Here is a 57,671-nt window from a genome sequence, read left to right as displayed (position 1 = left end):
GTTAACCAAATGTCCATCTTTTGTCCTGTACAATCCGCGTTTAATTCGTTTACCAGAAAATTGGTATTCTTTGGGATTGTCGGCATTATAGACAGGTATTTCATCACCATCAATCGCGCTTGCTTTACTGGTGTAAGATTCTTCCTGTTCAGTATAATTCAACCCGTATCTTTCACACATTGCTTTCAACTTATAGCGCAAACTGTGAAAAGGTATTTGGACAAAGTTTTGGTTGTTGCGTCCACCAATATTAATTTCCTGCTTGATGCCAGGATTGTACCCAACAATCAAGTTAGCAATCTTGTTGTTGATGCAGTGGTTAATAATAAATCTTGCTGTTTTGTTCAGGTAATCTCTAACTTGATTATTGCGTTTTGCTGTCAGCTTCACTTGTTGATTAGTGATACTCTTAATTCCTTGCTTGTCCTTAATGGATTGCAGGTAAGCATTACGCTTGTTGAACCACTGGTTAATAGATTTAATTGGTTTACCATCCACTAAGTAGGATGCCCCATTGGTATCAACACAAGCTGCGAGATTATCGACTCCCAAATCAATACTAATAGAGCGATCTCTTTTAAGTTCTACTGGTTCTGTCTCAACTTCGCTGATAAATTCAACCTCAAAATATCTAGCATTATATTTTGGGTGAATCCTTACTTCCTTAATCGTTTCAATGTTAAGTCTTTTTGGGAAGGGAATCCAAACTTCGCCAAACTGCTTTTTAAAAGCATTGGACATTGGAACTCTAAATTTCCCATCCTTAACAACAATTCTGGGAATTATCAGCAAAAAATAACCGTATGCCGGCAGGTAATTAGGAAGTTTCACTTTTTGCTGATAACTTCCATTTTTCACCGCACTTATCAACCCGTAGAAGCTTTTAAAAGTTCTGTCTACTACCTTCAACGTTTGCTGTGCAATATCTGTATTGAGAAATTTATAATTCTCATTCGTCTTGCACAGATGGTATGCTCCCTCATAGCGCAAGTGCTTACGCTCCTGAAAAAAGTATTGCCGCACTGTGTACAAACCTACGTTATACAGGTTCTTGCTCAGTCGGCACAACTCGCGCAAAGCAACAAATTCAGTCTTATTCAGTTCTCTGATTTGGTTCTTTTGCGTCAGGTACATAATCCATTTTCGCTATAGTTGATATTTTACAGCGAAAATCTGATTTAATCAATACAGGGACACAGCAGACTAAAGTCTGCCGAGTCGCTTTTCCTGCTGGGGCTAAAGCCACGCTCGTTCCAAGCTCCCGTGAGATTTTTTATAAGCGATCGCCTGCATCCGACTAGTGCTTAACCAAAGGTTGGGGAATAGGAAATTGGGAATTGGGAATGGAGTATTGGGAAAGATTGTTTGATTTTGCCAAATTTTTGGAGCGTTCAAACACAAAAAACCCCGGCGAAACTGGCCGAGGTAAAAGATCGAGGTAGGAATGACGATGAGATACAGCGATATAGAAGTCAGAAAATTTTAGCTAACACTCAAAGCAACTAAAACTAGAGTGGTGACAATTAAAGAAGCAAAAACACCTTGGATGACGTATTTACGTTGTTGCCAAATAGCAGGGTAATCAGCGTAATACATTTTGGGTTCGGTTGCGTAGTTGTTGAGAACGCCATCTTCATTAACAGTGGTATACATAGTTTTTTCTTTTGTTTGTTAACTTATGTAACTAAATTTAACAATATTGTTACTAAAGGTCAATAGGACTTGACAAAAAAAGATTGATACTAACAATAAAAATGTCTTATCAAAGATGAGAATCTGCTTTAGCCTGCAAAAAAGCAGTTTTTTGAGCTTGATTGCTAGAAAAATAACCCCCAGTTAGTTGGGGGTATTAATTGCGCGTTTGGTAGCAGAGGCTATTGCACCACAATGGGTCTGTTCAAAATGCTCATCACCTCGCCAGGGTTGGAGCTTGGTAGCAGAGGACTCCAGTTACCTACATCTGCATAGTCAATCACCTGCAAGCAGTGAATTGTGCTGGTTACAGCTTTGGGCGAACCAATCAACAGGTGTTTGAGTGGTTCTTTATGGGACTTCCAAAAATTAAATTATTCAATTCTGAGAGCAAAGACGATTGTGAAATTCTTCCTCCCCTGCTCCCCTTGCTTCCCCTGCTTCCCCTACTGACCAATTAGAGACTAAATACTCTCCGACACATCCTAAAATTGAGGATATCAATTCTCAGCTTCGCACCTTGGAGAAACGTCTTCTGCAAGCTAGAGTTATTTGAGCGATCGCTTTTGCTTTTACTTATTTAATTGTTAATTGTTGATGATAAGCTTGACTGTGAGTTTATCAAGTTTAGCACCATAATGAAAATAAATAATTTTCCGAATATTTATATTGCACAAACCTCTGAACCATTGCAATCGCCAATTCCAAAACAGCAACAGGAAGGAGTAAACCTGCTAGGTGCAAGTTGGGTTCCCTTCTGGCAAACCATAGTTTGGTTAGCCTTTTGGGTTTTTATAATCAGATATATTAATAAAAACTTTAGCCAACAAATTAGTGGATTATTTAATGCTTTTATCACCAGAATTCAAGATGGTTCTCCAGTTACATTCGGAAATTTTGTGGTGCTAGATGCACCATTAGCTATAAAAAATCCACAGGTAACGAGTGTAACTTCAGAAGGCGTGAGTGGTATTAATGTTCCTGAAGATATTAACGAAAAAGTTCTCAATTATCAAAAAAACTCTACTGGGATTTCTGAGAGTGTCTATCTAATTCATACATCTGAGGTAATTGTACCCAGAACTTTAGAAAAATATGGGCTTTATCGGGTTAAGGTTTGGCTAGAGGCCTATTCAGAAGTTGATTTTAATGATTGCGTTCGTGTTACATATCGCTTGCATGACTCTTTTAAAAAACAAATTATTGCTACTGAGTCCTATCAGAATCAATTTGAACTGTGGTTGAATATTTGGGGAGAGTTCACAGTAATTGCTTATGTGGAACGAAAAAATAAAGAAGCGTTATGGCTGACTCGCTATCTTGATCTACCAGGACGCCCACCAGAATAGTTTTTTGAAATAATATGCAGATAAACCCACTGTCACCAGCGAGTTTATCAATTTATTAGGCTTTCAAGTTCCTGCTATTCCTTGGTAAGTAATACTTAGCCTAACTCTTCAGCACTGCATCTAACAGTACCCCAGCACCAAAGCGCACTGCATCGGTACAGGGTAGCCCGGTTTCTGCTGTTGTTTGGGCGATCGCTTCTTTAGCCGCAATTTCATCTAGATGAGCAGTATTTAGCGCTACAGCCACTACAGGCACAGTTCCAAAGGCTCCGCCTGCACTAGCGACAGTTTCATACAGCTGAATTACCTTTGGTAATGGTGGAATTGGTACATAAGGATAATTACGCACATGGCTTTGTCCTGCCCGATGTACTAATACCAGTTGTGTTGGTTGGGAACCTCGAAGCAGGGGCAAGGTTGCAGTTGAGCCAGGATGCAGCAGCGAACCTTGCCCTTCAATGTGCAGGATGTCGTAATTTTTACCATAACGCAATACCGCCTGTTCTACAGCACCAGCGGCAAAGTCTACCCGCACAGCATCCAAGGCCACACCGTCACCTTCTAACATCACACCAGTTTGACCTGTAGCTATAAACTTAGAACGCCAGCCCCGCAAGCGTGATGCCCAATGTAACTCTAGGCTAGTTGACATTTTGCCGATAGCCATGTCTGTTCCCACAGTCAACACTCGCCGACAGGGAAGGCTACGTGCCTTTGCTTCAGCAACTTCTAAATTAGGTGGTTCTTTACGTACATCCCAAATTAATTGCCCTGGTTTTAGCAGTGCGTTTAACTCTGGCATGTTTGCTAACGGTGTGTGCAAACCGTTTACCAAGGACATTCCGGCTTCGAGTGCGTTTTTAATGTCCAGCCAGTAATCATCTGGCACAGCACCACCTTTGGGGGCAATGCCAATGACTAAAACTTCAGGTTTATACTCTAGCGCTGCTGCTACCGATGCTACAATCGGTACATCACGCTTCAGACCTGTGATTTCACTTAAGGATTTACCGGCGGACTCGCGATCGATTACTGCTACAATTGGAGCCTCACTATAGCGTAAAATCGCCAGTCCGGTTTTGCCATGAGTTCCATTACATCCCTCATGCAGCAAGATAGCTACTTTTTGATTAAGTGGCAGACGCACTGTATTGCACCCCCAAGCCTGGTAAATCGTTTGGTAACACTCTCCCCTCTTTAACCAATGCACCTGTAAAGGGGTCATCGGTTAAGTTGAGGTGACTGTCTAAATCTAAATAATCAGCCAGTGGTGCTAGTTGTGCTGCTGCTGTATTGGACAGCGAACTGTCAGAATAGCAGCCGAACATCACTTGCAACCCACAGGCCCGTGCTGTATGTACCATCCGCATTGCCTCGGTTAGGCCCCCTGATTTCATGAGTTTGATATTGATACCATCCACGTAGTTTGCCAGATGGGGAATATCGGAACTGGTAAAGCAACTTTCATCTACAAAGATTGGTAGGGGCGATCGCTCCTTGAGTTCTGCTAAACTCTTTTCCTGTCCTCGTAGTAGTGGCTGTTCTACATACTTTATACCTAAATCGGCTAACCAATTGCACATTTCAATGGCATCTGTCAAACTCCACCCGCCGTTAGCATCTACGAACAATTCGAGATTTGGTGCTTCTTCTTTGACTGCTAGTAGCATTTTGCGATCTGCTTCGATGCCATCGGGACTGCCTAACTTTACCTTCAAAAGGCGAACATCGAGATGTTGCAACCAGTCCCGCACCCTTGCTTTGGCTACTTCTGGCGAATTAATGCCAATTGTGACTGAAGTTGGTACTATGACATTGCGATCGAGTCCCCACAGTTGCCACAAAGGTAATCCCACACGCTTACCCAGCCAGTCATGCATAGCAATATCCAGCGCAGCCCTCACACCTGAAGGAACCTGGTGTTTAATGAAAACTTGTTCAATTTCTTGGCGTTGTAAAGGGCTGAATTTGTCTAACACTGGTACGAGTTGCTGCAAGCAGTTTTTGATTGTATCAGTTGATTGTGAATGATTGCCAACCCCAAATGGCGACGCTTCACCCCAGCCTTCGAGACCATCCTGCAAAATCCTCACCCATACATTCGTTGTCTGCGCCGTGGTGCCGCGGCTAATGGTCAAGGGGAATCGCTTGTTAACCGTGAATAAATCTACTTCAACTTGCATAAGTCTGCTCAATCTTTGGCTAGAGCAAAAACAGTGTAATTTCAAATTCTAGATGATCTGAGGTATCTGTTATACTTTTTTACATTCATATTTTCTTGCCAAAATATTTAGCTACATATCATTTGCTAATTAATCTATGAATAAATTAAAAAAATGGAAAACCTTGAAATCACAAATGGTATTAAATCATCGTTGGTGTCAGGTAAGACAAGACGAGATTGAATTACCCAATGGCAAAATTATAGACGATTACTTTGTTTGTATTAAACCAGAAGTTGCCCTAATTTTACCTATTACTAGCAACAGAGAAGTGATTTTTGTCCGCCAATACAGACATGCAGTCGGAGATTTTTTTATAGAACTTCCTGCGGGGAGTTTTGACCCATCAAAAGAGAGTGCTGAATCAGCAGCTATTAGAGAACTGCAAGAAGAGACTGGTTATACTGCCCACCGAGTGAAAAAAATTGCAACACTACATGATAAGCCAAGTAAAGATACAAACCAAATACATTTGTTTTTAGCAGAAAATGTGATTAAAATCGGAGAACAAAATCTAGATATTACAGAAGAAATTGAAATTTTATCAATCCCTGTAGAGTCAATTTTAGATAAAATTCACCAAGGTGAAATTTCAGTGGCTGGAACTGTTGCAGCTCTGTTATTAGGCTTGAAATTCCTGAATTACTGATAATTAGTTTATGTTCTTGGTGCTTTATAGGAATAACGCTATTGTTAGAATCAAAACCAGACAAGATCAATGATAGATAAAGAACAGGAAGCTTGCTTACCCATTCCAGTCAATCTAGAATTATTTAATTCTCATTGTGAGCTTCCATATGGATTAAAAACACACCATATATATCAAGCTATGACGGAATTTATCGATTTTCTGGGCTTCATTAATGTTCAATTGAAAACGAAAGATATGTCACGTTTAGAAAGCTTTCTGATGCCTGCAAACTTTAGCAGTATTGTAGGCGAGTTTATGAATATGAGTATTCCAAAGTACTGCCGTAACCTTGTGAAGAATCAATATCACAATGGTCATCCAGATCTAATTCCAATAAATACCTTTCCGGAGAATGCAGTTCAATATTCAAATCAAGGTATAGAAGTTAAAGGTTCTAGACATCTGAATGGTTGGCAGGGACATAATCCGGAAGCTGTATGGCTTATGGTCTTCTGCTTTGATAGCAATACATCTAGCGACAGCATCAAGAATGTAGAACCAAAGCCTTTTGTTTTTAGAGCGGTATATGCAGCTAAACTCAACGAGGATGATTGGACTTTTTCTGGTCGTTCTTCAACTAGCCGCCGTACAATTACAGCAAGTGTTAATAAAAATGGCTTCCGTAAGATGAAAAGTAACTGGATATATGAAGATCCATCACATTTGTAGAAGAGTTTGATAATCTTCTGTTTGTATCATTATCAATTTTGGAATAGCGATTTTGCTTTTTTCAAAGTAATCTTTGTATCGCTCAATCCCAATTGCCTGATATCCAACAGCCTCTGCTGCTGCGATCGTCGAACCAGATCCCATGAAAGGATCTACAACAATACCTTTTCCTAATGGAAGAGACGCATAAACGATTTTTCTTAAAAAGGATTGTGGTTTCAAACTAGGATGCTCTACAATAATTCGTTCTTTTTGAGGAGTGCGTTCACTTACAATAACATCCTCGAAAGGATTACCGTCAGCCTTTCTTCTTAAACCCCCAGTTCCAAATTCCTTGAGACAATCACTAACCTTCATTCCTTTTAAAAGAGGTTTACGGAATATTCCCCAAGGTTCAAAACATCCACGAGGCATTGAGCAAACACCGTCAAATTCTTCTTCAGCGTTTTTCGGTCTATCTCCTCCACGTAATGTTCTTACTAACCGAATAACTGTTCCTCTATATTCAAGTCCACCATCTACCAATGCTTGAAAAACTAGCTGAGAGAGGAAAGTATTAGATGCCATAAATATGTGACCACCAGGGCATACAGGTCGAATAACTACTTTTGCCCATTCCAAAAAGAAACGATATAAACTAGCTCTCTCCTTATCATTAAGGGCAGTAAAACGTGGCAAAGGAGAACGTATATTTCCATCAAAAGATGGTGGTATCCTCCAAATTCCTCCTTTACCATTTTCTTTTTTCTCTAATTGGTCAAAGTCATATTCCTTAACTCCATAGGGAGGATCGGTAACGATCGCGTGAATGCTGCACTCAGGAATTAGGCTCAGCCATTCAAAACAGTCTGCATGTATTATCAAAGACTGACCATACTCATACACCGAATAGTTAAGTGTTAATTGTGGGTATTTCTTTAGCACAGACTTTCCACAGCTGATAAAGAGATTTAATAATGACTAAAAATAGCACAATTATGCTCACAGTTCAATCTTACAGCAATGGAAAAATTTGAAATTTTTAGTTTTTTACCTCGCCCATTGTTGCAAGATGTAAGCGTAAAAAGCATCTTTATCTACTTGATCCATCGCGTAAATTTTGCGACCACCAGGCATAATTTTAGTACGTCCCTGACTCAGGCCAGTGGTGATAATTTCGGTTTCCCATTCGCGCAATTGATAAAATTCTGGATGTCCTAAATAAGCCGTTGCTAACACATCCCAGAAGTAATAATCTTGGGGGATAACCAGTGCATAACATTGTCCTGCCAAATCAGAGATAGGATAATGGCGTTGTCTCCCCATTTTGTACACTAACTCTGATGTGACTGGGACATTGTTAGTTAAATCTAAGGGACACATGATAATTTCAATTTGCGTTTCCCATACCCGCGCCGCTGAAATTGCATCCCAATAAACATTCCATTCGGCAGAACCGTCTTGTCCTGGTTCCCAATTTTTCTCCACATTGCCAGGAACATTCAAAGCACCACCCATCCAGACAATTTTTTGAATTTTGGCTTCAATATCTGGTGCTTTGTCTAGCGCTACTGCAACGGTGGTTAACGGCCCTGTCACCATTAGTGTGACTGGTTCGGAAGCTTCACGTAATACTTTTACCATAAAATCTTGACCTGTTTCTGCTGCCAGAGGCGTAGTAATAGTTTCGTTTTGATTGAGAATGGGCAGATGGTCAATCACAAAGGAATCACGGCGATAAAGATAGGGAAAAGGATTGATACCGCGTACTGTGCTTTCTGCAACCGGGATATGAGAAAATCCCATCAAATCTAGAATTTTACGTGTAGCACTGACGGCTGGTTGGATATAACAATCAGCGGGAGTGACGACAACACCGAGAAGTTCTATATGATCCATCGTCAACAGCAGCATAGTTGCTAGATAATCATCTACACCGCCATCGTGATCCATTAATACGAGTTGTTTTGACATACAAGGAGATAAAAAAATGGACGAATTTATGGAAGCTGCAATTCAAGAAGCCAAACAAGGTAGACAAGAAGGTGGAATTCCCATCGGTTCCGTTCTTGTCAAAGATGGCAAACTGATCGGCAGAGGACACAACAAGCGTGTGCAAGATGGCGATCCTGTCACCCACGCCGAAATCGATTGTCTCCGCAACGCCGGTAGAATTGGCAGCTACAGAGGTACTACATTATATTCAACCTTAATGCCGTGTTATTTGTGCGCTGGGGCAGTGGTGCAATTTGGGATTAAAAAAGTCATCGCCGGAGAATCTCGCACTTTTCCAGGTGCTAAAGAATTTATGGTATCCCACGGTGTGGAAGTAATTGACCTTAATCTTGACGAATGCCAACAGATGATGAGTGAATTTATTGAATCTAACCCGGAACTTTGGAATGAGGATATTGGTAAGTAGTTAGTTGTTAGTTGTCAGTTGTCAGTTGTCATCAGTCATTATTTCTCCCCCACTCCCTACTCCCCTTTCTTTAAGAAATGCATCAAATGTTAATTTATCAGGCAAGGAAGTTTGTGCGCCTAGTTTTGTAGCTGCCAAAGCACCTGCTGCTGCACCCCAAACAACTGCTTGATGTAAAGAAAGTCCTGCATAAAGTGCTGCTGCTAAGCCACCATTGAAAGCATCGCCAGCAGCAACGGTATCCACTGCATGAACTGGAAAAGCTGGGACAAAAAAAGTTTCCTCAGCTGTAGCACAAACCACACCTTTGGCACCCAGTTTGACGATCGCAGATTTTACACCCCGTTGCAATAAAACTTGAGCTGCCTTTGCTGCTGTTTCTTCCCCGTCTACCGCAAAACCCACCAATTGCCCTGCTTCAACTTCGTTCGGTGTAATAATATCCACTAAAGGGTAAAGTTCCTTCGGTAAGTTAGACTGTGCCGGTGCGGGGTCAAGAATTACTTTGATATTTGCACTTCGTGCTGCTTGGGCAGCTGCCACTACAGCAGTAATTGGAATTTCTAATTGTAAAAGCAATGCTTTTGCTGTTGGTAATAAGTGGCATAATCGATTGACATCTTCTTGATTAACACGTCCATTTGCACCAGGAATCACAATAATTTGATTCTCGCTAGTATGGCTGACAGTGATGATGGCGACTCCAGAACTCACAGTTTCATCTACAAAAATATTGTCAGTCCCCACATCAGCAGCTTGCAAATTACTAATAAGTTCTGTACCAAAACTTTGTGCGCCTACACGTCCTACCATCTGGGTAGGAATTCCCAACCGTGCTAATGCTACCGCTTGATTTGCGCCTTTGCCTCCCGGTATTTTAAAAAAATCTTCTCCCAGCAATGTTTCTCCTGGGACTGGCAACCGGGGTGCTGTCGCTACTAAATCTAGGTTGATGCTGCCGAAGACGATGATGCACATGATTTTGATCTGTGGGACTTATGCAACTGGCACACTAAATATAGGTTAGGGTTGTCAAAAGGAGCCACTGCGGTGAGGCAGCCCCCATCTTGGCGGTTTCCGTCGATGGGGGACTGCCGAACCCGAAGGGTCTTGGGGTTTCCCCAAGTGGAGCAAGTGGCGTTCCATAGTCAATAGTCCAAAAAAGTTGATTTTTGACTATTGACTATTGATTATTGACTATTGGGGAGTCCCTTAACAAACTCAAGTGAAACAAATATAGCAATCCTAAATAACTTGTGAAAACATGAGTTGTTTTAATGTAGACGCACAAGCGGTGAGGGAGTCGCAATCTTGGCGGTGAGGCAGTCCGGTCTTGGGGTTTCCCCAAGTGGAGGAACTGCCGAACCCGTAAGGGTTCCCGTCGATTGCGTTAGCGCAGCGTTAGCGAGCTTGCGAGCGTCACCCGAAGGGTTTCCCGCAGGGTACTGCCGAGATGTAGAGAACACAGATAAAACAGAGCAGGATTTTCATGAATGATTTAGGATTGCTATATTTACGAGAGATGAGTAATTTGTCTCTTGTAATTTTCCCAAATTAGTAAATTACATCTGATTTTTACACCTAATTGTTAATACAGCCATACCAACTGCCAATAATCCTATTGTGTTTGCTGATTCTGGTATTGCCGCTGAGGCAACTTGAGCGTCAATTCGTGCAAATCCACCAAACTCACCTGCTAAGTTAGAGTTGCTTAGTATACTGCTATTAGCTAACTCAGGAGAAATGAATAGTGTAACTTTATCGAGAATTAAATTATTGCTGTTCAATGAAACAGTTTCTGGTGCGCTTAAATCAAACACAATTAGCCCTGACAATGTATCTTTTAAAAAAAGTCCACTGGCATTGTTAATGGCACGTTTGGGATCAAAACCAACAGAAAAGTTCCCAATAGTAGCTTGATTGTTAAATGTAACAGTTCCAGTGTGTTCGATTGTACCTGAAAGCGGAGTAAAACCGTTTGTATCGCTGAAGGTGAAGTTGGTGGTTGGGGCGATGTTGAAGCCAACTATATAATTGCTATTAATTGGCGTCACTGTATTATTAGTGCCCGTCAAATCTAGCCCGATCTGTCTGAAAGCTTCCAGGTCATGGTAGACGCTGGTGACTCCAGATTGCACTTGATATTTTGCAGCTTCTGCCCGTAGAGGCGCAATTGTTCCAAAAGCTGCTATGGTGCAACCAAGAATTACTAAAAGCTGAGAAAAACGCATAGATACTCCTTGACTAACGGGTTAATCATATAAAACTAACCGTTTTGATTACGTAAAGATTTTATTTTAATTAACTAAATTTACTAGCTAAATTTAATTTAATTATGAAGATTGTATACAACGCATCAATCAATCAAAAATTATGGTTGAATATGATCTTTAAATTGATTTATGATTGATGGTTTATAGATTATGACTTTTTTTGCTTTTCCTACTTTTCCTACTTTTCCTACTTTGTAAAACCTGAAAGTTTCATTCCCAATTGAGTGATTTTATGCTTTCAACGATTGCTAGTGGAAGAAAATGTGCAAAAATCTAGCCGCGATCGCACTTATGGCTGTTGATAGCAGAATGGGTTAGCACGCGATCGCCTTTTCCTACCCTGCAAACAAAGAACCAAATGCTTGATATCTTGGTAGAAAACCCAAGGTGAAGTCCTATGGTAGTAACAGCGGCGACTAGTTCCCAGCGAGTCATACTGCCAAACATCAGTTGGCAGACCTTTGAAACCATCCTGGCAGAAATGGGGGATAATCGCGCTACGCGACTGGCTTATGACCACGGAACGCTGGAAATTATGACACCTTTAATGCCCCATGAGCATAACAAAAGATTAATAGAGAAGCTGATTGATAATCTAGCGGAGGAACTCAATCTCAACCTGAAAAGCACTGGTTCAGTAACTTGCAAACGTCCAGACTTACTGCGGGGTGTAGAACCAGATTCGAGTTTTTACATCCAGAATGAACCTTTGATGCGACATAAGCAGCATCTCGACTTGACCCAAGACCCACCACCTGATTTAGTAATCGAGGTAGACTACACCAGCGCCTCTGTTGACCGAATGCCTATCTATCTTGCTTTGGGTATTGTGGAAGTTTGGCGTTATGACGAACCTGTGATGCAAATCTACCAATTACGCGAGGGTGTGTATGTCCCTTGTGATGTGTCGCCAACTTTTGCAAATCTCCCACTAACTACTGAAATTCCTCGCTTTTTGCAAGAAAGTCTGAAAATTGGGGAAATACCCATGATACGCTCATTTCGGGGTTGGGTGAGACAGCAGAGTGGTTTTTTTGTGGAGTAAAGATTTATCGACAGAATTCGCCAAAAGGATATAACATATCAAGGTGCATAATACCCAAATCTCTTTGCTATGCCTAGTGTTGAACGCGACGAAAACCGAGAAAATCGCATTGAAACAGAAATAATTGTCGATACCGATAATGATAAAGAAGAACGAGCGATGGGTTGGTACTACTACCTCGACGACACTCTCAACGTACCCTTTATGGCAAAGCTGAAGAAAAAGTCACGCAAAACAGGCACCGTTGAGGAAAAAGAAGTTGAGGTGCTTGGAATGGCACCAGATGATGACTGCTTAAAAGATATGTATGTAGACGTGGTTTATCCAGGTGGCAAGGATGAAGATATATTTACTGCCAAGTTATCGGAAATAGAACCCATTGATGCCGATGATGAAACTAATGAAGCGATCGCAGATTGGCACTATTGGCTTGCTAGAGGATACAAGTTTTAAACCAGGAGTCAGGAGTTAGGAGTTAGGAGTTAGGAGTTAGGAGTTAGGAGTTAGGAGTTAGGAGTTAGGAGTTAGTTATTTCCCCCTCATCTCCCTCATCCTCCTCATCTCCCTCATCTCCCTCATCCTCCTCATCCCCCTCATCTTCCCCAGCGTTTTGACTCGCCAAACCGCTATCAACTTGAGGATAAATGCCGAATAATCCGGCAGGGATTGCCGGCGGCTACGACATTTGCAGGAATATTTTTGACAACTACACTGCCAGCACCAATAGTGGTATTGTCGCCTATTGTTACTCCTGGACAAATAATTGCACCACCACCAATCCAGACATTGTTGCCAATTTTAATCGGGGCAGCAAGTTCTCTACTAGTAAGTCGAATTTCTGGATCTGTTGGATGATAAGCCGTATAAATCTGCACGTAAGGCGCACATAAAACATGATCACCAATTTCAACTAGATTGCAGTCTAAAATCACACACCCATAATTCATATATAATCCATTGCCAGCATAAATATTGCTGCCATAGTCGCAATGAAATGGTGGCACAATGGATATTTTTTCGCCTACCTTGGCAAACAATTCTTGTAAAATTTGTCTTCTTTGTTCTCGCTGTTCTTCTGTTGTAGCATTGTACATTCGTAGAAGACGACTAGCACGTTTACTTTCAGAAGCTAATTCAGGATCATCCGCAAGATATAACTCGCCAGCCAGCATTTTTTGTTTTTCTGTTTGTTCCATTTGGGAATTGGGCATGGGGCATGGGGCATTGGGCATTGGGCATGGGGCATGGGGCATGGGGAATTGGTAAAGAATTTAACTTTTAACCTCCTGCCTTTTGCCTTCTGCCTGCTGCTTCGTTATCAGCGAGTTTTGTGGCGGGGTCTAAATTACCGTTGTAATACTTAATTACGAATTACGAATTACGAATTACGAATTACGAATTACGAATTATTTTATTCAATGGCAAAGCAACTAAAAATTACTGCCTTCATCAAATACACCATAACGCGCTTTGCCTTGCTGTTTGGCACGGTACAGCGCAATATCAGCATCTCGTAATACACTTTCAGGCTCATTATAATTAGCACAATTCAATGCAATACCGATGCTGGCTGTGATACATATTTCTTGTCCGTTGAGATGAAGTGGCAAACCCAAGGTGTCTTGAATACGTTTGGCAACGTTAATGGCGTCGCTAACGTCTTTAATTTCTTCTAAAAGCACAGCAAATTCATCACCACCAAATCGACCTACGGTGTCGCCACTGCGTACACATGACTCTAACCTCCGAGCGATCGCTACTAAAATATCATCCCCCATTCCGTGCCCTAAGCGATCATTAATCCCCTTAAATCCATCTAAATCTAAAAACAAAACCGCAAAATGGTAATCATTACGTCGTTTTCTCCGTTCTATCGCTAACTTTAGCCTGTCTAAAAATAAAACACGATTAGGTAATGCTGTCAGCCCATCATAAAAAGCATTCCTCAGCAGTTGGGTCTCCATTTGCTTGCGTTGAGTAATGTCTTGAAATATCAAGACTGCACCAGTAATATTACCGTTGCTATCACGAATAGGTGCAACATTATCTCCAATCGGTATTTCTTTACCATCTTTAGCAATCAGCGTACAGTTTTCTGGCAAATTCAAAACTTCACCTGCTGTCATTGCTTGTATGGCTAAATTATCAATTTTTTGATCCATATCTTGATCAACTAAATATACTACTTCTGATAAATCTTTTCCAAATGCTTCATCTTGCTTCCAACCAGTAAGGGTCTCTGCCATTGGATTCATCATTGTGATACGACCATTAGTATGTGTGACAACTACTGCACAGTTCATACTGTCAATAATTGCCGCCATTCTCTGTTTTTCTTCTTGCAATCTCTTGTTGAATTGATCCTTATAAAGTGCCATTTCAACAGCAACATGCAAATCTGTTTCAGTGAATGGCTTTAGAATATAACTAAAAGGTTCACTTAATTGTTTGTTTTGTAACTTTATATATTGCGAATACCCAGTTAAATATAACACAGGTGTTTGGTAATTATTTTCAATAATCTCTGCTAATTGCGTCGCATTGATTTCCCCTGCTAAGCAAATATCAATTAATACTAAATTGGGATGATTCTCCGCAACTTTTTTTATAGCCTCTTCCCCAGAATCTGTTATTTCCGACACATTGTATCCTAATTTATGTAAACTATCGCTAATATTTAAGGCTAAGACTTTTTCATCTTCAACAACTAGGATTTTACGGGCGAACATGTTAGAATAACCTATTTGCTAAGGTTAATATATTGTTTTCAGTGTTCACTCAATCTGAAAGTCAATAATTCTATGATAGTCAATCTCTAAATTATCGGTGTACTTGCTTGGCTAAAATACTGTTTAAATTGCAACTCTCATAATTATCATAATTGGCAATCTGTGTATTTAGCGAAGCTCATTAAATTAGTTACTCAAATTTGTACAGTTAATATACAGTTTTGAAATACTTGTAGAAGTTTTAGATGATAAATCTGTAAAAACACGAGAAATAAAAAGCTAATTTTAACTACCTAAATAAGCTAATTGTCAAATTACAAAAACCAGCGGTATTTACATAAAATTAAAAAACCTGACTTTGCTGTCAACACAATCACCTATTTATTTACATTCAGATAAAAATAAAATTATGATTCTTTAAAAGGGGAGTTTATAATGTCCGCTTATACCATTTCACTAAATAAATGATACAAATAATTTCTCCTCTGCTCCTCTGCCCCCCTGCCCCTCTGCTGGCCTAGATGTATCAACCTTAAAGTAAAACGGTATTAAATATAGCAAAGTGCTGAGGAGCCACGGCGCTGTCTTTCCAACGCACTGGCTCCTTAGTACTTTGCTATCAAGTCAGTGCAAAGCAGGATGAAAAACCCCATTGCCTAGAGTGATTTTTTTGGGGGAAAGCAAGTATGTGCTTTACAAGTTGGATTTAGTTCTGGTAACTTCAATGCTAATTTTGCCCCCAAAGTCTGGGATGGGTGCAGCAGGCTTGCTCACAGTCAGTTGAACTTGTGTCACGCGATCGCATTCTGTGAGGATAGCATCTGCGATCGTACCTACTAACCGTTCCAGTAGAGAAAACTTAGATGTTTTTACCAGATTTTGTATTAAGCTAATGACGCTGCGATAATCTAGAGTATCTTCGATGGCGTCAGTCTTGGCAGCAGTGGAGATATCCAACCATAACTTCACATCTACCTCAAACCATTGTCCCAGCACCTGTTCTTCATGCAGATACCCAGTGTAACCATAGCAGCGGATTCCGGTCAAATGAATGCAGTCCATAAAATATTGAGAGCAAATTTTGCATTTTGGATTTTAAATTGATCCCTATACAAAATCAAAAATTTAACATTGTCTGAATAGCTATGCTTGATTTGATACCGACCGCTTTTAGGAATGTGAATCAACTTTGGGCTTATATTCTAACGGAAACACTAAAACGGTTGGGATTGAGTTGTGCTGTCATTTGTCCTGGTTCCCGTTCCACCCCTCTAACAGTCGCTTTTGCCCAACAAATACCCGAAATTGAAGCGATTTCGATTCTCGATGAACGTTCAGCCGCCTTTTTTGCTTTGGGGAGAGCAAAAGCCACAGGCCGTCCGGTTGCCATAGTTTGTACCTCTGGAACCGCTGGGGCGAACTTTTACCCAGCGTTGATAGAAGCCAAAGAAAGTCGCGTACCACTATTAATATTAACCACAGATAGACCGCAAGAATTGCGAGATTGTCACTCAGGGCAAACAATAGACCAGTGGAAATTATACGGTAACTATCCCAACTGGCAAGCAGAGTTAGCTTTACCTTCTCCAGATATGCGAATGTTAGCGTATCTGCGACAAACAATAATTCATAGCTGGGAGAGAACACAAACACCCAGCAAAGGCCCAGTACATCTCAATATTCCCTTTCGTGACCCTTTAGCACCCATTCCCGATGGCATTGACTTAAGTGATTTACAGTCCCAGCTGAATATAGAACACTTTCTCGCAGGAATAGCAAACCCTTCCCCACTCCCCACTCCCCACTCCCCACTCCCTCTTTCATGGCAACAATGCGATCGCGGTATCATCATAGCTGGTGTAGCTCAAGTGCAGCAGCCACAGGAATATTGTAGAGCGATCGCGCAACTTTCCCAAACTCTCAAATGGCCCGTGTTGGCTGAGGGACTCTCGCCAGTGAGGAATTATGCAAAACTCAACCCTTATTTAATTTCCACCTATGACCTGATTTTGCGAAATCAGCAACTAGCAAAGCAGTTAACACCCGAAATGGTAATACAAGTAGGTGAAATGCCTACTAGTAAAGAACTGCGTAACTGGATAACTGCTACACAACCGCTACGCTGGGTAATTGACCCTAGCGACCAAAACCTCGACCCTCTGCACGGGAGGACTGTTCATTTGCGTGTTGGAGTGGAAGAGTTGGGTTGTGGGGGAGATGAGGGAGATGAGGGAGATGAGGGAGATGAGGGGGATGAGGGAGTAAGATTTTCCTCTGACTATTTGCAAAAGTGGTGTGCAGCAGAAACGCAAGTGAGGAAAGCTGTTGACGACAGCTTTGGGAAAATGGAGGAGTTGTTTGAAGGTAAAGCTGCGTGGTTGCTTTCCCAGACTTTACCACCAGGAACGCCGCTGTTTATCGCTAACAGTATGCCTGTGCGGGATGTGGAATTTTTCTGGAAACCGAATAACTTAGGAGTGCGATCGTATTTTAACCGAGGTGCAAACGGCATCGATGGCACATTATCCACAGCTTTAGGAATTGCCCATCGCCATCAAAGTAGCGTCATGTTAACAGGAGATTTAGCACTATTGCATGACACCAATGGTTTTTTAATCAGAAATAAATTTGTTGGGCATTTAACAATTTTGTTGATTAATAACAACGGTGGTGGGATTTTTGAAATGTTACCCATCGCCAAATTTGAGCCACCCTTTGAAGAGTTTTTTGGCACTCCACAAGATATAGATTTCGCCCAGTTATGCGCTACTTACAATGTACAGCATGAATTGATTACTTCTTGGCAGCAGTTACAGGAAAAATTAAACCCACTTCCAACAACAGGAATTCGGGTTTTAGAGTTGCAGACAAATCGCAAACTAGATGCCAGATGGCGACAGGAGCATTTGGGTAAGTTTGCGGCGAATATTGGTATTTAAGTATCTCATTAGAGATTGCTAATTAGCAGGATTGAGATATACCGATTAAGTTAAACACTTGATAATTCTAAATGTTAGGTTGATTCTTGGCATCACAAGCTTTGTTGTTTTAGGTATTTGGTGCTGCCAATATTCTTGTGTTTTACCTTTCATAATCAAAAGACTCCCATGAGTTAAATTGAATTCTATTTTTTCTAGTTTTTTTTGAAATTTATGCCTAAGTTGAAATTTTCTTTCACCTCCAAAACTAACAGAATAAATAATTGGATCTTTTCCTAATTCTGGCTCATCATCAGAGTGCCAAGAAACACTATCTTTACCATCACGGTAAAAATTGAGCAGAACACTATTAAAGGAGACTTGGGCTATTTCTTCAACTCTCTTTTTTATCCATAACAAAACTGGTGTCCAAGGTATTGGATTCATTGTAATTTTTGAATACGTATAGTTTTTCCCAATGTCACCATACCATGCAGTCAATCTGGGTAAGTTTATTTCTTTGCCGTAGCATTTTATCTTGTCTTGTCGCCAATTAACTTCCATAAATAACCTCTGGAGTATTTCATCACTTTCCTTCACCGTAAAATAGCTATGGTAGAGTGTGATTTCTGCATCAGGAACAGAAAGCTGGTCTACCTGTAAGTGTGAAGTATGTGCAGATTCCTGCCAAAGGTTTAGGCTTAATTGAGTATCTGGATCGTATTTCATTAAACAAACGCAATCACTATTTTAGATCATTGCTTAACGGCAACACTGTATACAACATTCCAACTCAAACGCGGCTTTCTAATTTCTTGAATAGCATTATATATGCTACCTAATTTGCTTGGTTCTTCACCAACTAATCTATTACAACGTGACTCCATGAATGGAGAAAGAGTTAATCCTGATTCTGTAGCAATATTTTTAATACGTTGTTCCCACATAGGGCCACGTCTTTCTATAAAAACAAACCTTGCTCCTGTAGGTGCAAATTTTGTAACTTGACTTAAAAATGAGCGCAATCGAGGATTATCATTGAATATTTCAGACAATAAAAAATTTAATACATATATATCTTGATTCCATACACTCCCAAGATAAGGTAATTGCTCCAAATCTGTAACATCACAAGGTAAAAGATTACCTGATGGAATCATCGGCCATTTCGAGCGATTAGTACCATACAGATTTTTGAAGGACTCATTAACTTGCTCTCTTATACCGTACCATGAGCTTGCCCATTCCTTAACCTTGTCGAGCAGTTGAAAATCCACACTGACAGAAACTCCAAGTTTCTGTGTTTCAAAAAACTTTGCCATTCCCATTAGCTCTGTACCTGGCCCAGCACCGAAGGCACAAATTTTTAAATCATGACGCTCTTTCGCAATTCCTAAAACATAATTAAGCAAATCTTTATCTGATTCTAGAACGTACTGAAAGGTACTAGCATTAGCAGCAGCAACAATATACAGATAGGCAAGTCGGCAAGCGGGATCTTCATAGTTCAGGTTAGGAACTCTGTCAGAGTACCACTCTACTTGGTTGCGTTCAGCTTCATCTAAAATAAGTTGATAAACTTCATCTATAGATATTTCTAACTGACTTGAAATGAAAGCGATCTCTTTATTAATGATAGGGTTAAGTAACTCAAAAAAAGTAATTGCCATGTAATAAATCCTATATTGACAGGATAGCATATTCTTTTTTTTACAAAAACATAAAAACCGTATAAATACTGGTTTCACTAATGATGATGAATTTATGCCTGAATTTTAGGAGTTAACACAAGAAGTAGCCCTCCTCATCCTTTGCGCCTCTGCGCCTCTGCGTGATATTTCCTCAAACCAACCTTCCCGACAGTCATCAGTTATCAGTCATCAGCCATCAGTCATCAGTCATCACAAAGACGGTGCGTTACGGCTAATCCTTACTCTCTCAAACTCTCAAATCCTTGCATAGCCGTAACGCACCCTACTTAATATTTACTTTATAAATAGCTCTTAATTGATGACACGCCCTACCACTAACCAAGTTTTTTTCTGTTAACAAGTTGACATGTATACAAATTGATATGTAATCTAGTCTAGGTTTTTCCCAAGAGCGTGGGTTAGTCAAAGATAGAAATTACTGTAATGCCCGTGATCCGATGCATAGGTTTTGTAGACTTCTCTGTAGTCACCAAAAAAGACGCACCGACCTGCAAAGCTGTCGCTACGTGTAGGGCATCCATCGCTGCTAAACCATACTGACCAGCTATTTGGTAGGCATTTTCTACAACCTGTTGCAAATCACTAGCCCAGTAGGTGACAGCGCTAAAAAATGTTTCGTAAAATTCGGCTTCGTCGGTTTGTTTGTTGTAAATAGCCTTAGGTAGCACCTCCAGCCGGACAAACTCACTGGAAGCAAACTCCCGTTCAGGGTCTTCTAAAATCTCTAAAGCTTTCTCAGATAAATCCCCCACACCACGCGCCGCCGCTACTAGCACCCCGGAATCAATAAAAGTTATCTTCATTACTAGCTTCCTGCAACCCACCTCGACGGCTAGCTATTTCTTTCTCTATCTCTTCCTGATTTAACAACGCCTCACCTGAAGCAACAATTTTGGCACGCAGAGAACGCAAACGCTCACCAAGCTGGCTTTTAGCAGCACGGGTTAACAATTGTGGGTCTACTGTTTTCAGGTGGAGAAATTCTACAAATTCCAAAACTTGCTGCTGTTTATCTGGAGATAAAAGTCGCCACTTTTCTAATAAATCTTGTTCTGGACTCATTTACAATTAACCCGCTTAACTTCTTGATTAAAAGCATTTAAATCTATTGTCTGCTAATTCTAGAACTAGAATAAACGATCGCCCTCCTCATCCTTTGCGCCTTTGCGCCTTTGCGTGAGATTTCCCCAAACCAACCTTCCCGACAGCCATCAGTCAACAATCTAACTACTCAAACTCAAATAGATAATAAACTCAGTTCCTTGACCAGGCGCAGACTTAACATCGATCGCGCCGCCATGTTTTTCTACCACAATTTGCTGGGCGATCGCTAACCCTAAACCCGTTCCTTTTCCTACCGGTTTAGTGGTGAATAACTGTTCAAAAATGTGCTGTCTCACCGACTCAGACATGCCAATGCCGTTGTCAGCAATTTTAATCACAACCTTTTGCTGCTCTGGACATAATTGTGTTATAATTTTGATTTTATTGGGATAGACTAAAATATCTTCAAAGCTGCGTCCAGCATTGCCTTCTTCTAAAGCATCGATGGCATTAGCCAAAATATTCATGAATACTTGGTTTAACTGACCAGGAAAGCATTCCACCAGCGGCAAGTCTCCATATTCTTTAATCACTTCAATGTCTGGACGCTGGTCATTGGCTTGGAGGCGATATTTTAAAATCAAAAGCGTGCTGTCGATACCTTCGTGAATGTCGCAAAGCACTTTACTCTCTTTGTCAGCACGGGAAAAACTACGAAGCGACGTGCTAATATTTTTAATGCGATCGCATCCAGCTTTCATAGAGGCAATCATCTTTGGCAGGTCACTGAGCAAGTATTCCAAGTCAATATTTCTGGCATGTTCCTCAATCATCTCTCCAGGATTAGGAAATGTTGTTTGGTACAGGCGCAGATGTTCCAAGATATCGTTCAGTACCAGCGCTGTCTGGTGAAGATTACCTGCAATGTAGCCTATAGGGTTATTAATCTCATGGGCAACACCCGCGACCAACTGCCCCAAGGTTGACATTTTTTCCTGTTGCACTAATTGGACTTGTACCTTTTCCAAAGCTGCTGTGCGTTCTTTGACCCGTTGCTCTAATGTTTCATTTGTCTGGTGCAATGCATAGTTAAGATGCCGTAGTTGCAGATGCACTTTGACGCGGGCTAAGACTTCCTCTTGTTCAAAGGGCTTGGTGACATAATCCACCGCACCCACCGATAACCCTTTGACTTTGCTGGCGGTATCGGTCTGAGCAGTCATGAAAATTACCGGGATATCTTGAGTGAGTACATTTGACTTGAGTTGGCGGCAGGTTTCAAAGCCATCTATCCCTGGCATTTGCACATCTAGCAAGATCAGATCGGGCTGCTTGCGTTGCACCTGCTCTAGAGCTTCTTCTCCATTTGTGGCAATTCGGACATTCAGCCCAAGTTCTTTAAGCGCTTGTCTAAGTACCGACAAATTAGTGGGGTTGTCATCAACTAACAGAATTGATGTAGTAGGAAAGTCTGACATGATCAGTGAAGTTTGAGGTGCATAGAAGAGGCAGGGAGATGAGGAGATGGGGAAGATGAGGGAGATAAGGGAGATGAGGGAGATGGGGGAATAGGGAGATGGGGGATGAGGGGACAGGAACATGGGGGGATGAGAAATAATTCTTCACTCTGCCTGCTGCCTGCTGCCTTCTGCCTGCTGCCTTCTGCCTTCTGCCTTCTGCCTGCTGCCCTTCGGCTTGGTGCAGTTCCCCATCTCGGCGAAGCCAAGACGGGGACTGCTGAACCTTCTGCCTTCTAACTCAGCACTTGAGATAAAGATTGCTTCAGTAAATCCTTAATTTGTTTGAGTTGACAGTCTTCTGCCATTTGGATAACCTTTTGAGCAAAATCTACATATTCAGGATGCCCTAACTTCAGCTTTTGAGCTTCAGCGGACACAGCATCAATTTCTCCATCGAGAGTTAATTCATATAAATAGTTGAGAATCTCCAAAGATGGTAGAACCATTTGCGTTGGATTACTCAAGAGCGATCGCTGCGTCTTTGATTCAGTTGCAGCTTGGTCATACACCCATATTAAGTTGAGGTGTTTGGCAATGAGTTCCAAAAGTAGATCTGCCTGCACAGGTTTGGGCAAAAAAGCATCGGCTCCACCATTCAAACTATTATCTTGATCGGCATCAAAGACACTTGCAGAGGATGCGATCGCCACTACATGTTGAAGTTGGGGCGACTGTCGCAAATGCTTCAGCAGTGCAAAGCCATGCATAACTGGCATGACCAAATCTATAATTACTACATCAGGCTGCATTTCCAAGGCTTTATCAAGTCCCACTTGGCCATTTTCGGCTTCAATTACTGCAAAACCAATGGGTTCAAGTAAGTTAACAATCACCGAGCGGTTTTCGTATTTATCATCCACCACGAGTACCCGACGCTTGATGCCTTCATAGCCTACAATCCTGGCTTGTTCGTGTTGAGCGGTTGTGGATGCCATCGCCCAATCTTGCGCTTCCATAACCTCCAGTTCAAACCAAAAAGTACTACCTTGATTCAATTGGCTCTGTACCTGAATTTGACTACCCATCATGGCGACAATATTATGGCTAATCGCCAATCCTAAGCCCGTTCCCTCTGTTTGCTTTTTGGTACTCCCCACTTGTTCAAAGGGTAAAAAGATTTTTGTTAACTCGTCAGGACTCATGCCTACACCTGTATCAATAACTTCAAAGCGTAGCCGCTGCCAGGATTGTGCTTGGGAATGCGACGCCTGAGTGTGAATTTGAAACGTCACGCTGCCACATTCGGTGAACTTGATGGCGTTTCCCAACAAATTGAGCAAAACTTGTCGCAAGCGTTTTTCATCTGCATGAATCCCTTTTGGAAGTTGAAAATTCGGTTCATAAATAAAGGTAATTCCTTTTTGTTCAGCTCGTACCCGACAAATTTCCACAACTCCTTGCACAAAGGAGGATAAGTCAAATGTGGTCGGTTCGAGTTCCAATTTATGAGCTTCTATCTTAGATAAATCCAAAATATCATTAATCAAGGTGAGGAGATGGGAAGCACACTGATGAATAACACTCACACCTTTTTGATCTTTCTCGCTCAGTGTTGGAGAACGTTCTAGAATCTGCACATATCCCAAAATTCCATTGAGCGGTGTTCGTAATTCGTGACTCATGTTGGCTAAAAATTCACTTTTAGCAACGTTTGCTCTATCAGCTGCAATTTTTGCCTCTTCTAGCTGGATTCTTTGTAATTCTAGCTTTTCTTGAGATTCTCGTAACTCCTGAATTGCTCGCGTTAATAGCGATTGTCTCTTTTCAATTGTCTCCTCAAAACGTCTGCGATCAATAGCAGAGCGTTCTAACTTTTTTTTGAGAATACGATTTTCTTTTTCTAGTTCCTGACACTTGCTCTCGTAGTCAAAAGCTTGCATAGTTCCTACTGTACTCCCAACAATAACGTGACAAACGTTTCGTTGTGGAAATAAGTTTCACTCTTTGGTGTGAGTGGTGCTAATTCACCATAGGAATAAAATCCGCAACAAGGTAAATTTTTGGCCAGGTTTTTTTTAATAGTTTGATATTCTCTTTCAGTGCGAGTGCCCAACAGATGACGCCGAGACGCACAGGAAATTAAAACAGCTGCTGTAGGTTCATTACCTGGATAAGTGTCTAAAGCTTGTTGCAATGAAATTTGTGATGCTGACAAAAGTTCTTCGCGGCTGGCTTCTAACATTTGCACCTGAGCTTGATTGGGAATATCAGTGAAAAAGCGAATGCTGCCTGTATCGTTATCATAACCATTAGGTGCCCTCATAAAATATTTTTGACCACTTGGTTCATAAACAGCCAGGGGATACTCATCTGAAGGAGGCGCACCCAAATAATGAAGATAAAACTCTAAAGCAGGTTTACCATCAATTTCATAGAGGATATTGCTATCAACCTTAGTGACAATTCCTTGTTTGCCGATAGTTTTCCAACCCCCTGCCATCCCACAGGAGAACAACACATCTCCAGAGAATAGCAGAATGGGTACTGAATCACTCAAAACCTCGCCACGGAAAAATTGATATGTATGCTGCATCCGCTGTTGATCGGCAGCTGTACCTCCGACAATCAAAGTGCGATCGCCCAGTGCTTGCTTTAAGCCATCCAAAATCCGCACGCCGCTAGTTGTCAGGCTTTCCGGAACTGTCAAACACAACTTGGTTGCTAATTTACTTTTACTCTGTGCCTCAGTAACAGCTTGTTGAGTGGCTGCAACGACATCTTTAGACACTCCTCTTCCCAGTCCAGCATGAATTTCAACTTGATCCGAACAAAATACCATCAAAGTAATAGAATCTTGCTGGTAATCCAGCACTGATGATATTTCCCCATCCGTCGTACCCCCGATTAAATCAATGCTGGGAAAGACATCCTGAATCCGTTCTAGAATTAGGGGATGATCGAAGTCAATCGCTGTAAAGAGAATGCCTGCTTGAGGAACCTGACCCCCTAAAGATTGCATACATTGCTCAATAACTTCGTCAATGGCTGCTGAAGCATTTGGATCATTACTGTGACCGACTGCAACTTTCAACATGGCTTGTCAGTAATCCTTGTATATTTGCTATTGCACAATCTCAGCCACGAGCAGCTTACTATCCCAATTAACTGCGAGTATTTTAATGATTTAACCCTCATTTTATATACTAAAAGCTAAAGGAGTGAAAAACTATAAATACCACAATAAATAGTCAAAGATATACCGTGGTGAATAGGAACTCACTTAGTATTCCCATCGGCAGCCACTAGTTCAACAGGTTGTGTTGGAAAATAGGCTCTTGAGCAGGGAAGCAGAGGTGCAAGGGAATGAATTAGCCTTACCCCATCTCCCCAGCCATATAGCCAACTGTGTTGGTAATTCTGGCAATTGCGATCGCTTTTGGTATCGCTATGCCTGTTGGCAAATCAATATCAAAGCTATATCTGCATAGCTGGGCAAGTTGAGGTAGCAGAGTAAGCCTTTCAACTCACTTTGGGAGAGGGAATGGGCAACGAGCAACAGTCAGGTACAAAATGCAGGATTCAAAATTAGAGATGGAGAGTTTCTGCCTCCTACCCCCTGCCCTTCGGCTTGGTGCAGTTCCCCATCTCGGCAGAAGCCAAGACGGGGACTGCTTCACCTCCTGCCTCCATTAGCGATTAATAAAACTGAACTTTGCACCATATGTAGCAACTTCAAAGTAAGATAGTATTAACAACTAAAACTTCCTAATTACTGAGTAATTATACTAAAATCGCTTTGTTCAAAATTATAGACCAAGGTATAACAAGTAACTAAGGTAAAAGTCATTAAAAAAGTAAAAATACCAAATTGATTGACAAAACTTAGACGCATCAAAGCGATTCCTATCTAAAATCCAAAATGGTATAAGAGCTTATTTACTTGATTGTGAATTAAAAAATATTTGCAAGCTATCTCAAACCACAGACTACTAGCTATCATTGGCTCAGTGGTGTTTCTGACAGCAAAATCAGTTATTCAGGATGTGCATGAAGATAAATTGAGATCACAATTGCCTCAAAGGGAAACAGCGCACATCATTAATAATTTGTAAAAAACATTAAAGAATTACCTAGTCGAAAAAATACTAAATTTCTTAAGGATCAGGCGATGGCAACCGAACAGTTAACTAGAGAAAGCGACAATCTAGATTTAAAACAACTATTGAGGACACTCAGTGCTGTTAAACAAGGTGACTTTTCTGCTCGGATGCCCATAGACCAAACTGGCATTGCTGGGAAAATAGCTGATACGCTCAACGATATTATTGAGCAGAATGAGCGGATGGCGGCAGAAATACAGCGCATCGGCAATGTAGTTGGCAAAGAAGGCAAAATTAGTGAACGCGCTTCTCTAGGAAATGTTAGCGGTTCTTGGTCAGATTGTGTAACTTCTGTCAATACCCTAATTACAGATTTAGTGCAACCGACATCTGAAACCACTCGTGTGATCCGGGCTGTTGCTAATGGTGACTTATCCCAAACCATCGCCACAGAAATTGAGGGCAGACCCCTGCAAGGAGAGTTTCTGCAAACTGCTAATATCGTCAACACGATGGTAGACCGGCTGGGTTCCTTTGCTAGTGAAGTAACAAGGGTGGCGCGGGAAGTAGGTACTGAAGGTAAACTCGGCGTACAAGCAGAAGTCCGGGGAGTGGCAGGCACTTGGAAGGATCTGACCGACAATGTGAACTTAATGGCAGGTAATCTGACCGGACAAGTGCGGAATATTGCCGAAGTTGCCACAGCGATCGCCAACGGTGACCTCTCCAAAAAAATCACCGTTGATGTTAAAGGCGAAATTTTGGAACTAAAAAACACCGTCAATACGATGGTGGATCAACTCAATTCCTTTGCCAGTGAAGTTACCAGAGTTGCCCGTGAAGTGGGTACAGAAGGGAAGCTGGGTGTACAAGCAGAAGTCAGGGGTGTGGCAGGTACTTGGAAAGATTTGACCGATAATGTCAACTTGATGGCAGGTAATTTAACAGCCCAAGTCCGTAATATTGCGGAAGTAACCACAGCAGTAGCTAATGGCGACCTCTCCAAGAAAATCACCGTTGATGTCAGAGGCGAAATTTTAGAGTTGAAAAACACCGTCAACATCATGGTGGATCAACTCAATTCCTTTGCATCAGAAGTAACGCGGGTTGCGAGGGAAGTGGGTGCAGAAGGAAAACTGGGCGGTCAAGCAGAAGTTAGAGGCGTAGCAGGTACCTGGAAAGATTTGACCGACAGCGTAAACTTCATGGCAGGCAGTTTAACAGCCCAAGTGCGGAACATTGCCGAAGTCACCACGGCGGTAGCAACCGGCGACCTTTCCAAGAAAATCACCGTTGATGTCAAAGGCGAAATTTTGGAGTTGAAAAATACCATCAACACGATGGTGGATCAACTCAACTCCTTTGCCAGTGAAGTAACACGGGTTGCTAGAGAAGTGGGAACCGAAGGCAAACTGGGCGTACAAGCAGAAGTCCGGGGGGTAGCGGGTACCTGGAAAGACTTGACCGACAACGTAAACTTAATGGCAGGTAATCTGACCGGACAAGTGCGGAACATCGCCGAAGTTGCCACAGCGATCGCCAACGGCGACCTTTCTAAGAAAATCACTGTTGATGTTAGAGGTGAAATTTTTGAACTGAAAAACACCATCAATATCATGGTGGATCAACTGAGTTCCTTTGCATCAGAAGTCACTAGGGTGGCTAGGGAAGTGGGCAGTGAAGGAAAGCTGGGTGTGCAAGCCGATGTCCGGGGAGTGGCAGGCACTTGGAAGGATTTGACAGACAGCGTAAACTTCATGGCGGGCAGTTTGACAGCCCAAGTACGCAACATTGCCGAAGTGACAACGGCGGTGGCAACCGGCGACCTTTCCAAGAAAATCACCGTGGATGTGAAAGGGGAAATTTTAGAGTTGAAAAACACCATTAACACGATGGTGGATCAACTCAACTCCTTTGCATCAGAAGTTACCAGGGTTGCAAGGGAAGTGGGCAGTGAAGGAAAACTGGGTGTACAAGCAGAAGTGCGAGGCGTGGCAGGTACTTGGAAAGATTTGACGGATAGTGTGAACTTCATGGCGGGAAGTTTAACAGCCCAAGTACGGAACATTGCCGAAGTGACAACGGCGGTGGCAAATGGCGACTTATCTAAGAAAATCACCGTTGACGTGAAAGGGGAAATTTTAGAGTTGAAAAACACCATCAACACGATGGTGGATCAACTGAGTTCCTTTGCATCAGAAGTCACCAGGGTTGCTAGGGAAGTGGGAACCGAAGGAAAGCTGGGTGTACAAGCCGAAGTCCGGGGAGTGGCAGGCACCTGGAAAGACTTGACAGGCGCGGTGAACATGATGGCAGGAAACCTCACCGACCAAGTACGGAACATTGCCGAAGTTGCCACAGCGATCGCAAATGGCGACCTTTCCAAGAAAATTACTGTACAAGTCAAAGGCGAAATTTTAGAGTTGAAAAACACCATCAATATAATGGTGGATCAGCTGAACTCCTTCGCAAGTGAAGTAACGCGGGTGGCGCGGGAAGTGGGAAGTGAAGGAAAGCTGGGTGTACAAGCCGATGTGAAAGGTGTAGCCGGTACATGGAAAGACCTCACCGACAGCGTGAATTTCATGGCAGGCAGTTTGACAGCCCAAGTACGCAACATTGCCGCTGTAACAACGGCAGTAGCCAACGGCGACCTCTCCAAGAAAATTTCTGTTGATGTCAAAGGCGAAATTTTAGAGTTGAAAAATACCGTCAACACGATGGTGGATCAACTCAACTCCTTTGCAAGTGAAGTAACGCGGGTGGCGCGGGAAGTAGGCACCGAAGGAAAGCTGGGTGTACAAGCAGAAGTCAAAGGGGTGGCAGGTACTTGGAAAGACCTCACCGACAGCGTGAACTTCATGGCGGGAAGTTTGACAGCCCAAGTACGGAACATCGCCGAAGTGACAACGGCGGTAGCTAACGGCGACTTATCCAAGAAAATCACCGTTGATGTCAAAGGTGAAATTCAGGAACTCAAGAACACCATCAACACGATGGTGGATCAGTTAAACTCCTTTGCCAGTGAAGTAACGCGGGTTGCCAGGGAGGTGGGAACCGAAGGTAAGCTGGGTGTGCAAGCCTATGTCAGAGGCGTGGGTGGCACCTGGAAAGATTTGACCGACAATGTAAACTCAATGGCGGGGAACCTCACAGCCCAGGTGCGGAACATTGCCGAAGTCACCAAAGCAGTGGCAAATGGCGACCTCTCCAAGAAAATCACCGTCGATGTCAAAGGCGAAATTTTGGACTTGAAAAACACCATTAATACGATGGTGGATCAACTCAGTTCCTTTGCATCGGAAGTAACGCGGGTGGCGCGGGAAGTGGGCACCGAGGGTAAATTGGGCGGTCAAGCTGTGGTGCAAGGTGTAGCAGGCACTTGGAAAGATTTGACCGACAACGTAAACTCGATGGCGGGGAACCTCACAGCCCAGGTGCGGGGTATTGCTAGAGTTGTGACGGCGGTAGCCAATGGCGACTTGAAGCGCAAACTCATGCTGGATGCCAAAGGCGAAATTGAAACCTTGGCAGAAACCATCAACGAAATGATTGATACCCTAGCCACCTTTGCCAATCAGGTGACAACAGTGGCGCGGGAAGTGGGAATCGAAGGAAAATTAGGCGGTCAAGCTAGAGTGCCTGGGGCGGCTGGAACTTGGAAAGATTTGACCGATAACGTCAATGAATTGGCTGCTACATTAACTACACAGTTACGAGCGATCGCCGAAGTAGCCACAGCCGTAACCAAAGGCGATTTAACTCGTTCTATCGCCGTGGAAGCCTTAGGGGAAGTGGCAATCCTCAAAGACAACATCAACCAAATGATTGCCAATCTCCGGGAAACAACCCAGAAAAATACTGAACAAGACTGGTTAAAAACTAACCTAGCGAAGTTTACCCGGATGCTGCAAGGTCAGCGAGATTTAGAAACTGTATCTAAACTGATTCTTTCGGAACTGGCACCCTTGGTTGGAGCGCAACATGGCGTATTCTACTTGATGGAAGCCCCAGAAATTCAGCCCTATCTCAAACTCCTCAGTAGCTATGCTTACCGCGAACGCAAGCATCTAGCCAACCGCTTTCACCTGGGTGAAGGTTTGGTAGGACAATGCGCTTTGGAAAAAGAGCGAATTCTGCTGACAGAAGTACCCAATGATTATGTCAAAATTAGTTCTGGTTTAGGAGAAGCTACCCCACTCAATGCCGTAGTGTTACCTGTATTATTTGAAGGGCAGGTAACAGCGGTAATTGAATTAGCTTCATTCCGCCGCTTTAGCGAAATTCACCTGACATTCTTCGACCAACTCACCGAAAGTATTGCGATCGTTCTCAATACCATCGCCGCTTCCATGCGTACCGAAGAATTACTCAAGCAGTCTCAATCTCTAGCCGAAGAACTACAAACCCAGCAAAACGAACTCCGGGAAACCAACAAGCGCCTAGAACAACAAGCCCAATCCTTGAAAACCTCCGAGGATTTACTCAAAGGACAGCAAGAAGAACTGCAACAAACCAACGCCGAGTTAGAAGAAAAAGCCGAGTTGTTAGCGCAGCAAAAGAAAGAAGTCGAGCGCAAAAACCGCGAAATTGAACAAGCAAGGCGGTCTTTGGAAGAAAAAGCTGAACAATTAGCACTTTCGTCCAAATATAAATCTGAATTTTTGGCGAACATGTCCCATGAACTGCGGACACCACTGAACAGTTTGTTAATTTTAGCTAGGCTGTTGGCAGATAACATCGAAGGCAACCTCAGCAATAAACAAGTTGAGTATAGCCAGACAATTTACTCCGCAGGTACAGATTTATTGGCGTTGATCAATGACATTTTGGATCTGGCTAAAATTGAATCTGGAACTATGTCAATTGACATGGGGCAGATACTATTGCCAGAGTTGGCTGAGCAAACTGAGCGTACCTTTGGGCAAGTAGCTCAAAACAAGGGACTTGGTTTCACAATTGAATTGGCTCCCGGATTGCCAAACACCATCTACACTGATGTGAAACGCTTACAGCAAGTGTTGAAAAATCTCCTCTCCAACGCTTTCAAATTTACAGAACATGGCGAGGTACGCTTGCGAATTGAGGTGGCAAAGCATGGGTGGAGTCATAACCAAGAAATTTTGAATCGTGCCCAGATGGTGATTGCCTTCTCAGTCACCGATACAGGCATCGGCATTGCCCCCGATAAGCAAAAAGTGATTTTTGAGGCATTTCAGCAAGCCGATGGCACTACTAGCCGTAAATATGGTGGCACAGGATTGGGCTTATCAATTAGCCGTGAAATTGCCCACCTGTTTGGTGGAGAAATTAAGCTTGTCAGTCAACCCGGTCAAGGTAGCACGTTTACATTCTACCTGCCCCAGGACAGGAGAGGCGGAGAATTCATTCCTTCTGCTTCCTACTCCCCACTCTCCACTCCCCACTCCCAACTTTCCAATCCCCACTCAGCAACGCCAGATGCTTCAACGGGGGGAACCCCCGCAACGCACTGGCTCCTCAGCACTCAGCACTCAGCACTTTTAGATGACGATCGCGCTACCATCGAAAGTGGCGATCGCCTGTTGTTGATTGTTGAGGATGACATTAACTTTGCGCGTATCCTTTTAGATATGTCACGGCAGCAGGGATTTAAGGTGATCACTGCTCAAACTGGTAGTGCAGGTTTGACTTTAGCACGGCAATTTTTACCATCAGCCATTTTGCTTGATATCCGCTTGCCAGAAATGGATGGTTGGACAGTGTTAGATCGCTTGAAGCATGACCCGAATACACGTCACATTCCCGTACATATTATGACAGTGGAAGAAGGACGACAACGCGGTTTGCAACTAGGGGCGATCGCATATTTGCAAAAACCCGTCACCAGTGAGGCAATATCTGAAGCATTGACCAAAATTAAAGGTTTTGTTGACCGTCGGGTGAAGAATTTGCTAGTGGTTGAAGATGACGATACTCAACGCCATAGCATTGTCGAACTGATTGGTAACAGCGATGTTGCTACCACTGCCGTTGCTACCGGACTTGAAGCACTAGCAGCCATCCGTCGAGAGCATTTTGATTGCCTCGTCCTCGATTTAGGACTGCCAGATATGACAGGGTTTGAACTGATCGAGCAAATTAAGCTAGAACCGAATGGGGAAAATTTGCCAATTATTGTCTACACCGGTAGAGAAGTTACCAAAACCCAAGAAACCGAACTCCGGCGCATAGCCGAGACAATCATCCTCAAAGACGTGCAATCACCAGAACGCCTTCTTGATGAAACAGCATTATTCCTACACCGAGTGCAAGCAAATATGCCTGCACCCAAACGACATTTATTAGAACAACTGCATTCGCGAGACTACTTACTTGCTGGTAAGAAAGTGTTAATTGTGGACGACGATGTACGTAATATTTTCGCGCTGACAAGTATGCTAGAGCGCTATCAAATGCATGTCTTATATGCCGAAAACGGCAGGGAAGGTATTCGAGTATTAGAAAATACATCAGACATTGATGTCGTGTTGATGGATGTAATGATGCCAGAAATGGATGGTTACGAAACAACCCAGCTGATCCGCCAGAACGAGCAATTTCAAAGTTTACCGATTATTGCACTAACCGCTAAAGCCATGCAAGGCGATCGCGATAAGTGCATTGCCGCAGGTGCATCAGACTATATTACCAAACCCGTGGATACTGAACAGCTGCTCTCACTTTTGCGTGTTTGGCTATATCAATAACAACGTCAACAAGGACTTACGTAAACAATAAGCGAAACCCTTATTTTCCTCTAGCAGCAATTCATATGCTGCTAGAGGAAAACATATTAGATTCTCATTTGTGAGAAACAAGATACCCAACTTTTTTGATCAGTCAGGGTTCTGAAACTTTGAATTTTCACAAATTAAATAGGATTACTATATTAAACACGTGAAATTATACAGCGTTTTTCAAAAAATTTAACCACAAAACTTTCTACTCCCCGTCTCAGTCATGGCCTAAATACCTGAAAACTGTTGTCAATTAGAGTATGAATTAGCAAACATAATTTTCACATTGGAATTAACTTCTCATAGTTTATACTTTATCCATATTTTTTAACACTTTGTTTTAAGAATAAATACTTAAGTGCTGCTTTTAATTTATAAAATATTCTTTGTGATCTCTATCACAGATAGACCCTTATATCGCTCATATTATATAACTTTGAACTGTGTTTAAAGTGACTCAGGGAGTATGTTTATATGCAAATCTCAGGTTACAAAAACTTGCAAAAAATACACGCATCAGAAAATACTACCCTATATCAAGCCATTAGAGAGCTAGACCAGCAACCAGTCATTATTAAAACTTTAAAATGTGAGTATCCTTCATTAGAAGAATTAACAACTTTAAAACATGAATACGAGATTAGCAAAAATTTGCATATAGAAGGAGTTGTGAAAGCAATAGATTTGTTGCATTACAAAAATTCTTTTGCTTTAATATTAGAATATTTTGGTGATCAATCTATAAAAAGCTTTTTAAAAAATACATCTATTCAGATAGGTAATTGTTTACGAATAATCTTGCAAGTCACTGAAACTATAGCTCGACTGCATCAGCAAGAGATTATTCATAAAGATATCAAACCTGAAAATATTATTATTAACCCAGAAACACTTCAGGTAAAAATTACCGATTTTAGTATTGCTTCTCGGTTATCTAAAGAAAATCAAACAGTTAGTCATCCCAACTTACTCGAAGGTACACTTGCCTATATCTCTCCAGAGCAAACTGGCAGAATGAATCGGTCTATTGATTACCGCACCGACTATTACTCACTGGGCGTCACTTTTTATGAAATGCTGACTGGTCAATTACCGTATCAAAACAACGACCCAATGGAGTTAGTTCATTGCCATATTGCTAAAAAACCAGTACCGCCTCATCAGTTAAATCCACAAATTCCTGTTGCTGTCTCTGATATCGTCATGAAATTACTGGAAAAAAATGCTGAAGACAGATATCAAAGCGCGGCTGGAATCAAGTATGACCTAAAATTTTGCCTCACACATCTAGAAACCATAGGCGAAATTCCTAATTTTCAAGTGGGAGGGCAAGATTTATCTGGGCAACTTCTCATACCTCAAAAACTTTACGGTAGAGAACAAGAAGTAGAAACATTACTAGCAGCATTTACACGAGTTAGTCCAGAGAGAATAGATCAAGAGTTTTCACCACTTCCTTCACATAGTGAATTGATGTTAGTTTCTGGTTACTCTGGTACTGGTAAATCTTCTTTAGTACATGAAATTCATAAACCCATAGTTCGCCAATCTGGGTATTTTATTAGTGGTAAATTTGACCAGTTTAAACGCAATATTCCTTATCTTGCCTTCATTCAAGCTTTCCAAGAATTAATTCAGCAACTCTTAACAGAAAATTCCACATCTATAACTCTTTGGAAAGAAAAAATCCTCAATGCCCTTGGTAATAATGGACAAATTATCATTGATGTTATTCCTGAACTATATCTAATTATTGGTCAACAGCCACAAGTACCGAATTTAGGAGCAGTAGAATCACAAAATCGTTTTAATCGGGTGTTTCAAGAGTTTATTCGTGTCTTTGCTCAAAAGGAACACCCTCTAGTTTTATTCCTGGATGATTTACAATGGGCAGATTCAGCTTCTCTCAATTTAATTCAATTGCTTGTTACCGATTCTGAAAGTCAATATTTGTTATTGATTGGAACTTATCGAGATAATGAAGTTAGTTCTACCCATCCTTTAATGCAAACATTAGAGAAAATTGAACAAGAGCAAGCGACTATCAATCGTATTATTTTAAAACCTTTAAAATTATCAGATGTTAACCAATTAGTTGCTGATACTCTAGGTGAAACTGAAAAAACTAAGCCAATAGCAGAATTACTTTTTTATAAAACTGCTGGCAACCCCTTCTTTTTAACGCAAATGTTTTCCACACTATACCAAGAGAAACTGCTAAACTTTGATTTCAATACTGGGCAATGGCAGTGGAATATTTCGGAAATTCAAGCAATTGGTATTACAGATAAAACGGTTGTGGAATTAGTGGCTGGCAATATTCAAAAACTGCCATCAGCAACACAGCATATTCTGAAACTAGCAGCGTGTATTGGGAACTGCTTTAGTTTAGATGTGCTAGCAATTGTTAGCGAAAAATCGCAGACGGTAACGGCAGCAGATTTGTGGGCAGGATTACAGTCAGGTTTGATTTTACCTCTGAGTAATGCTTATAAAATTCCGTTGGTGTTTCAGCAAGAATCATCAATAGCTTTTAACTTGGATGCTGGGAAAGTTGCCTATAAATTCTTACATGACCGCGTACAGCAAGCAGCTTATTCTCTAATTCCAGAAGACCAGAAAAAGGAAACTCATCTAAAAATTGGTCGGCTACTACTTGCTAATACACCACTCACAGAACGGGAAGCTAATATTTTTGATATTGTGAATCAGCTAAATGTTGGTGTTGAGTTAATTATTGAACAGTCAGAAAAATATGAATTAGCTGAACTGAATCTGAGGGCGGCTAAAAAAGCCAAAGCAGCTACAGCTTATGAAGCTGCTAGCAAATACATCAATGTTGCTTTGGAATTGCTTGCAGAAAATAGCTGGTCAAGTCACTATGACTTAACACTTGCTTTGTTTATTGAAGCGGTGGAAGTCGAATCTTTAAATGCTAATTTTGAGCAGTCTGCTATCTTAACTGATATTGTCTTGCAACAAGCGAAAAGCATTCTTGACAAAGCTAAAGTTTTAGAGCTAAAAGTTTTATCTTATATGGCTCAGAACCGACCGTTAGAAGCATTCGATGCAGGTGTGCAAGCACTGGAAATGCTAGGTCTTGACTTGTCTGTTATATCCAGTACCCAAAATACCTTGCCTATCTTACCTCGATTGGAAGATTTAGAAAGTTTTCCCATTATGACAGATGCCAAGCAACTAGCAATTATGCGAATTCTAGTTTCTTTGATGGGCCCTGTTTATATGGCAAAACAAGAAATGCTATTGCCAGTTGTATTAACTATGATCAATCTGTGTATAAAACATGGTCATTCAGCAATAGCAGCTTATGCATATGTTATTTATGGCTTGATTTCATGCGGGTCGTTAGAAGGATTGGATACAGGATATGAATGCGGTCAAATAGCCTTCAAGTTATTGGAACAATTTAACGCTAAAGAACTCAAATGTAAAATCTACAATGTTGTTTATAGTTTGATTAGACCTTGGAAAAGGGATTTAAAAGAAAGCATAGTACCCTTAATAGAAACACAGCAAAGCGGTTTGGAAACGGGAGATTTAGAATATGCTAGCTATGCTACAATGTACTACTGTTTTTACATCTTTCTCATAGGTGAACCATTAAATGTTGTAGAAAAGAAGCATTTACAATATTTTGATTTGCTATTAAAGCTGAATCAGCAAACAGCTATTGGAAGTACTAAAATAGTTAGACAGCTATGCTTAAATTTAATTGATCATTCAATAAATAAATGTGCTTTAAGTGGAGAAGTTTTTGATGAAGCAGCAATGCTGGCAAGTTTACGCGAAACTAATAATAACATGTTGGTGTTTCTGTTTTATTTTGCCAAGTTGATGCTTTGTTATATCTTTAAAGATACTGCTCAGGCTGTGGAAAATATCAGGCTATCAGCAGAAAACGTAGTATACATTACAGGTATTATATATAGTGTAGTATATAACTTCTACTGTTCACTGACTCTTTTAGCTCATTATCCAAATGTGAGCAAGAGTGAGCAAGAAGAATATTTAAATCAAGTATTGAAAAATCAAGAAAACATGAAAGTTTGGGCAACTCATGCTTCCTGTAACTTTCAGCATAAGTATGATTTAGTCGAAGCGGAAAAAGCACGGGTTTTAGGACAAACTTTGAGAGCAATGGAATATTACGATCGCGCCATTGCTGGAGCTAAACAAAACCTCTACATTCAAGAAGAAGCTTTAGCGAATGAATTAGCAGCCGAGTTTTATTTATCATGCGGTAAAGAAACAATTGGTGAAGCTTACTTGCTCAAGTCTTACTATGGATATATCCGCTGGGGTGCGATTGCAAAAGTAAAAGATTTAGAAGCAAGATATCCTGAGTTTATCTCTCATATTAATCATAAAGAAAACAGCAAAATATCTATCCATCGCACAATCAAAACGACTACAAGCGAAAGTTTGGCAGTACTGGATTTATCTACAGTCATGAAAGCATCGCAAGCTATTTCTCAAGAAATTGTTTTTGACAAACTACTTGAAAAATTAATGCTAATTGTGATGGAAAATGCTGGGGCACAGAAAGGTCTACTATTTTTGAAAAAATTGGACGCTTTAGTTTTAGTAGCTCAAGGAACTGTTGAGCCTCAAGATGTGAGTATCTTACCTTTTATCAATATTTCTAAGTTTACAGATGTGCCGCTTTCTGTAATTAACTATGTACAAATCACTGAAAACCCGATAGTTGTAGAAGATGCTCAACAAGAAGGATTATTCACAGCCGATCCATACATTGCCCAACACCAAATAAAATCACTATTAGCCTTACCTGTAATTTATCAAGGCACTTTTACAGGAATTATTTATTTAGAAAATCGCTCATTGGCAGGAGCATTTACACGCGATCGCCTGCAAGTATTATCCCTACTTTGTGCCCAAATTGCTATCTCTATCGAAAATGCCAATCTTTATCAAAATTTGCAAGCTTACTCACAACAACTCGAAAGCAAAAATCAAGATTTGCAATTATCAGAAACACGGGAACGAGAAAAGGCAACTCAACTAGAAACTGCTATACATCAACTGCAAAATACGCAATTGCAACTTGTGCATAGCGAGAAAATGTGTAGTTTGGGACAAATGGTAGCAGGTATCGCTCATGAAGTTAACAATCCCATTAACTTTATCAAAGGTAATATCGAACACATTAATAGTTATACCCAAGACATACTAAATTTACTCGACCTTTACCAACAGCAGTATCCTAATCCTAGTGACATAATTCAAGATGAAATAGATGCTGTTGAGTTAGAGTTTATCATTGAAGACTTACCAAAGATGTTGCAATCAATGAAAATAGGAGCAAATCGTATCAGCGAAATTGTCCGCACCATGCGTAACTACTCCCGTATAGATGCAACGGAAATGCAACTTTCAGACATTCATGATGGCATAGACAGCACATTAATGATTTTGCAGCATCGCCTGAAAGCTCAATCTCATAGACCTGCAATTGAGATTATCAAAGAATATGGCAATTTGCCGCCAGTGGAGTGTTATATTGGGCAGCTAAACCAAGTGTTTATGAATCTGTTAGCAAATGGTATTGATGCTATTGAAGAGTCAAGAGTAGGGGCGCAATGCTTTGCGCCCGTACAGGGGTCAGTGGTTAATAGAAAAACAACGAACAATCCTCAGATTCGCATTTATACAGAAGTGAAAAATAACAGCCATGTATGTATTTCCATTTCTGATAATGGTTTTGGGATGAAGGAAGAAGTACGCAGCAAGATATTTAATCCCTTTTTCACCACAAAACCAATAGGTAAAGGAACAGGAATTGGTTTATCAATTAGTTACCATATTGTGGTGGAAAAACACGGTGGTAATATCAAGTGTATTTCAGCGCCTGGTGAGGGAACTGAGTTTGTGATTGAAATTCCTATTCAGCATCAACATCAGCAGCACTCAGTGCAGAAAACGCCAATTGCCATATAGTTTTCTCTCGCTAGCTGGAAGAAGGGAGTGGGGAGTGGGGGAGCAGGGGAGCAGAGGAGCGGGGGAGCAGGGGAGATCAAATCTTGTACTGATACTAAGTTGCGTTCAAAAATATAGTTGTAGTCATAGCGGCTGGCTCCTCAGCACTCAGCACTTTGCTCTAAAATGTTACATTATTGTAATGTTCAACTTGATTACGAATGATCAAGTGTGAATAACTCGAAGTTTTCTCATGACAACTACACCATCATTTAACTCTTGGGTAACTTGCCCTGAACCAAATCCTGAAGCTTCCCTACGTTTATTTTGCTTACCCTACGCTGGAGGTAGCTCTCTAATTTATCGTACTTGGTCTGCCAATTTACCCTCGACTGTAGAAGTTTGTCCGATTGAACTACCGGGACGAGGAAAGCAGATGCGCTTACCTGCTTTGACTCGTTTAGAAGCGTTAGTTGCAGCGATCGCTCCTATGCTCTTACCATACTTAGACAAACCATTCGTGTTTTTCGGTCACAGCATGGGTGCGCTTGTCAGCTTTGAACTCACTCATCTACTCCGCCGAGAATATAATCTCCATCCTCTCCATTTGTTCCTATCTGCACGGCGTCCTCCCCAAATCCCTGCTACCAAGCCACCCATTCATAACCTTCCCGAACCAGCCTTTAAAGAGGAACTGCGACGCCTCAACGGTACTCCTCCACAGGTGTTAGAGAACTCTGAACTGATGCAACTCCTCATGCCTATTGTACGGGCAGATTTTGCTGTCCTTGAAACTTACGTTTATGCTCCTCAGCCGCGCCTTGACTGTTCCATAACAGTTTTCGGTGGCTTACAGGATAAAGAGGTAAGTTTCGAGCAACTCCAAGGTTGGCGGGAACAGACAAATGCCACCTTCTCTATCAAAATGTTCGATGGGGATCATTTCTTCGTGCAGTCAGCTCGCTCACTACTGCTAGAGTCTCTTTCTCAAGAACTGCAACAGATTCAGCTATCTCACGCCCTGTAATACCGTTTCACTTTAATTTTGATACAAGTAAGGTGCAGGGGAGCAGAGGGAGCAGGGGAGCAGGGGTGCAGGGGAGCAGGGGTGCAGGGGTGCAGGGGTGCAGGAGTGCAGGGGAGCAGGGGTGCAGGGGTGCAGGGGTGAAAAAATTTGTATCAGATTTTTCGTGAATAATTGGTTATTCCAATCCCTGCACTAAAAGTGCAGGGTTGGTGAACTTTACTCTTTTGAACCGAACCGTATTGAGGGTAGGGATGGATAGGCCAGGAATTATGTAGTAGCCCTCTCGACCGATTGTGACTGACGTTTTGGTAAGAGTTGGAGGGTACTCAAAGCAATATTTGTAAGTCGGGGCATTAATTGCGGTTGTAGCAAGCGAGAATCATACTTACTCATCCGCTGATGATTTTCTTGGATGCACACATCGAGAAACTTTTCTAATGTGAGGTTGTCGGTGAAAGTGCTTGCGCCGGTAGCGGTAAAACCGGTACCGCTGGGATCAGAATCGACAAATGCAGCAGTTAAATTACTCAGCGCTTTGCCGTAGTACCAGAGAGTTTTTGCCAACCGCAGAGGTGAAAATCCTTGACCGCGATTGATTTGCATGTAGGTAAACCAGTTGACAAAAAAGACAATATGACGTGCTTCTTCGTCCAAAATCGGATCAAAAATCGTGAAGAGTGCTTCTGGGAATACTTTAGCATCACGAGCAATGCCAAACAGCCCAAAGGCAAAGAAGGAATCTAGGCACTCTTCAAAACCAAAGGTTGTGAAGGCTGGCTCAATTTTTGCTGGTACTACTACAGGAGGACATTGGGGTATTTCAATGCCATAGCGGTCAATGAGTGTTTTCAGCAGGCGGGCGTGGCGCGATTCTTCTCTACCTTGAAGAGCGATCGCTTCATGCAATAATGGATCTGTCACAGTGGCTGCATAGCTACTCACCATTGCGCCAGCTTCCCGTTCAATACCAAGTGCTTTCTCCCAAAAGGGAATTGCTCGCAAACGAGCAACATCTGCATCATTCAAATCAGGCCAAGGCAGATGCTCAGGCTCGTAGTCTAAGTGGGTATCTAAAAAGCTGCGGCAGAATAATTCCTTGTGTTCAACTGAGCCAAGTTTCATTTCTCAAGTTCCATTCTATAGTAACTATTCAGTCATACCTAGCTAAGAATATTCAATATTATTACTGATTGGGAAGTACCTGAACTCGCAAACTCTAAGCGATCGCTTTACTGTACTAGCGATTAGTATCGTATACCGAGGTTGTGGAATTCCGATTGCAGCGTGCCGAAAGACATTGGTTAGCCCGAAGCGATCGCTACTGAAAGGATAGGGAGATGGTGGATAGGGAAATGAGAGAATGAGAAATAATTCTTCATTCCTGCCTTCTGACTATTCAACAAAATTAGGTCGCGCCTGTTGGGTTGACTGTAACTTAGCCTCTAAAACTGTCCAATTTTCCTGCTCAATTAAGTTAATTAATTCGTCGAGGTTATGGCGATATTCTTGCAAAGACCCCAGCAATGCTTGGCGATTATACTGCGCCATCATCAATCCCAACTCAGGATTTCCACCACCTACGCGACTGGTATCTCGAAAACCTGAACTAGCTAGGTTTTGGGCTAACTGTAAAACGTCGGGGTCTGTTTCACCCATGCAAGCAGCAATCAAAGCAGCACTTACCATCACTGGTAAATGGGAAATCCAACTAACAGCGCGGTCGTGTTGCTCTGGTTGACAATGGTAGATATTAGCCCCAAGCGATCGCACAATTTCTTCCACAACTGAAATTACACTCGTTGGTGTTGTTGTGTCTGGTGTTAATACGTAAGGTCTACCCAGAAATAAATCCCGTTGTGCAGCTTCTATACCACTATCTGCTGTTCCTGCCATTGGATGACCACCAATAAAATTCCGCCAAAGAGGAGCCAGGGCTTTGACTATTGGTGTTTTTACTGAAGCTACATCAGTAATAATTGTAGCGGCAGATAGATGAGAAATCAATTGCTGAAATTGGGGAACAATCAGCCCGATGGGTGTACAAATAAATACAACATCTGCGGTTGCCAACAGGCTCATGTCAACAGATGCCTCATCAACACTGCCTAGGGCGATCGCTTTTTGACAGGTGGATTGACGGCGACTGACTCCTAAGACATGATGACCTTGCGATCGCAAGTCATAACCCAAGGAACCACCTATTAATCCCAGTCCTAAAATACCAATTTTCATTTTTGATTTTCACAGTTTATTTTTTAAGTATTTTCACTTTATCCTGACTAGGCAATGGGGAAGCAGAGAACCCGGATTTCTCACCACATCTCTCAAAGCCTACGCTTGTGCAGGGGAGCAGGGGAGCAGAGGAGAGTTATTGTACAAGTTCTTTCCTCTCTGCTCCTACTTCTGCTGCTAGTGAGAAATGCAGGAGAAGGAATAGGGAACTATATCAGTAAGAACTGAGTACAAACTTTTATTTATATGCATCTACTTCAAGTTGGCATCCAATACCAAATTGAGATAGTTTGTATTCTTTTAAATCTATAAAGTTGGCTATCCATTGGGATTTCCAATCTAAAATCTAAAATCTAAAATTGGTATAAGGGGTAACATCAATGACTGTAGAAGAATTCCTAGAACAATACGCAGCAGGTGTCATAGACTTTAGTGGTGTTGACCTTTGTGAAGCTAACTTGAGTGGTGCAAAACTCAGTGGCGTGAATCTCAGCGCAGCTAACCTAAATGTAGTCAACTTAAGTGGGGCAAATCTCAGCGCAGCTAACTTAAGTTCTGCCAATCTGAATGTAGCCAGATTAAGTGGTGTAAATCTTGATAGCGCCAACCTGAATAATTCTAACCTAAATGTAGCTAATTTGATTCGAGCCGATCTCAGTCGCGCTCAACTGCGGCAAGCCTCACTAGTTCGTGCTGAGTTAATTCGCGCCGATCTCAGCCGTGCTGACTTGTTTGAGGCTAATCTCAGCGGCGCCGACTTGCGAGAAGCGACACTACGCCATGCCAATCTCCGCAGTGCCAACTTGAATGAAGCGATTTTAAGAGGGAGTTCCCTAGCGGGAGCCAAGTTAGAGATGGCTAGTTTAAACGCTACCGATTTAAGTCGCACAGATCTCAATGGTGTGAATTTGCGAGAAGCTGAACTCAAACAGGCAAATCTTAGTCATTCTAACCTCAACAGCGCAGATTTAAGCGGGGCAAATCTTCGTTGGGCAGATTTAAGCGGGGCAAATCTTCGTTGGGCAGATTTAAGCGGAGCGAAATTAAGTGGCGCTAACTTAATGGGTGCAGACTTGAGCAATGCAAATTTAACAAATGCCAGTTTAGTACATACCGATTTAACCCAAGCAATCTTAATTAAAGCAGAGTGGATAGGTGCTGATTTAACAGGGGCGATTTTAACAGGGGCAAAACTATATTCTACCTCGCGGTTTGGTTTAAAAACCGAAGGTCTGATTTGTGAGTGGGTTGATCTCAGTCCTAATGGCGATCGCTCCATCATCCAAAAGTTTGAGTCGGAAGACCCACGAGACTTTTTCAATGAAACCCCACCGACAATCCGGATCATCGTCGATGCACCCCTAGAACACGAAGCTAACTTTGCCCTCGCTGGTGCTTATTTCCAAATTGCTCAAGAATATCGAGCGCTCAAACAACCTCCCAGCATGGAAATTGGGCGTCGCCGGACTGTTTTCACTTTTCGATTAGATAGTGACGAAGCTTTATTACCTACAGCTTGCATTGCCATTCTTCCCTTTAAAGATGCTGTTAACACCCAAAAAAATATTTATACAGTAATAGAAATGTTAGCAAAAGAAGATCTGCCTCACCTTGGTGAAAAAACACCCCATCGGGTGAAGCAATTAACGACTCTAATTCAGGAAGCTATTAATCAAGCTAAGACTATTAGACAAATGAAAAAAAATTTGGAATTAGCAGCCAAATTAAATTTCTTTAGAATACCTACCCAGACAATATTAACCAATTCCAGCGCTCAAACTTTAATTGTGCATTACAATCCGAACTTTGGTAAACGATTTATTAATCCCTCTGAATTCGATGTAGGATTTTTAGCTGAGATGTCCAGTGAATCTGCTATGTCTATATTGCCTTCACCAAACATGGTTGTAGATTTCATCAAAAGTTTTCATTACACCAGTCAGTAGTCAGTGGTCAGTTGTTAGTTGTCAGTTGTTATTCTCCCCATCTCCCTTATCCCCCCATCTCCCCATCTCCCCATCTCCTCATCCCCTCATCCTGTATGTGAAACTAAAAATAAACTTCTGGAGGAAGCAAATGCCCGATTTTTTGAATAAAATGATTGGACGGACTCGCTATGTTGTCTTTCGCTTATTTCTACATTTAGCGGGGTCTGAGGTGGCACCAATTTTGGGAGTATTAAATCGTGGTGCAAGGGATGCGATTGATGCTGATGGCGACTTGCAAGTTTTGGGAGAAGGATTGGTAGACCTGTGTGAAACTCTGTTGCGATTTGATGAATACTGGCTTTCTGCTGCTAATGAAGGCGATGTGTTTTGGGATGAAGGTGAAGCAGGAGATTATGTCAATCAGTTATTTAGCGACTCTGCCGAACGCTACGGTGCTGACTTCGATTTAGGTTCTAACTCTGGAGTCAATGAACCTTTTTCCATACCTGTAACCCGTAATGTAGTTGTCATGATTACAGTGGCTTATGAAGGAGAAGTGCCAGATTTGGAAACTGACCTTTCTAACATTCAAGCACTGAACGAAGGTTTAAAAGCCTTAATCAATTTGCACTACAACCACAAATTACGAGCAATCCAAGTGCATTTCTCACCAGCACAGTTAGGTGATGAACTCACCAACGATCAACTGTTGCAATATTACCCAGAACTGATACCTTTGTAATTTGTTGGGTTGTCCGTACTACTAGCCACATTGAGAACTTGTTAAGCTCAAAGATAAGGAAATAGTGCAATGATCATGAACGTACTGCGTAAAATTACAGTCGTTTTTTTAGCCCTGAGTTTGTGCTTGACAACTGTTGCCTGCGGCGGGGGGAACCAAACTACCCCCACAGGCAGGAACGTTAGCCAAAACTCTGCTGTCACCAAGTTGAGTGATGGTGAGTATCAAGTGCAACAAGCGACATACGATGATGCTACTGGGGAGTACCAGTTATTGTTACTCAACAATAGACCCCCAAACTTTGCCACTGAAAACTTGCAAATGGCAAGGTTGACTGATGATGAAATCAAACAAGGTAAGAAAGCTTACTTGAAGGTGGAAAACGGACAGCCAATTTTGTACGTGCCAGAAGACTTCAAAATTGAGTATGTCCATAATGTCACCCAGACACAAACCAATCCCCAAACAGGACAACAGGAAACTGTTGTAGTCCGCCGAGAAACTGGTTTTTGGACACCATTTGCTGCGGCAGTAGCTGGTAACATCGCCGGACAAGCGATCGGTAATATGTTATTTAGACCCCAATATTATGTGCCGCCTGTTTATCAACCAGGTGGTGTTCTAACTGGTTTTGGTGGCTATGGTAGCAGCTATGGCCAAGCCGTTGACAGATACCAAAGTCGTTATAATGCGCCACCCGCAGCTGTGAGAAATCGTACGGCTTTCCGCACTACAGGTGGCATTAGAAGGTCATATCCTGGTGGTTCAACTGTACGCACCACACCGCGTACCACCACAGGTAACCGCCCCAGTGGTTCTGGTTATGGTGCCAGTCAACTCAGACCTTCGGGTAGATCCAGTTCAACCAGACGCAGCCCTAGTTTTGGTAGTGGGCGTTCTCCAGTCCGCCGTTCAACTGGTTTTGGCAGCAGACGCCGCTAGATAAGATCAAATTTACCAAGGCGATCGCATCATTATAATGATGCGATCGCCTGATTATTATCTAAAGTACGGACTTACGCAGCTAGATTATTTGTTGAGGTCGAGAATAGGGCTTTTTTGGCATTGGGGAGCAAGTGGCGTCATTGGAATTTTTTTGCCCCATACCAAAAAAGCCTCAGCAAGGGCCCAAAGCCGTGGAGATGAGGAGGATCTTACCTCCCTATGTCTAAATATTATTTTTGAACGCAACGGTGATGATTTATATAAAAAACCATAAATTAGTCCATTGATTAAGGTGATAAACATGAAAAATGCCATAGTAATTAGGCACTTAGCATTTGAAGATCTCGGAAGCTTGGCTAATATTCTCAAGCAAGAAGACTATGAAGTGACCTATGTAGAAGCAGGACTTGATAATCTGGTGGAAATTGATCCTGTGATTCCCGATTTGCTCGTCATTCTGGGGGGCCCTATCGGTGCTTATGATGAGCAGGATTATCCCTTTATAATTGATGAGATACGTTTATTAGAAGGTCGTCTGGCATCGGATTTACCTACATTAGGAATATGTTTAGGTGCCCAACTGATAGCACGTACCCTGGGAGCCAGAGTATATCCTGGCAAAGAAAAGGAGATAGGCTGGGGATCTTTAGAACTGAGTAATGCTGGTAGGGATTCGCCTCTAGCTTACTTAGCACCAGAACATACATTTGTACTGCACTGGCATGGAGATACCTTTGATTTACCCATAAATTCTACTTTACTTGCCTCTACTACCAAATATCAAAATCAAGCATTTTCCTGGGGTAAATCTTGTCTAGCATTACAGTTTCATCCAGAAGTTACTGCTTTAGGTCTAGAGCGTTGGTTTATTGGCCATGCTGGCGAGATAGCTGGAACTCCTAGTCTTAGCGTTGGTAAATTACGCCAGGATACAGCTAATTATGCTGCCACCTTAGAGCTTCAAGCTGCCAAGTTTTGGAAAGCTTGGTTTGCATCACTTGTTGATAGTGAAAATAACAGAACCACAACTTAGACAACTGGTACATATCCCCGTGTCAACAACAGCCAGTTGCGTGCAAAGGTTCCCTCATTGAGTAGAACTAGCGTGGAAACTCCCAAGATAGCGCTGGCTCAACATTTTGTGTCTACAAGGCTTTGAGCAATCAACCTATCGCTCAAAAAGGAAAAAGAAAAGGGTAAAGTATTAGAAGCAGCCTGTATCCAGCCTTTTTCTAGATGTCTTAATTACCAATTACGAATTAGTATGACTAGTTGGCTGTGCATCATCTTTTAAGTTTTATTATGAATTTGCCCAAACCCAAGTTGGAGGATATCGAAATTCAGTTGCTATTGGAGGGGATTTACCAATACTACGGTTATGACTTCCGCAATTATGCTCTATCTTCGCTAAAACGCCGAATTCAAAGCTTTATGCGTTCGGAGAAGTTAGGCAGTATTTCTGCATTACAAGAAAGGCTACTCCACGATCATCCGTATTTAGAGAGATTTTTGCTCGGTTTGACGGTGAATGTCACATCAATGTTTCGTGACCCCAGCTTTTATCTTGCCTTTAGACAGCAAGTAATTCCATTGTTGCGAACTTATCCTTTTATTCGCATTTGGCACGCTGGATGCTCAACCGGAGAAGAAGTCTATTCTATGGCAATTTTGTTACAAGAAGAAAAACTTTACCACCGTTGCCGAATATATGCTACCGACAGTAATGAAAAGGTATTACAAAATGCCAAAATTGGTATTTTTCCCCTGAGACTAATGCAAGACTATACTCAGCTTTACCTAAAAGCTGGTGGGGTGCAATCTTTCTCTGAATATTACACCGCAGCTTATGACAATGCTATTTTTCGAGCATCTCTGAGGGAAAATGTGATTTTCGCCCAGCATAATTTGGCAACTGACGGTTCTTTTAATGAGTTCAATGTCATTCTTTGTCGTAACGTCCTCATATATTTTAATCAGACATTACAAAAGCGAGTACATGCACTTTTTTATAACAGTTTATGCACCTTTGGGGTTTTAGGTCTAGGACGACAAGAATCAATTAGATTTTCTCCCTATGAAAAATATTATGAAGAAATGGCCAAAGGTGAAAAGCTATACCGGAGGCTAAACTAGTGTCCTTTAAAATTGTAGTTATCGGGACTTCTTTAGGGGGCTTTTCAGCACTGAAAAACATATTAGTAGATTTACCACAAGACTTCTTAGTGCCGATCGCGATCGTGCAACACCGCCACAAAGACTCAGACAAAACTCTAGTAGGATTATTACAAGAGCACACATGTTTACCAATTCGGGAGGTGGAAGACAAAGACGAAATATTACCAGGACAAATCTACGTGGCACCAGCAGATTATCACTTGTTGGTAGAACCAGGTTATTTTGATTTATCTATTGATGAGCCAGTTTGTTATGCTCGACCTTCCATCGATGTGCTGTTTGAATCAGCTGCCGATGTTTACGGCGAACAAGTCATTGGTGTAATCTTGACGGGGGCCAACCAAGATGGTATGCGAGGTCTTAAAAAAGTAAAAGCACGAGGAGGAATTACCATAGTACAGGAGCCTGCCACGGCTGAGAGCTCAATTATGCCAGAAGCCGCAATTTCCGCTGTTGCAGTAGACTGGATTTTATCACTTTCAGAAATTGCTCCTTTGCTAGTCAACCTTTGTCACTCTATACGGAAATGAACTCATGCAGCCGGAACCCAAAGTAAACATCCTCCTGGTGGATGATAAACTGGAAAACTTACTGGCACTAGAGGCTATTTTGGAGCGGCTGGGAGAAAAGCTAGTCAGAGCCACTTCCGGAGAAGAAGCTTTGAGGTGCTTATTGCATCAGGACTTTGCAGTAATTTTGCTGGATGTGCAAATGCCAGGAATGGATGGCTTTGAAACTGCCACCATGATTCGCAGTCGGGGGCGATCGCGTCATACTCCCATTATCTTTCTGACTGCCTTTAGCACTAGCGATCAAATGTTGTTCAAAGGCTATGCCTTGGGTGCAGTTGATTATCTGCTCAAGCCCATAGACCCCAATATTTTGACTTCTAAAGTCACAGTATTTGTCGAACTGTTTAAAAAAACACAAGCAGTCCAGCGACAAGCAGCCCAACTCGCCGCAGTAAATGCGGAACTCAAGCAAAGTGAAGAGCGATTTCGTTCCTTAAGTACTTGCTCCCCAGTGGGGATTTTTGAAATAGATACCGAAGGACGTTGTAAGTATACTAATCCCCGTTATCAAGCAATTTGTGGGTTGAGTGCAGCCGAAAGTTTACAAAAGAAGTGGCTAGAATCGGTACATCCAGAAGACCGAGAACGAGCGATCGCCACTTGGTCTACCCACATTCATCAAAGGTGCGAGTACTCAGAAGATTTTCGCTTTCAAAGCCCTGACGGTAGTCTGCGTTGGGTAGAAGTGCGCTCATCACCAATGTTATCTGCTCATGGTGAATTACTGGGGTATGTAGGCACTCTCGAAGATATTACCGAACGCAAGCAAGCCGAAGAAATCCGCGCTCAGATGATTCGAGAACAAACCGCAAGACAAGAAGCAGAAGCAGCAAATCGCATGAAAGATGAGTTTCTTGCGGTTCTCTCCCACGAACTCCGCACACCCCTAACCTCAATGCTGGGTTGGTCAAAAATACTCCGCTCCAAAAAACTCGACGAAACAGCCACCGCCAAAGCTTTGGATGCCATTGAACGCAATGCTACCTCCCAAGTGCAACTCATTGAAGATATATTGGACGTATCACGGATTATCCGAGGTCAGCTACGGTTGAATTTATCTGCCGTCAATCCGGTGACTGTAGTCGAGGCCGCCCTAGAAGCAGTGCGTCCTCTAGCAGATACGAAAGGTATGCGGATACAGACGATCTTTGATACTAACTTAGGCTCAATCTGTGGCGATCCAGCTCGTTTGCAGCAAGTTGTCTGGAATTTACTCACTAATGCTATTAAGTTCACACCTAAAGGTGGTGATGTAGAAGTTCGGCTGGAAAGAATAGAATTGGCCCTTCAGGAAATTCAAGTTACCTCTGCTTCTGTCCCCCTTTGCTTCCATACATCATCCTACGTGCAAATCCAAGTGATTGATACAGGTATTGGCATCGGCCCTGACTTTTTGCCGAAAGTATTTGAGCGTTTTCGCCAAGCAGACAGTACCACAACACGCGCGCACAACGGATTAGGACTAGGACTAGCGATCGTTCGTCACCTGGTGGAACTCCATGGAGGCACAATTGTGGCAGAAAGTCCAGGACAAGGACAAGGAGCAACCTTTACGGTGAAACTACCACTGATGCCACAAGAAAACCAGACGAGCAGGAATAGTGAAGCAGTAGGGCAAGAAAATTCTCCTATTTCCTCCTTTGGTGATACATCGGCTCCTCTGACTGGATTAAAAGTGTTAGTTGTGGACGATGAAATTGATAGCCGTAACTTTCTCGCCTTTATGTTTGAGGAATATGGAGCGGTTGCCACTGCTGTAGGATCAGTGGATGCTGCACTGGCAGTTCTAGAACAATTAAAACCGGACATTTTGATTAGCGACATCGGCATGTCAGAGCAAGACGGTTACACCCTGATTACTAAATTACGCTCCTTAGAACCGGAAAAAGGAGGACATATACCAGCGATCGCCTTAACAGCATATTCCCGCGAAGAAGACCGCCTACAAGCCCTTTCTGCCGGATTTCAACAGCATTTATCTAAACCTATTGACCCCAGCAAGTTAATTGCAGTGGTTGCCAGTGTTTTAAAATTACCACCTACTTTACCAATAAGCCTTCATAGCCGATTTTGAGTAGCAGATGAGTATCAGTCTCGTTTAAAAATCTGGGCATTCAGTCTTAGTTACATCTGGATGGCAGTAGTACATCAAAACTGTTTGCACGTTATCGCCAATCCAGTAAGCCACCTTTTCAGGAGATGCCCCAGATGCAATAGCCCAGGTGGCAAACGTGTGCCTGGTACTATAAATTTTGAGGTAGGGGACTATGCCTTGATCGGCTAGCTCTCGAACCAAGCCTTTAATCACATGCCCTTGATGATTATTCCCTCGCCAACACTTTTCTAAAATGGCTAAATTCATTCTTGCCCCTGATTTACTCTTGAAAATCAATCCACTGGGTTTCGGTGTGTTAGGTCTAATTTCTAAAAGTAGTGTTTGTAATTTTGACCCTTGTTGGCAAGGAAAAACTCGACGCTTGTTATTTTTCGTTCCTTTCAAAGCGTGGACACGAGACGCATAAGCTTTAGTAATAGAAATGCGTGTGCAGTCAGAATTTACATCTTCCCAAGTTAGTGCGAATACTTCTCCCGGTCGGCATCCAGTCCAAAACAGAAATTTAATCAAACTGCTGTAGTGAGAAAATTTTGAGTGCGATTCAAAATCTGCAATGATTAAATCGCGCTGTTCCAAGGTGTATGCTTTGACCTCATCTTCATGACTTCTTCTTTTTGGCTTTGGTAACTGGATTTTTTCAAATGGATTTGCTTCAATTAAGCCCGAATCAATTCCCCACTGGCAGCACCTAGAAAAAGCTGCGAGCATTTTATGGGCTGTGTGATAGCTATATTTGTTTAATAATAAATCTCTAATAATCGTGGCATCATCAAAGGATTGAGTTGACAAGCCAGTAATAAAGTTAGTGATGTTTTTGTAGTCGCTTTCTAGTGTTGACTGCTCTAAAAATTGACTTTTAAAATCTAAGAATTTATTCCACAATTCTACTAAAGAAATTTTTTGACAGGGAATCATGGCTGTTTTATATTTTCCAAATTCGTAAGACTCTAATGTCGAATCAAACCTGCCTAAAGCTATATCACGTTGTATTATTTCTTTACGAGTATTAGCTATACCTCTGTTAGTTTTATTGTCTTTTAGTCTAGTGTTTAAATAAAACTGTTTTGGAAAACCACGAACACGAAAACGTAATACTAATTTGTTTGTTCGCGGGTCAACAGTTATCCATTTATCTTGATTCACGGTAGGGTATCAATTTCTTCAAAAATCGTATTATCGTCAGCCACAATTCAGCTACTCACTTTTGATATATCACTCCATCAATTAGGGCTGCGAGAAGCTTTTCTTGTTCTTCCGCCAGTAATTCATGCACAAGCCTACCTGCAATTGCAAATATTTCTGTACGAAAACCTTTAAGTCTCCCTGCTTCAACAGTAAGTAAATTAGAGCCTAGTAGCGTAATCAAATACACCTTCTCCATCTTAGATAACCCTTCAAGGGCTAATCCATATCGTTGTTGAAGCTGGAACAATATAAAATCTTCTTGCTCATCTTCGCTTCTGTGAAGATAAAAACTTAATACTTGAGATGTTCTGTTTTCTGGACTATCCATATATTTTTTACTTAGTACTGGTAATTGGGTAAGCGATCGCGTTTCTGCCTGCGCGATCGCCTTAATTTACCCCCTGAAAAATTTGTCTACAGTCGCTAAAAGTCTTATACAGCGCGGTTTTGAGCCGTCTACAGCCGAAATTTTGGGACAATTTTTCTGTAGACACTGTAGACAGTCAACAGAACGCCTACAGACAGGGTATTGAGCGCCAACAACCGCACTCACGGTATTAAAAGATGTCGGTCTATTTTGGCTACAACACAGTGCAGGCAAGGTGTAGACAAACTGTAGACAAACTGTAGGCAAACTGTAGACACTACTGTGACCACCTCCAGCCGAGACGATCGCCTTCTCCTACCACTTCGCCCAATCCCCGATCTGCAAGAGATGCAAGGATGATTCTGATTTCATCTGGCTGCATTCCGTCAAATAAGCGACTGGCTTGCAGCAATATCCGGGCTTTCAAAACCTCTCCAGGGTGCTGTTTACCCCAATCAAGAATGAATTGCTCATACTCGTTGAGTTGTAATTGAGGTTCCTTGTCCCCCTCATTTCTTCGGCTGGTATCGATTTTGTACGTAATCGTACTCAGCCCCCAGTTGCTCAAGTCCAGTTCGCACGGGCAATCATCGACCATAAACCGCTTCTTGCCACCAGCTTTAAGCCATTGCTCAAGCTGTGGATTTTTAAGCGTTGACTTAGCGTAGTCCTGGGCTTTCTTGCCTAAGCGAATGCGAACAAAGCAGGTATCAAGGATATCAGCGTCACCTTCTAGGGCAAAGTTAGCAGCTGTGTCATTTTGGGCTAGCGCCATAATGAACTGTTTACGCTTGCGTCCTACCTTAGCGTGTTGCTTAATCCATTCTGCGGCGTTGTCACAGTCGGCTAATACAGGGAACTCTTCAGCAATGTAAAAGCGAGAGTGTTCTTGTGGAATATCTTTTGATACTTCCTTGCGGTAAACTCTCATCTGTTCCAGGTGGTCAAGTGCCGATTGCATCGCGGCGTTAACTTCCGAAAGTCCACCATCACCGATCAGGTTTTCAGGCTCCACCCAAGCCCAATCACCTTTGGCTGAGTCAACATCATAAACAATGACTTTTCCCCCAATACGGGTAGAGAAGTATTGAGCCTGGGTTGATTTACCGTCTCCGGTTCCTCCCACCAGGGCAACATGTTTCTGTACTTTGTTAATGTATTCAACTGGATCTGTGATTAAGTTGTCTGGCTGCCAGTCAGCACTTGCCCCAACCGTAACTGCTAGCTGTGCCGTGGGTTGAGTTTGGGTTTTCGCCAACGCCTGAAAGTTTAGCTTTGATGCTTGCTCGATATCTCCTAATATCCGGTTAAGTTGCTTGGCAGACTTTCTTAAGCTCCCGCCACCGATTAGGGCGGAGGTAGAGCCGATTAGCAGCCAGGGCTTAATCTGCCTGGCGCGAATATCAACCGCAGCACACAACACCAGGACAGATGCACCCCAACACATCCAAGATGTTATTTGTGCCCGTTGGTACATTTGCAAGTACGAATGTACTTGTGAGGGGTGCAGATTAGTCATTGCTCCTGCCTCGTAAGATAATCTTGAGCCTGCTTAAATGTGTTAACCTCTTCCTCTGTCGCCCCGATTAGTCCGGCTGGATAATATTTACTGGCGATACAGGCAGCTTTATCTGCCAAGTCTTTTGGACAGGATGCGTCAGTGAATACTTCAAAAAAGGTTTGTTTGCGTTCTTGTTTGTTCATAAACCCATTGCTCCTACCACGATCAAGCGAAATATAAGGTTGTAAATCAGTCATGATTGCTTTGAAGGTATCGCCGGATAGCTGTTTCTAGATCTTCGTCGGGAAAAGCTTTGATACTTCTGATTACTTGCTCGTTAATTCTTAACGCCTCTCTAATTTTTTCAAGAGCATTGTCTAGCAAGGCTTCCTTGTTCCTTAGCCCTCCTGAAACTATGCGTTGATGATGGTTGCAATAATCAACGTCAGTGACTTTCTCTAAGGCTTCTACCACTTCTTTTAGAATTTGTTGATGCTTCACCGCTATTTTTGCATTTTCAGTTTTTGGCAAAGACTTAAGATAAAAGTTAATCCATTCAGTGGCTTGTTCCCAGGCACTAGAACTATCTTCAGCAGTTCCACTCCAATAAACGTGTTCTTCGCCCTCAACGCCCCAGTGATAAGGCGAATTATTGTCTGTTCTTTCAATGTCGATATTAAACCCTTTATAAGATTCAGTCATACTTGCGAACTGACTCCAAATGTTTGTTTTGCTCGATGAAGTTTTTGCACTCCTGAAAATTCCCTTGGAATAAGGAACGCCTACCTGAGCCTACGTTGTATATACACAGTCGTTTTACAACAACTTTCATATCTTCATCCCGGCTCGTTATTAAGACGACAAAGCACGTATCCAGTGTCACAGCCCAATTACTACCCCCACTGTTACCAGGATTAATCGAAACATTAAGCAATCCTTAAGTTCCGGGATGGCTAGCAGATGCCAGACTCCTAGCGCCGCTATGCCAATAGCGATTAATGCCCCAACTTTCAAGAATTGGAGAATGGGGAATGATGCCCAGCAGCTGCTGATCAGTGCCGGGATGGTAATTGAGGTGGTCACGTCAAAAACTAGATCTGCGGGATTGTCGGGGAAGACGATCGCGTTTATCCACCCCTTCTTAAATTGTTCGAGTTTATTGGGGGATTGGGGATTGGGGATTGGGGAGTAGCCGCGATCGCTGGGAACCTCCACCACAATTTTTTGTTCATCTGCCATACTGCACCTCGATTTTTAAGTGAAGTGGCTGATGTTCTTTATTCAGCGCAACAAGTGACATAATTATTGCAAGGATGAAAAGACAAATTGCTAATTTATTCATCGAACGGGCCCCAGTTTTGGCTGGGGCTTTTGGTTAGTCTAGTAATCCATCAAGGATGGCGTTAAAGTTATAAACTGAGTTTTCTGGCTGTGGGCTGGGCTGTACAGAATCATCCTCTGTGTTTTCAGCTTCAGCGGCAGCTAGTTCCAGTTCATAGTCAAGTTCAGCGGCTGCAGTTATCGCCTGCTGTTGGTAGTAGTTCATGGGTGAAAAGCTATCCATCAGCTTGCCCTCGCCAATAATGCTTTACAGCTTCATGTGCTACCGCTGTATCTTGGGGCGTTCGTCCCAAGTCGGGTTGGTTCGGGTCGTCACTGGCAACCACGCGGCTGGCTGCTTCTGCTATGTCTTTGGGAACGTTGGCAGTTAGCAGGGTTTCAAGTGATACCTCGTAAAGACGCTGGTTAAAAGGCATCCTCACCTCCTAACAGTTTCGCGGCTGCATCTAATACTGCTTGCTGCTGCTCTGGGGTGAGTTTGTCGTCCCCGTTACAGGGAATAACTTCCATGTGCGTGCCAGCACGGTAAAGGGCATTGTTTTTCAACACTTCGTTGTCCGTGCTTTTAGCTTGGGTTATGTAACGCTGAATGTATGCTTTATTTATGTCTTCTGGCATAATGAGTATGGTTTCTATTTGAAACTCTGTGCAGGGCGATCGCACTACTGAGGCGGTTGCCCTTTAAAATTGGCGGTGATTGAGTTAAAGCTGGTGACGACCCAGACCTGAGTGCTTAGGCGGATGGATGGCTTAAATTCAATCGATACGCGAGTGTCAAGGCTGATAGCCCGTGCATCACTCAGCTTGACGTGAAGGTTCTTTCCGGTTTCGCTCAGAGAAAAAAGCTGTCCTGGTGTGACAGTAGACCAGATAACCGGAGATTTGCCTACTACATATTCAGCTTGGTGAATTTCAAAACCTTTAGACAATGAGTCAACAGGTAAGTCTTTCCACTGCCTTTTCTTACCGCTTTTAGTAGCACTACTGTGGGAGGATTTGCCGTTTGTTGATGGTTTGTTGACCGTCTCGTTCTCGCTCATAGTTGCTCATGAGTGGGTGAATAGTTGGGGAGTAGTTGGGGAATAATGCGTTAAGGAATGAGGAATACATTGTTTTTCTACTCACTTGCAGAAGTGCCGAACTCTTTAGGGCTAAGGGTTTCGGCGCTTTTTGTTTGTTGCGCTGCGCTCCACGTCGAGTCAAAAATGGTGGTGCTGTTGTCCTTGATGACTCGCCAAGCCACCTCTGCTGCTTGTCCACGCAGTAGAAGAGGTTTTGATATTCCTGTGAAGTAGATGTAAACCGTATCTTGCAGCCGTTGAGCATAGGTGATTTGCTCTAAGCTCAGTGCAGTTTCAAAGAATGGATCGGGCTGTTGTAAGTGAATGAAATTAAGCATCTGAGTACTGTTCAATAATTGACATCATTTCGTTGTAGCTTTCGGCAGTTTGCTGTACTGCCATCAGTGCATCTGGTAGCGTGAAGTCTGGGTTGCAGAAGCCAGATTTCATCAAGTTGGTGAATTCTGGTGATTGGATGACTCGCTCTAGATGTGCTTCTAGTGCTTGCAGTTCTTTGGCTAGGTCAATGGTGGTGGTTGTTTGGTTCATGCTTGAGTTGAGTAGGCTGAATGAAAGTACTGTTGATGCTTTAGTCGGCATTTGGGGCAGGTGGCAATCAACGGGGAAAGGTTGCGCGGGCTAAAAGTACGACCACAGGCGGCTACTGTTCCGTTGCTAAGCGGACTTAGCCAATGGATGAACTTTTTACGCTTCATAGGTTTAGTGTTTTTGTTCATGAAGTTAGTCACTTGTCACTCCCTAGCAGGTCTTTCGTTCGCTCAATGCTTGCAGGCTGCTGTCTCTGCATGGTTTGGGGTGTTAGTTGTCAGTTGTCAGTTGTCAGGCACTCAGCGCTGGCAGGTCTTTCACTTGCCTCAGTGGCGGTAGGCTGCCATCTCTACTTGTTTTGCGTGATAGCAACTAAAATCATATATGGAATATACCATATACACGAATATCCTATATGGTATTTTATGAATAGAAAATTGATATCCTATATAGGAAGTTGATCATGGTCACTAAAAATGGGGAAATCAGCCAAAGCCAGACACAGGGAATATGGACAGATCAAGAAGAACGTAAGCCTAGTAATGACGGACGATGGGATAACGGGACTCGACAGCCTGGCGGAGAAATTGGGTGTCAGTCGCTCTCATCTAGTCGAATTGATTGGACGAGGACAGATCCCCCTGTCAGTACCGGAGATGACCCTCTTGGGGGAACAGTACAGCAGCTAATCGCGGACACTCGTGAAGAAATTCTCGAAATAGAAATACGAGGCGAAAAGCTGCGCCAACGCTTGACAAGCTTGGAAGAACTATCGGAGAGACTAAAAGAAAATCCTGTAAAAGAATGAGCCGTTTACCTGCGAAGGTTGACGGCTTTATTCGTGGGTATGATCACCAGCTAGGTGCGATCGCCCTACTCCAGCCGAAAACAGGTGCGCTTATGAATAAC

The 57,671-nt window shown here is 42.3% G+C and carries 52 protein-coding genes (1 of these 52 running past the window's edge); 20 read left to right on the top strand and 32 right to left on the bottom strand.

Translation table 11 applies throughout. From position 1 onward, the window contains the following. A protein-coding gene (locus tag I8748_RS05800) for an RNA-guided endonuclease InsQ/TnpB family protein (protein ID WP_198123710.1) crosses the window boundary here: on the bottom strand, nt 1–1,134 show its 5' portion. The gene continues 159 nt to the left of window position 1, outside the view; only the first 1,134 of its 1,293 coding nucleotides appear in the window; the start codon lies at nt 1,132–1,134; its stop codon lies off the left edge, out of view. 348 nt (nt 1,135–1,482) lie between these two features. After that, nucleotides 1,483–1,653 carry a photosystem II assembly protein Psb34 gene (gene psb34, locus I8748_RS05795; protein WP_198123709.1) on the bottom strand — a complete coding sequence of 57 codons (171 nt, stop codon included), beginning with the start codon at nt 1,651–1,653 and terminating at the stop codon, nt 1,483–1,485. A gap of 677 nt (nt 1,654–2,330) precedes the next feature. Here psb34 and I8748_RS05790 point away from each other — a divergent pair. Next, nucleotides 2,331–3,041 (top strand): pYEATS domain-containing protein, encoded by a 711-nt coding sequence (locus I8748_RS05790; protein ID WP_198123708.1) that lies wholly within the window; start codon nt 2,331–2,333, stop codon nt 3,039–3,041. A gap of 100 nt (nt 3,042–3,141) precedes the next feature. Here the strand turns inward: I8748_RS05790 and I8748_RS05785 are convergent, their stop codons facing one another. Beyond that, complete coding sequence (locus tag I8748_RS05785) at nt 3,142–4,188, bottom strand: DUF1611 domain-containing protein (RefSeq protein WP_198123707.1); 1,047 nt, start codon at nt 4,186–4,188, stop codon at nt 3,142–3,144. Further along, complete coding sequence (locus I8748_RS05780; RefSeq protein ID WP_198123706.1) at nt 4,172–5,224, bottom strand: dipeptide epimerase; 1,053 nt, start codon at nt 5,222–5,224, stop codon at nt 4,172–4,174. Before I8748_RS05780 ends, I8748_RS05785 begins: the two co-directional genes overlap by 17 nt. 136 nt (nt 5,225–5,360) lie before the next feature. Between I8748_RS05780 and I8748_RS05775 the strand changes: the two genes are divergently transcribed. Together I8748_RS05775 and I8748_RS05770 are read left to right on the top strand one after the other, a co-directional pair. After that, on the top strand, nt 5,361–5,912 hold the full coding sequence (locus tag I8748_RS05775) for an NUDIX hydrolase (RefSeq protein WP_198123705.1): 552 nt from the start codon (nt 5,361–5,363) through the stop codon (nt 5,910–5,912). Between the two features lie 69 nt (nt 5,913–5,981). Then, nucleotides 5,982–6,623 (top strand): hypothetical protein, encoded by a 642-nt coding sequence (locus I8748_RS05770; RefSeq protein ID WP_198123704.1) that lies wholly within the window; start codon nt 5,982–5,984, stop codon nt 6,621–6,623. On the opposite strand, the gene I8748_RS36010 is transcribed toward I8748_RS05770, so the two are convergent. After that, on the bottom strand, nt 6,612–7,547 hold the full coding sequence (locus tag I8748_RS36010) for a DNA-methyltransferase (protein ID WP_198123703.1): 936 nt from the start codon (nt 7,545–7,547) through the stop codon (nt 6,612–6,614). The two genes, I8748_RS05770 and I8748_RS36010, sit on opposite strands and share 12 nt — an antisense overlap. A 105-nt stretch (nt 7,548–7,652) precedes the next feature. Continuing rightward, nucleotides 7,653–8,576, bottom strand: coding sequence for a nucleoside hydrolase (locus tag I8748_RS05760; protein WP_198123702.1), 924 nt, complete (start codon nt 8,574–8,576; stop codon nt 7,653–7,655). Nucleotides 8,577–8,592: 16 nt separating this feature from the next. Here I8748_RS05760 and I8748_RS05755 point away from each other — a divergent pair, with 16 nt between their 5' ends. Continuing rightward, entirely contained in the window at nt 8,593–9,024 is a 432-nt protein-coding gene (locus tag I8748_RS05755) for a nucleoside deaminase (protein ID WP_096553528.1), read from the top strand. Between the two features lie 21 nt (nt 9,025–9,045). On the opposite strand, the gene rbsK is transcribed toward I8748_RS05755, so the two are convergent. Beyond that, the gene (gene rbsK / locus I8748_RS05750; protein WP_198123701.1) at nt 9,046–10,002 is read right to left on the bottom strand and encodes a ribokinase; all 957 of its coding nucleotides are present in this window, start codon (nt 10,000–10,002) and stop codon (nt 9,046–9,048) included. 584 nt (nt 10,003–10,586) lie between these two features. Next, nucleotides 10,587–11,255, bottom strand: coding sequence for a hypothetical protein (locus I8748_RS05745; protein WP_198123700.1), 669 nt, complete (start codon nt 11,253–11,255; stop codon nt 10,587–10,589). A gap of 439 nt (nt 11,256–11,694) precedes the next feature. Between I8748_RS05745 and I8748_RS05740 the strand changes: the two genes are divergently transcribed. Both I8748_RS05740 and I8748_RS05735 read left to right on the top strand, forming a co-directional pair. Continuing rightward, nucleotides 11,695–12,342 carry a Uma2 family endonuclease gene (locus I8748_RS05740; protein WP_198123699.1) on the top strand — a complete coding sequence of 216 codons (648 nt, stop codon included), beginning with the start codon at nt 11,695–11,697 and terminating at the stop codon, nt 12,340–12,342. 69 nt (nt 12,343–12,411) lie between these two features. Then, a complete protein-coding gene (locus I8748_RS05735) occupies nt 12,412–12,795 on the top strand; it encodes a calcium-binding protein (RefSeq protein WP_198123698.1) in 384 nt (127 codons plus the stop codon). Nucleotides 12,796–12,971: 176 nt separating this feature from the next. On the opposite strand, the gene I8748_RS05730 is transcribed toward I8748_RS05735, so the two are convergent. The 3 genes from I8748_RS05730 to folB form a co-directional block, all read right to left on the bottom strand. Continuing rightward, entirely contained in the window at nt 12,972–13,538 is a 567-nt protein-coding gene (locus I8748_RS05730; RefSeq protein ID WP_198123697.1) for a sugar O-acetyltransferase, read from the bottom strand. 234 nt (nt 13,539–13,772) lie between these two features. Next, nucleotides 13,773–15,071: a diguanylate cyclase domain-containing protein gene (locus tag I8748_RS05725; protein WP_198123696.1), complete on the bottom strand. Its 1,299-nt coding sequence runs from the start codon at nt 15,069–15,071 to the stop codon at nt 13,773–13,775. A 693-nt stretch (nt 15,072–15,764) separates the two neighbouring features. Beyond that, a complete protein-coding gene (folB, locus tag I8748_RS05720) occupies nt 15,765–16,133 on the bottom strand; it encodes a dihydroneopterin aldolase (RefSeq protein WP_198123695.1) in 369 nt (122 codons plus the stop codon). Between the two features lie 83 nt (nt 16,134–16,216). Here folB and menD point away from each other — a divergent pair, with 83 nt between their 5' ends. Further along, nucleotides 16,217–18,010, top strand: coding sequence for a 2-succinyl-5-enolpyruvyl-6-hydroxy-3-cyclohexene-1-carboxylic-acid synthase (gene menD / locus I8748_RS05715; protein WP_198123694.1), 1,794 nt, complete (start codon nt 16,217–16,219; stop codon nt 18,008–18,010). 45 nt (nt 18,011–18,055) lie between these two features. Here the strand turns inward: menD and I8748_RS05710 are convergent, their stop codons facing one another. From I8748_RS05710 to I8748_RS05680, 7 genes are all read right to left on the bottom strand, one after another. Next, complete coding sequence (locus tag I8748_RS05710) at nt 18,056–18,718, bottom strand: alpha-ketoglutarate-dependent dioxygenase AlkB family protein (protein WP_198123693.1); 663 nt, start codon at nt 18,716–18,718, stop codon at nt 18,056–18,058. Nucleotides 18,719–18,744: 26 nt separating this feature from the next. Beyond that, nucleotides 18,745–19,659: a hypothetical protein gene (locus tag I8748_RS05705; RefSeq protein WP_198123692.1), complete on the bottom strand. Its 915-nt coding sequence runs from the start codon at nt 19,657–19,659 to the stop codon at nt 18,745–18,747. A gap of 440 nt (nt 19,660–20,099) precedes the next feature. After that, a complete protein-coding gene (locus I8748_RS05700; RefSeq protein ID WP_198123691.1) occupies nt 20,100–20,504 on the bottom strand; it encodes a type II toxin-antitoxin system VapC family toxin in 405 nt (134 codons plus the stop codon). After that, nucleotides 20,485–20,763 carry a hypothetical protein gene (locus I8748_RS05695; RefSeq protein WP_198123690.1) on the bottom strand — a complete coding sequence of 93 codons (279 nt, stop codon included), beginning with the start codon at nt 20,761–20,763 and terminating at the stop codon, nt 20,485–20,487. Before I8748_RS05695 ends, I8748_RS05700 begins: the two co-directional genes overlap by 20 nt. A 161-nt stretch (nt 20,764–20,924) precedes the next feature. Further along, a complete protein-coding gene (locus I8748_RS05690) occupies nt 20,925–22,223 on the bottom strand; it encodes a sensor histidine kinase (RefSeq protein WP_198123689.1) in 1,299 nt (432 codons plus the stop codon). Nucleotides 22,224–22,498: 275 nt separating this feature from the next. Further along, nucleotides 22,499–24,145 carry an ATP-binding protein gene (locus tag I8748_RS05685; protein ID WP_198123688.1) on the bottom strand — a complete coding sequence of 549 codons (1,647 nt, stop codon included), beginning with the start codon at nt 24,143–24,145 and terminating at the stop codon, nt 22,499–22,501. Nucleotides 24,146–24,150: 5 nt separating this feature from the next. After that, the gene (locus I8748_RS05680) at nt 24,151–25,299 is read right to left on the bottom strand and encodes an FIST signal transduction protein (RefSeq protein WP_198123687.1); all 1,149 of its coding nucleotides are present in this window, start codon (nt 25,297–25,299) and stop codon (nt 24,151–24,153) included. Between the two features lie 226 nt (nt 25,300–25,525). On the opposite strand from I8748_RS05680, the gene I8748_RS05675 reads away from it, so the two are divergent. The 4 genes from I8748_RS05675 to I8748_RS05660 all read left to right on the top strand — a co-directional run bounded on the left by I8748_RS05675 (nt 25,526) and on the right by I8748_RS05660 (nt 40,048). Beyond that, nucleotides 25,526–25,693, top strand: a complete 168-nt coding sequence (locus tag I8748_RS05675) for a hypothetical protein (RefSeq protein WP_214662440.1) — start codon at nt 25,526–25,528, stop codon at nt 25,691–25,693. 680 nt (nt 25,694–26,373) lie between these two features. Next, nucleotides 26,374–33,033, top strand: a complete 6,660-nt coding sequence (locus tag I8748_RS05670; RefSeq protein WP_198123685.1) for a HAMP domain-containing protein — start codon at nt 26,374–26,376, stop codon at nt 33,031–33,033. Between the two features lie 504 nt (nt 33,034–33,537). Further along, a complete protein-coding gene (locus I8748_RS05665; RefSeq protein WP_198123684.1) occupies nt 33,538–39,042 on the top strand; it encodes a trifunctional serine/threonine-protein kinase/ATP-binding protein/sensor histidine kinase in 5,505 nt (1,834 codons plus the stop codon). A gap of 232 nt (nt 39,043–39,274) precedes the next feature. Continuing rightward, nucleotides 39,275–40,048, top strand: a complete 774-nt coding sequence (locus tag I8748_RS05660) for a thioesterase II family protein (RefSeq protein WP_198123683.1) — start codon at nt 39,275–39,277, stop codon at nt 40,046–40,048. A gap of 267 nt (nt 40,049–40,315) precedes the next feature. On the opposite strand, the gene I8748_RS05655 is transcribed toward I8748_RS05660, so the two are convergent. Both I8748_RS05655 and I8748_RS05650 read right to left on the bottom strand, forming a co-directional pair. After that, nucleotides 40,316–41,170 carry a ferritin-like domain-containing protein gene (locus tag I8748_RS05655; protein ID WP_198123682.1) on the bottom strand — a complete coding sequence of 285 codons (855 nt, stop codon included), beginning with the start codon at nt 41,168–41,170 and terminating at the stop codon, nt 40,316–40,318. Nucleotides 41,171–41,440: 270 nt separating this feature from the next. After that, nucleotides 41,441–42,280 (bottom strand): prephenate/arogenate dehydrogenase, encoded by an 840-nt coding sequence (locus I8748_RS05650; protein WP_198123681.1) that lies wholly within the window; start codon nt 42,278–42,280, stop codon nt 41,441–41,443. Nucleotides 42,281–42,660: 380 nt separating this feature from the next. On the opposite strand from I8748_RS05650, the gene I8748_RS05645 reads away from it, so the two are divergent. The 7 genes from I8748_RS05645 (at nt 42,661) to I8748_RS05615 (ending at nt 50,716) form a co-directional block, all read left to right on the top strand. Beyond that, nucleotides 42,661–44,226 (top strand): pentapeptide repeat-containing protein, encoded by a 1,566-nt coding sequence (locus tag I8748_RS05645; RefSeq protein ID WP_198123680.1) that lies wholly within the window; start codon nt 42,661–42,663, stop codon nt 44,224–44,226. A gap of 130 nt (nt 44,227–44,356) precedes the next feature. Then, a complete protein-coding gene (locus I8748_RS05640) occupies nt 44,357–44,950 on the top strand; it encodes a DUF1517 domain-containing protein (protein WP_198123679.1) in 594 nt (197 codons plus the stop codon). A 69-nt stretch (nt 44,951–45,019) separates the two neighbouring features. Next, the gene (locus tag I8748_RS05635) at nt 45,020–45,892 is read left to right on the top strand and encodes a hypothetical protein (protein WP_198123678.1); all 873 of its coding nucleotides are present in this window, start codon (nt 45,020–45,022) and stop codon (nt 45,890–45,892) included. A 304-nt stretch (nt 45,893–46,196) separates the two neighbouring features. Next, nucleotides 46,197–46,928 carry a glutamine amidotransferase gene (locus I8748_RS05630; protein WP_198123677.1) on the top strand — a complete coding sequence of 244 codons (732 nt, stop codon included), beginning with the start codon at nt 46,197–46,199 and terminating at the stop codon, nt 46,926–46,928. A gap of 269 nt (nt 46,929–47,197) precedes the next feature. Then, nucleotides 47,198–48,028 carry a CheR family methyltransferase gene (locus tag I8748_RS05625; RefSeq protein WP_198123676.1) on the top strand — a complete coding sequence of 277 codons (831 nt, stop codon included), beginning with the start codon at nt 47,198–47,200 and terminating at the stop codon, nt 48,026–48,028. Further along, nucleotides 48,028–48,600, top strand: coding sequence for a chemotaxis protein CheB (locus I8748_RS05620; protein ID WP_198123675.1), 573 nt, complete (start codon nt 48,028–48,030; stop codon nt 48,598–48,600). The genes I8748_RS05625 and I8748_RS05620 overlap by 1 nt, the downstream gene beginning before the upstream one ends. 4 nt (nt 48,601–48,604) lie before the next feature. Next, a complete protein-coding gene (locus I8748_RS05615; protein ID WP_198123674.1) occupies nt 48,605–50,716 on the top strand; it encodes a hybrid sensor histidine kinase/response regulator in 2,112 nt (703 codons plus the stop codon). 24 nt (nt 50,717–50,740) lie between these two features. Here the strand turns inward: I8748_RS05615 and I8748_RS05610 are convergent, their stop codons facing one another. The 12 genes from I8748_RS05610 to I8748_RS05555 all read right to left on the bottom strand — a co-directional run bounded on the left by I8748_RS05610 (nt 50,741) and on the right by I8748_RS05555 (nt 56,762). After that, nucleotides 50,741–51,901, bottom strand: a complete 1,161-nt coding sequence (locus I8748_RS05610; protein ID WP_198123673.1) for a tyrosine-type recombinase/integrase — start codon at nt 51,899–51,901, stop codon at nt 50,741–50,743. 55 nt (nt 51,902–51,956) lie between these two features. Then, nucleotides 51,957–52,271 carry a hypothetical protein gene (locus I8748_RS05605; protein ID WP_198123672.1) on the bottom strand — a complete coding sequence of 105 codons (315 nt, stop codon included), beginning with the start codon at nt 52,269–52,271 and terminating at the stop codon, nt 51,957–51,959. 316 nt (nt 52,272–52,587) lie between these two features. After that, on the bottom strand, nt 52,588–53,829 hold the full coding sequence (locus I8748_RS05600; protein WP_198123671.1) for a P-loop NTPase family protein: 1,242 nt from the start codon (nt 53,827–53,829) through the stop codon (nt 52,588–52,590). Beyond that, entirely contained in the window at nt 53,826–54,068 is a 243-nt protein-coding gene (locus I8748_RS05595) for a hypothetical protein (RefSeq protein WP_214662439.1), read from the bottom strand. The genes I8748_RS05600 and I8748_RS05595 overlap by 4 nt, the downstream gene beginning before the upstream one ends. Beyond that, complete coding sequence (locus I8748_RS05590; RefSeq protein ID WP_198123669.1) at nt 54,061–54,513, bottom strand: hypothetical protein; 453 nt, start codon at nt 54,511–54,513, stop codon at nt 54,061–54,063. The genes I8748_RS05595 and I8748_RS05590 overlap by 8 nt, the downstream gene beginning before the upstream one ends. 177 nt (nt 54,514–54,690) lie before the next feature. Next, nucleotides 54,691–55,050 (bottom strand): hypothetical protein, encoded by a 360-nt coding sequence (locus I8748_RS05585; RefSeq protein WP_198123668.1) that lies wholly within the window; start codon nt 55,048–55,050, stop codon nt 54,691–54,693. A gap of 136 nt (nt 55,051–55,186) precedes the next feature. Continuing rightward, nucleotides 55,187–55,375, bottom strand: coding sequence for a hypothetical protein (locus I8748_RS05580; RefSeq protein WP_198123667.1), 189 nt, complete (start codon nt 55,373–55,375; stop codon nt 55,187–55,189). Continuing rightward, complete coding sequence (locus tag I8748_RS05575) at nt 55,368–55,568, bottom strand: hypothetical protein (RefSeq protein WP_198123666.1); 201 nt, start codon at nt 55,566–55,568, stop codon at nt 55,368–55,370. Before I8748_RS05575 ends, I8748_RS05580 begins: the two co-directional genes overlap by 8 nt. Beyond that, complete coding sequence (locus I8748_RS05570; RefSeq protein ID WP_198123665.1) at nt 55,558–55,770, bottom strand: hypothetical protein; 213 nt, start codon at nt 55,768–55,770, stop codon at nt 55,558–55,560. Before I8748_RS05570 ends, I8748_RS05575 begins: the two co-directional genes overlap by 11 nt. A gap of 44 nt (nt 55,771–55,814) precedes the next feature. Further along, a complete protein-coding gene (locus I8748_RS05565) occupies nt 55,815–56,192 on the bottom strand; it encodes a hypothetical protein (RefSeq protein WP_198123664.1) in 378 nt (125 codons plus the stop codon). Nucleotides 56,193–56,269: 77 nt separating this feature from the next. Further along, the gene (locus tag I8748_RS05560; RefSeq protein WP_198123663.1) at nt 56,270–56,551 is read right to left on the bottom strand and encodes a hypothetical protein; all 282 of its coding nucleotides are present in this window, start codon (nt 56,549–56,551) and stop codon (nt 56,270–56,272) included. After that, on the bottom strand, nt 56,544–56,762 hold the full coding sequence (locus I8748_RS05555; protein ID WP_198123662.1) for a hypothetical protein: 219 nt from the start codon (nt 56,760–56,762) through the stop codon (nt 56,544–56,546). The genes I8748_RS05560 and I8748_RS05555 overlap by 8 nt, the downstream gene beginning before the upstream one ends. A gap of 60 nt (nt 56,763–56,822) precedes the next feature. On the opposite strand from I8748_RS05555, the gene I8748_RS05550 reads away from it, so the two are divergent. Beyond that, nucleotides 56,823–57,101, top strand: a complete 279-nt coding sequence (locus I8748_RS05550; protein ID WP_198123661.1) for a hypothetical protein — start codon at nt 56,823–56,825, stop codon at nt 57,099–57,101. A 124-nt stretch (nt 57,102–57,225) separates the two neighbouring features. Then, nucleotides 57,226–57,570: a hypothetical protein gene (locus I8748_RS05545; protein WP_198123660.1), complete on the top strand. Its 345-nt coding sequence runs from the start codon at nt 57,226–57,228 to the stop codon at nt 57,568–57,570. Nucleotides 57,571–57,671: the final 101 nt, after the last annotated feature.

Source organism: Amazonocrinis nigriterrae CENA67 (genome assembly GCF_016056305.1).
Lineage (GTDB): Bacteria > Cyanobacteriota > Cyanobacteriia > Cyanobacteriales > Nostocaceae > Amazonocrinis > Amazonocrinis nigriterrae.
This window is presented reverse-complemented; position numbering and strand designations above follow the sequence as displayed.

Coding starts and splice junctions, on each gene's coding strand:
- psb34 (WP_198123709.1), bottom strand. CDS start 1,653: ATGTATACCACTGTTAATGAAGATGGCGTTCTCAACAACTACGCAACC.
- I8748_RS05790 (WP_198123708.1), top strand. CDS start 2,331: ATGAAAATAAATAATTTTCCGAATATTTATATTGCACAAACCTCTGAA.
- I8748_RS05780 (WP_198123706.1), bottom strand. CDS start 5,224: ATGCAAGTTGAAGTAGATTTATTCACGGTTAACAAGCGATTCCCCTTG.
- I8748_RS05775 (WP_198123705.1), top strand. CDS start 5,361: ATGAATAAATTAAAAAAATGGAAAACCTTGAAATCACAAATGGTATTA.
- I8748_RS05770 (WP_198123704.1), top strand. CDS start 5,982: ATGATAGATAAAGAACAGGAAGCTTGCTTACCCATTCCAGTCAATCTA.
- I8748_RS05760 (WP_198123702.1), bottom strand. CDS start 8,576: ATGTCAAAACAACTCGTATTAATGGATCACGATGGCGGTGTAGATGAT.
- I8748_RS05755 (WP_096553528.1), top strand. CDS start 8,593: ATGGACGAATTTATGGAAGCTGCAATTCAAGAAGCCAAACAAGGTAGA.
- rbsK (WP_198123701.1), bottom strand. CDS start 10,002: ATGTGCATCATCGTCTTCGGCAGCATCAACCTAGATTTAGTAGCGACA.
- I8748_RS05745 (WP_198123700.1), bottom strand. CDS start 11,255: ATGCGTTTTTCTCAGCTTTTAGTAATTCTTGGTTGCACCATAGCAGCT.
- I8748_RS05740 (WP_198123699.1), top strand. CDS start 11,695: ATGGTAGTAACAGCGGCGACTAGTTCCCAGCGAGTCATACTGCCAAAC.
- I8748_RS05735 (WP_198123698.1), top strand. CDS start 12,412: ATGCCTAGTGTTGAACGCGACGAAAACCGAGAAAATCGCATTGAAACA.
- I8748_RS05730 (WP_198123697.1), bottom strand. CDS start 13,538: ATGGAACAAACAGAAAAACAAAAAATGCTGGCTGGCGAGTTATATCTT.
- I8748_RS05725 (WP_198123696.1), bottom strand. CDS start 15,071: ATGTTCGCCCGTAAAATCCTAGTTGTTGAAGATGAAAAAGTCTTAGCC.
- folB (WP_198123695.1), bottom strand. CDS start 16,133: ATGGACTGCATTCATTTGACCGGAATCCGCTGCTATGGTTACACTGGG.
- menD (WP_198123694.1), top strand. CDS start 16,217: ATGCTTGATTTGATACCGACCGCTTTTAGGAATGTGAATCAACTTTGG.
- I8748_RS05710 (WP_198123693.1), bottom strand. CDS start 18,718: ATGAAATACGATCCAGATACTCAATTAAGCCTAAACCTTTGGCAGGAA.
- I8748_RS05705 (WP_198123692.1), bottom strand. CDS start 19,659: ATGGCAATTACTTTTTTTGAGTTACTTAACCCTATCATTAATAAAGAG.
- I8748_RS05700 (WP_198123691.1), bottom strand. CDS start 20,504: ATGAAGATAACTTTTATTGATTCCGGGGTGCTAGTAGCGGCGGCGCGT.
- I8748_RS05695 (WP_198123690.1), bottom strand. CDS start 20,763: ATGAGTCCAGAACAAGATTTATTAGAAAAGTGGCGACTTTTATCTCCA.
- I8748_RS05690 (WP_198123689.1), bottom strand. CDS start 22,223: ATGTCAGACTTTCCTACTACATCAATTCTGTTAGTTGATGACAACCCC.
- I8748_RS05685 (WP_198123688.1), bottom strand. CDS start 24,145: ATGCAAGCTTTTGACTACGAGAGCAAGTGTCAGGAACTAGAAAAAGAA.
- I8748_RS05680 (WP_198123687.1), bottom strand. CDS start 25,299: ATGTTGAAAGTTGCAGTCGGTCACAGTAATGATCCAAATGCTTCAGCA.
- I8748_RS05670 (WP_198123685.1), top strand. CDS start 26,374: ATGGCAACCGAACAGTTAACTAGAGAAAGCGACAATCTAGATTTAAAA.
- I8748_RS05665 (WP_198123684.1), top strand. CDS start 33,538: ATGCAAATCTCAGGTTACAAAAACTTGCAAAAAATACACGCATCAGAA.
- I8748_RS05660 (WP_198123683.1), top strand. CDS start 39,275: ATGACAACTACACCATCATTTAACTCTTGGGTAACTTGCCCTGAACCA.
- I8748_RS05655 (WP_198123682.1), bottom strand. CDS start 41,170: ATGAAACTTGGCTCAGTTGAACACAAGGAATTATTCTGCCGCAGCTTT.
- I8748_RS05650 (WP_198123681.1), bottom strand. CDS start 42,280: ATGAAAATTGGTATTTTAGGACTGGGATTAATAGGTGGTTCCTTGGGT.
- I8748_RS05645 (WP_198123680.1), top strand. CDS start 42,661: ATGACTGTAGAAGAATTCCTAGAACAATACGCAGCAGGTGTCATAGAC.
- I8748_RS05640 (WP_198123679.1), top strand. CDS start 44,357: ATGCCCGATTTTTTGAATAAAATGATTGGACGGACTCGCTATGTTGTC.
- I8748_RS05635 (WP_198123678.1), top strand. CDS start 45,020: ATGATCATGAACGTACTGCGTAAAATTACAGTCGTTTTTTTAGCCCTG.
- I8748_RS05630 (WP_198123677.1), top strand. CDS start 46,197: ATGAAAAATGCCATAGTAATTAGGCACTTAGCATTTGAAGATCTCGGA.
- I8748_RS05625 (WP_198123676.1), top strand. CDS start 47,198: ATGAATTTGCCCAAACCCAAGTTGGAGGATATCGAAATTCAGTTGCTA.
- I8748_RS05615 (WP_198123674.1), top strand. CDS start 48,605: ATGCAGCCGGAACCCAAAGTAAACATCCTCCTGGTGGATGATAAACTG.
- I8748_RS05605 (WP_198123672.1), bottom strand. CDS start 52,271: ATGGATAGTCCAGAAAACAGAACATCTCAAGTATTAAGTTTTTATCTT.
- I8748_RS05600 (WP_198123671.1), bottom strand. CDS start 53,829: ATGACTAATCTGCACCCCTCACAAGTACATTCGTACTTGCAAATGTAC.
- I8748_RS05595 (WP_214662439.1), bottom strand. CDS start 54,068: ATGACTGATTTACAACCTTATATTTCGCTTGATCGTGGTAGGAGCAAT.
- I8748_RS05590 (WP_198123669.1), bottom strand. CDS start 54,513: ATGACTGAATCTTATAAAGGGTTTAATATCGACATTGAAAGAACAGAC.
- I8748_RS05585 (WP_198123668.1), bottom strand. CDS start 55,050: ATGGCAGATGAACAAAAAATTGTGGTGGAGGTTCCCAGCGATCGCGGC.
- I8748_RS05580 (WP_198123667.1), bottom strand. CDS start 55,375: ATGGATAGCTTTTCACCCATGAACTACTACCAACAGCAGGCGATAACT.
- I8748_RS05575 (WP_198123666.1), bottom strand. CDS start 55,568: ATGCCTTTTAACCAGCGTCTTTACGAGGTATCACTTGAAACCCTGCTA.
- I8748_RS05570 (WP_198123665.1), bottom strand. CDS start 55,770: ATGCCAGAAGACATAAATAAAGCATACATTCAGCGTTACATAACCCAA.
- I8748_RS05565 (WP_198123664.1), bottom strand. CDS start 56,192: ATGAGCGAGAACGAGACGGTCAACAAACCATCAACAAACGGCAAATCC.
- I8748_RS05560 (WP_198123663.1), bottom strand. CDS start 56,551: ATGCTTAATTTCATTCACTTACAACAGCCCGATCCATTCTTTGAAACT.
- I8748_RS05555 (WP_198123662.1), bottom strand. CDS start 56,762: ATGAACCAAACAACCACCACCATTGACCTAGCCAAAGAACTGCAAGCA.
- I8748_RS05545 (WP_198123660.1), top strand. CDS start 57,226: ATGGTCACTAAAAATGGGGAAATCAGCCAAAGCCAGACACAGGGAATA.